Source organism: Asticcacaulis solisilvae, assembly GCF_052327315.1.
Lineage (GTDB): Bacteria > Pseudomonadota > Alphaproteobacteria > Caulobacterales > Caulobacteraceae > Asticcacaulis > Asticcacaulis solisilvae_B.
Genome location: NZ_CP166196.1, coordinates 2784011 through 2840756 on the forward strand (window position 1 = coordinate 2784011; position 56746 = coordinate 2840756).

General features: G+C 62.7%; 51 protein-coding genes and 2 tRNA genes (2 of these 53 cut by a window edge). 20 read left to right on the forward strand and 33 right to left on the reverse strand.

The window, feature by feature from the left end; genetic code table 11:
* Positions 1 to 88: the 5' portion of a response regulator gene (locus tag AB8717_RS13205; RefSeq protein WP_443747792.1), read on the reverse strand. Its footprint begins 713 nt before the window's first position; only the first 88 of its 801 coding nucleotides appear in the window; the start codon lies at positions 86 to 88; the stop codon falls past the left edge of the window.
* 132 nt (positions 89 to 220) lie between these two features.
* Positions 221 to 1006, reverse strand: coding sequence for a response regulator (locus AB8717_RS13210; protein WP_443747793.1), 786 nt, complete (start codon positions 1004 to 1006; stop codon positions 221 to 223).
* 166 nt (positions 1007 to 1172) lie between these two features.
* On the opposite strand from AB8717_RS13210, the gene yaaA reads away from it, so the two are divergent.
* Positions 1173 to 1958: a peroxide stress protein YaaA gene (gene yaaA, locus AB8717_RS13215; protein ID WP_443747794.1), complete on the forward strand. Its 786-nt coding sequence runs from the start codon at positions 1173 to 1175 to the stop codon at positions 1956 to 1958.
* On the opposite strand, the gene AB8717_RS13220 is transcribed toward yaaA, so the two are convergent.
* Both AB8717_RS13220 and AB8717_RS13225 read right to left on the reverse strand, forming a co-directional pair.
* Positions 1955 to 2869 (reverse strand): L-threonylcarbamoyladenylate synthase, encoded by a 915-nt coding sequence (locus tag AB8717_RS13220; protein WP_443747795.1) that lies wholly within the window; start codon positions 2867 to 2869, stop codon positions 1955 to 1957. The two genes, yaaA and AB8717_RS13220, sit on opposite strands and share 4 nt — an antisense overlap.
* Positions 2866 to 4146 carry a YceI family protein gene (locus AB8717_RS13225; RefSeq protein WP_443747796.1) on the reverse strand — a complete coding sequence of 427 codons (1281 nt, stop codon included), beginning with the start codon at positions 4144 to 4146 and terminating at the stop codon, positions 2866 to 2868. Before AB8717_RS13225 ends, AB8717_RS13220 begins: the two co-directional genes overlap by 4 nt.
* Before the next feature lie 234 nt (positions 4147 to 4380).
* Between AB8717_RS13225 and AB8717_RS13230 the strand changes: the two genes are divergently transcribed.
* Complete coding sequence (locus tag AB8717_RS13230) at positions 4381 to 6141, forward strand: acyl-CoA dehydrogenase (protein ID WP_443747797.1); 1761 nt, start codon at positions 4381 to 4383, stop codon at positions 6139 to 6141.
* Between the two features lie 178 nt (positions 6142 to 6319).
* Here AB8717_RS13230 and AB8717_RS13235 read toward each other — a convergent pair whose 3' ends face one another.
* A complete protein-coding gene (locus tag AB8717_RS13235; RefSeq protein ID WP_443747798.1) occupies positions 6320 to 7204 on the reverse strand; it encodes a trypsin-like serine peptidase in 885 nt (294 codons plus the stop codon).
* Between the two features lie 244 nt (positions 7205 to 7448).
* Here AB8717_RS13235 and AB8717_RS13240 point away from each other — a divergent pair, with 244 nt between their 5' ends.
* Positions 7449 to 9593: a S9 family peptidase gene (locus AB8717_RS13240; protein WP_443747799.1), complete on the forward strand. Its 2145-nt coding sequence runs from the start codon at positions 7449 to 7451 to the stop codon at positions 9591 to 9593.
* On the forward strand, positions 9590 to 10126 hold the full coding sequence (locus AB8717_RS13245; protein WP_443747800.1) for a GNAT family N-acetyltransferase: 537 nt from the start codon (positions 9590 to 9592) through the stop codon (positions 10124 to 10126). The genes AB8717_RS13240 and AB8717_RS13245 overlap by 4 nt, the downstream gene beginning before the upstream one ends.
* Before the next feature lie 16 nt (positions 10127 to 10142).
* On the opposite strand, the gene AB8717_RS13250 is transcribed toward AB8717_RS13245, so the two are convergent.
* Positions 10143 to 10216, reverse strand: a tRNA-Gln gene (locus AB8717_RS13250).
* A gap of 138 nt (positions 10217 to 10354) precedes the next feature.
* Between AB8717_RS13250 and AB8717_RS13255 the strand changes: the two genes are divergently transcribed.
* The 4 genes from AB8717_RS13255 to sppA all read left to right on the forward strand — a co-directional run bounded on the left by AB8717_RS13255 (position 10355) and on the right by sppA (position 14409).
* Complete coding sequence (locus AB8717_RS13255; RefSeq protein ID WP_443747801.1) at positions 10355 to 11056, forward strand: alpha/beta fold hydrolase; 702 nt, start codon at positions 10355 to 10357, stop codon at positions 11054 to 11056.
* Positions 11053 to 11511 (forward strand): MEKHLA domain-containing protein, encoded by a 459-nt coding sequence (locus AB8717_RS13260; protein ID WP_443747802.1) that lies wholly within the window; start codon positions 11053 to 11055, stop codon positions 11509 to 11511. Before AB8717_RS13255 ends, AB8717_RS13260 begins: the two co-directional genes overlap by 4 nt.
* Before the next feature lie 30 nt (positions 11512 to 11541).
* Positions 11542 to 12435 (forward strand): oxygen-dependent tRNA uridine(34) hydroxylase TrhO, encoded by an 894-nt coding sequence (gene trhO, locus AB8717_RS13265; protein ID WP_443747803.1) that lies wholly within the window; start codon positions 11542 to 11544, stop codon positions 12433 to 12435.
* 198 nt (positions 12436 to 12633) lie between these two features.
* Positions 12634 to 14409 carry a signal peptide peptidase SppA gene (gene sppA / locus AB8717_RS13270; protein WP_443747804.1) on the forward strand — a complete coding sequence of 592 codons (1776 nt, stop codon included), beginning with the start codon at positions 12634 to 12636 and terminating at the stop codon, positions 14407 to 14409.
* Between the two features lie 408 nt (positions 14410 to 14817).
* Here sppA and AB8717_RS13275 read toward each other — a convergent pair whose 3' ends face one another.
* The 5 genes from AB8717_RS13275 to pdxH form a co-directional block, all read right to left on the reverse strand.
* Positions 14818 to 17802 (reverse strand): TonB-dependent receptor, encoded by a 2985-nt coding sequence (locus tag AB8717_RS13275; RefSeq protein ID WP_443747805.1) that lies wholly within the window; start codon positions 17800 to 17802, stop codon positions 14818 to 14820.
* A gap of 402 nt (positions 17803 to 18204) precedes the next feature.
* Positions 18205 to 18354, reverse strand: coding sequence for a hypothetical protein (locus tag AB8717_RS13280; RefSeq protein WP_443747806.1), 150 nt, complete (start codon positions 18352 to 18354; stop codon positions 18205 to 18207).
* Between the two features lie 86 nt (positions 18355 to 18440).
* Positions 18441 to 19220, reverse strand: a complete 780-nt coding sequence (locus AB8717_RS13285) for a DUF1499 domain-containing protein (protein ID WP_443747807.1) — start codon at positions 19218 to 19220, stop codon at positions 18441 to 18443.
* A gap of 176 nt (positions 19221 to 19396) precedes the next feature.
* A complete protein-coding gene (locus tag AB8717_RS13290) occupies positions 19397 to 20842 on the reverse strand; it encodes a bifunctional aminoglycoside phosphotransferase/ATP-binding protein (protein ID WP_443747808.1) in 1446 nt (481 codons plus the stop codon).
* Between the two features lie 66 nt (positions 20843 to 20908).
* A complete protein-coding gene (gene pdxH, locus AB8717_RS13295) occupies positions 20909 to 21571 on the reverse strand; it encodes a pyridoxamine 5'-phosphate oxidase (protein WP_443747809.1) in 663 nt (220 codons plus the stop codon).
* Positions 21572 to 21648: 77 nt separating this feature from the next.
* Between pdxH and AB8717_RS13300 the strand changes: the two genes are divergently transcribed.
* A complete protein-coding gene (locus AB8717_RS13300; RefSeq protein WP_443747810.1) occupies positions 21649 to 22446 on the forward strand; it encodes a DnaJ C-terminal domain-containing protein in 798 nt (265 codons plus the stop codon).
* Position 22447: 1 nt separating this feature from the next.
* The gene (locus tag AB8717_RS13305) at positions 22448 to 23182 is read left to right on the forward strand and encodes a GNAT family N-acetyltransferase (protein WP_443747811.1); all 735 of its coding nucleotides are present in this window, start codon (positions 22448 to 22450) and stop codon (positions 23180 to 23182) included.
* A 296-nt stretch (positions 23183 to 23478) separates the two neighbouring features.
* Here AB8717_RS13305 and AB8717_RS13310 read toward each other — a convergent pair whose 3' ends face one another.
* Complete coding sequence (locus AB8717_RS13310) at positions 23479 to 24165, reverse strand: hypothetical protein (RefSeq protein WP_443747812.1); 687 nt, start codon at positions 24163 to 24165, stop codon at positions 23479 to 23481.
* A 205-nt stretch (positions 24166 to 24370) separates the two neighbouring features.
* Here AB8717_RS13310 and AB8717_RS13315 point away from each other — a divergent pair.
* Positions 24371 to 24447: transfer RNA gene (locus AB8717_RS13315), tRNA-Lys, on the forward strand.
* A gap of 191 nt (positions 24448 to 24638) precedes the next feature.
* Here the strand turns inward: AB8717_RS13315 and hspQ are convergent.
* Positions 24639 to 24983, reverse strand: a complete 345-nt coding sequence (hspQ, locus tag AB8717_RS13320) for a heat shock protein HspQ (protein ID WP_443747813.1) — start codon at positions 24981 to 24983, stop codon at positions 24639 to 24641.
* Positions 24984 to 25271: 288 nt separating this feature from the next.
* On the opposite strand from hspQ, the gene AB8717_RS13325 reads away from it, so the two are divergent.
* Entirely contained in the window at positions 25272 to 26417 is a 1146-nt protein-coding gene (locus AB8717_RS13325; RefSeq protein ID WP_443747814.1) for a Ppx/GppA phosphatase family protein, read from the forward strand.
* On the opposite strand, the gene AB8717_RS13330 is transcribed toward AB8717_RS13325, so the two are convergent.
* The 3 genes from AB8717_RS13330 to coaD form a co-directional block, all read right to left on the reverse strand.
* Positions 26414 to 27622, reverse strand: coding sequence for a hypothetical protein (locus tag AB8717_RS13330; protein ID WP_443747815.1), 1209 nt, complete (start codon positions 27620 to 27622; stop codon positions 26414 to 26416). The two genes, AB8717_RS13325 and AB8717_RS13330, sit on opposite strands and share 4 nt — an antisense overlap.
* Positions 27623 to 27687: 65 nt before the next feature.
* Positions 27688 to 28608 carry a peptidylprolyl isomerase gene (locus AB8717_RS13335; protein WP_443747816.1) on the reverse strand — a complete coding sequence of 307 codons (921 nt, stop codon included), beginning with the start codon at positions 28606 to 28608 and terminating at the stop codon, positions 27688 to 27690.
* A gap of 7 nt (positions 28609 to 28615) precedes the next feature.
* Positions 28616 to 29134 carry a pantetheine-phosphate adenylyltransferase gene (coaD, locus tag AB8717_RS13340; protein WP_443747817.1) on the reverse strand — a complete coding sequence of 173 codons (519 nt, stop codon included), beginning with the start codon at positions 29132 to 29134 and terminating at the stop codon, positions 28616 to 28618.
* A 140-nt stretch (positions 29135 to 29274) separates the two neighbouring features.
* Between coaD and AB8717_RS13345 the strand changes: the two genes are divergently transcribed.
* Positions 29275 to 29958, forward strand: coding sequence for a hypothetical protein (locus AB8717_RS13345; protein WP_443747818.1), 684 nt, complete (start codon positions 29275 to 29277; stop codon positions 29956 to 29958).
* Here AB8717_RS13345 and queC read toward each other — a convergent pair.
* On the reverse strand, positions 29955 to 30704 hold the full coding sequence (gene queC / locus AB8717_RS13350) for a 7-cyano-7-deazaguanine synthase QueC (RefSeq protein WP_443747819.1): 750 nt from the start codon (positions 30702 to 30704) through the stop codon (positions 29955 to 29957). The two genes, AB8717_RS13345 and queC, sit on opposite strands and share 4 nt — an antisense overlap.
* Positions 30705 to 30847: 143 nt before the next feature.
* On the opposite strand from queC, the gene AB8717_RS13355 reads away from it, so the two are divergent.
* Together AB8717_RS13355 and AB8717_RS13360 are read left to right on the forward strand one after the other, a co-directional pair.
* Positions 30848 to 31294, forward strand: a complete 447-nt coding sequence (locus AB8717_RS13355) for a PaaI family thioesterase (protein ID WP_443747820.1) — start codon at positions 30848 to 30850, stop codon at positions 31292 to 31294.
* Complete coding sequence (locus tag AB8717_RS13360; RefSeq protein ID WP_443747821.1) at positions 31291 to 31737, forward strand: PaaI family thioesterase; 447 nt, start codon at positions 31291 to 31293, stop codon at positions 31735 to 31737. The genes AB8717_RS13355 and AB8717_RS13360 overlap by 4 nt, the downstream gene beginning before the upstream one ends.
* On the opposite strand, the gene AB8717_RS13365 is transcribed toward AB8717_RS13360, so the two are convergent.
* Positions 31734 to 32909, reverse strand: a complete 1176-nt coding sequence (locus AB8717_RS13365) for a serine hydrolase domain-containing protein (protein ID WP_443747822.1) — start codon at positions 32907 to 32909, stop codon at positions 31734 to 31736. The two genes, AB8717_RS13360 and AB8717_RS13365, sit on opposite strands and share 4 nt — an antisense overlap.
* A 53-nt stretch (positions 32910 to 32962) precedes the next feature.
* Positions 32963 to 34633: a lysine--tRNA ligase gene (locus AB8717_RS13370; RefSeq protein WP_443747823.1), complete on the reverse strand. Its 1671-nt coding sequence runs from the start codon at positions 34631 to 34633 to the stop codon at positions 32963 to 32965.
* Between the two features lie 161 nt (positions 34634 to 34794).
* Here AB8717_RS13370 and AB8717_RS13375 point away from each other — a divergent pair, with 161 nt between their 5' ends.
* Both AB8717_RS13375 and AB8717_RS13380 read left to right on the forward strand, forming a co-directional pair.
* Positions 34795 to 35244: a MerR family transcriptional regulator gene (locus AB8717_RS13375; RefSeq protein ID WP_443747824.1), complete on the forward strand. Its 450-nt coding sequence runs from the start codon at positions 34795 to 34797 to the stop codon at positions 35242 to 35244.
* Between the two features lie 27 nt (positions 35245 to 35271).
* On the forward strand, positions 35272 to 37059 hold the full coding sequence (locus tag AB8717_RS13380) for an acyl-CoA dehydrogenase C-terminal domain-containing protein (protein ID WP_443747825.1): 1788 nt from the start codon (positions 35272 to 35274) through the stop codon (positions 37057 to 37059).
* A 70-nt stretch (positions 37060 to 37129) separates the two neighbouring features.
* Here the strand turns inward: AB8717_RS13380 and AB8717_RS13385 are convergent, their stop codons facing one another.
* Positions 37130 to 37612 carry a peroxiredoxin gene (locus tag AB8717_RS13385; protein ID WP_443747826.1) on the reverse strand — a complete coding sequence of 161 codons (483 nt, stop codon included), beginning with the start codon at positions 37610 to 37612 and terminating at the stop codon, positions 37130 to 37132.
* Between the two features lie 206 nt (positions 37613 to 37818).
* On the opposite strand from AB8717_RS13385, the gene AB8717_RS13390 reads away from it, so the two are divergent.
* Positions 37819 to 38481 carry a YqgE/AlgH family protein gene (locus AB8717_RS13390; protein ID WP_443747827.1) on the forward strand — a complete coding sequence of 221 codons (663 nt, stop codon included), beginning with the start codon at positions 37819 to 37821 and terminating at the stop codon, positions 38479 to 38481.
* Here the strand turns inward: AB8717_RS13390 and AB8717_RS13395 are convergent.
* From AB8717_RS13395 to coxB, 10 genes are all read right to left on the reverse strand, one after another.
* Positions 38478 to 40259 (reverse strand): putative bifunctional diguanylate cyclase/phosphodiesterase, encoded by a 1782-nt coding sequence (locus tag AB8717_RS13395; RefSeq protein ID WP_443747828.1) that lies wholly within the window; start codon positions 40257 to 40259, stop codon positions 38478 to 38480. The two genes, AB8717_RS13390 and AB8717_RS13395, sit on opposite strands and share 4 nt — an antisense overlap.
* 101 nt (positions 40260 to 40360) lie before the next feature.
* On the reverse strand, positions 40361 to 41620 hold the full coding sequence (locus AB8717_RS13400) for a M16 family metallopeptidase (protein WP_443747829.1): 1260 nt from the start codon (positions 41618 to 41620) through the stop codon (positions 40361 to 40363).
* Positions 41621 to 41625: 5 nt separating this feature from the next.
* The gene (locus AB8717_RS13405) at positions 41626 to 42333 is read right to left on the reverse strand and encodes an SURF1 family protein (protein ID WP_443747830.1); all 708 of its coding nucleotides are present in this window, start codon (positions 42331 to 42333) and stop codon (positions 41626 to 41628) included.
* Positions 42333 to 42692 (reverse strand): DUF983 domain-containing protein, encoded by a 360-nt coding sequence (locus AB8717_RS13410; RefSeq protein ID WP_443747831.1) that lies wholly within the window; start codon positions 42690 to 42692, stop codon positions 42333 to 42335. The genes AB8717_RS13405 and AB8717_RS13410 overlap by 1 nt, the downstream gene beginning before the upstream one ends.
* Entirely contained in the window at positions 42692 to 43588 is an 897-nt protein-coding gene (locus tag AB8717_RS13415) for a cytochrome c oxidase subunit 3 (protein ID WP_443747832.1), read from the reverse strand. Before AB8717_RS13415 ends, AB8717_RS13410 begins: the two co-directional genes overlap by 1 nt.
* 130 nt (positions 43589 to 43718) lie before the next feature.
* Entirely contained in the window at positions 43719 to 44255 is a 537-nt protein-coding gene (locus AB8717_RS13420; protein WP_443747833.1) for a cytochrome c oxidase assembly protein, read from the reverse strand.
* 91 nt (positions 44256 to 44346) lie between these two features.
* Positions 44347 to 44577 (reverse strand): hypothetical protein, encoded by a 231-nt coding sequence (locus tag AB8717_RS13425; RefSeq protein WP_443747834.1) that lies wholly within the window; start codon positions 44575 to 44577, stop codon positions 44347 to 44349.
* A complete protein-coding gene (locus AB8717_RS13430; RefSeq protein WP_443747835.1) occupies positions 44574 to 45605 on the reverse strand; it encodes a heme o synthase in 1032 nt (343 codons plus the stop codon). Before AB8717_RS13430 ends, AB8717_RS13425 begins: the two co-directional genes overlap by 4 nt.
* An 83-nt stretch (positions 45606 to 45688) precedes the next feature.
* Complete coding sequence (gene ctaD / locus AB8717_RS13435) at positions 45689 to 47386, reverse strand: cytochrome c oxidase subunit I (RefSeq protein ID WP_443747836.1); 1698 nt, start codon at positions 47384 to 47386, stop codon at positions 45689 to 45691.
* Between the two features lie 31 nt (positions 47387 to 47417).
* Positions 47418 to 48440, reverse strand: a complete 1023-nt coding sequence (gene coxB / locus AB8717_RS13440; RefSeq protein WP_443747837.1) for a cytochrome c oxidase subunit II — start codon at positions 48438 to 48440, stop codon at positions 47418 to 47420.
* A 347-nt stretch (positions 48441 to 48787) separates the two neighbouring features.
* Between coxB and tldD the strand changes: the two genes are divergently transcribed.
* Both tldD and AB8717_RS13450 read left to right on the forward strand, forming a co-directional pair.
* Positions 48788 to 50233 (forward strand): metalloprotease TldD, encoded by a 1446-nt coding sequence (tldD, locus tag AB8717_RS13445; RefSeq protein ID WP_443747838.1) that lies wholly within the window; start codon positions 48788 to 48790, stop codon positions 50231 to 50233.
* 359 nt (positions 50234 to 50592) lie between these two features.
* A complete protein-coding gene (locus tag AB8717_RS13450) occupies positions 50593 to 52626 on the forward strand; it encodes a TonB-dependent receptor plug domain-containing protein (protein ID WP_443747839.1) in 2034 nt (677 codons plus the stop codon).
* On the opposite strand, the gene AB8717_RS13455 is transcribed toward AB8717_RS13450, so the two are convergent.
* The 3 genes from AB8717_RS13455 to AB8717_RS13465 all read right to left on the reverse strand — a co-directional run.
* Entirely contained in the window at positions 52623 to 54515 is a 1893-nt protein-coding gene (locus AB8717_RS13455; RefSeq protein ID WP_443747840.1) for a peptide MFS transporter, read from the reverse strand. The two genes, AB8717_RS13450 and AB8717_RS13455, sit on opposite strands and share 4 nt — an antisense overlap.
* A gap of 122 nt (positions 54516 to 54637) precedes the next feature.
* On the reverse strand, positions 54638 to 56008 hold the full coding sequence (locus AB8717_RS13460; protein WP_443747841.1) for a glutamate--cysteine ligase: 1371 nt from the start codon (positions 56006 to 56008) through the stop codon (positions 54638 to 54640).
* 269 nt (positions 56009 to 56277) lie between these two features.
* Positions 56278 to 56746, reverse strand: the 3' portion of a protein-coding gene (locus AB8717_RS13465) for a 16S rRNA (uracil(1498)-N(3))-methyltransferase (RefSeq protein WP_443747842.1). 272 nt of this gene lie beyond the right edge of the window; 469 of the gene's 741 nt are visible here — the last part of the coding sequence; the start codon falls outside the window, past its right edge — the gene reads right to left on this strand; it ends in the stop codon at positions 56278 to 56280.

The following is a 56746-nucleotide window of genomic DNA, read 5'->3' on the forward strand; positions in this document are numbered from 1 at the left end:
CGCTCCACTTTTCGCGCTCAAGCATCTTCGAGATATGTTGGGCCTGGGCGCCGTTCGCATCCAGAACCAGTACGCTACCTACACTCATGACCCGCTCCGGAGCCGTTTATCCCTGGCTGTGGATAAAATTAAAGTCAAAGGTCTTAAAAAGTATGTAACGGTCAAGTCCAGCCACCTTGTGTCGAAATGATACAGCCGGCCAAAACTGGCCTGACCAGATTTACGCGGCGGATGATCTTTCGCTCAGCACCGCTTCGACAAGAACAACCACGTCGGAAGCGGTAAAAGGCTTGGGCAGGAGGGCGTGGGCCCCCATGTGCTTGGCGGCGGACAGGACCTGGGTGTTGGCGACCTTCTGTTCGACGCCGGCCGACATGGCGACGATCGAGACGTCGGGCCAGGTCGACTGGATGATCTGGATGCCCTCGATGCCGCCCATGCCGGGCATGAAGATGTCGGTGATGACGATATCGACGTGGGCGATGTCGACGCGCTCGAACGCCTCTTCCATCGACTTGGCCTCGCTGATGCGATAGCCCTCGCCGGCCAGCGCCTGGGCGGTCAGCATGCGCACGACGCGGCAGTCGTCGACAACCAGCACGTGCCTGGGCCGCACGGGCGCCTTCCGCATCTTCGCCGTCTCTTCGAGGATGGTCACGAGCGTTTCCGGACCGAAGGGCTTCGGCAACACGAAATCAGCCTGGGCGCGGCGGGCGGCATTGAGCGTATCGTTGAGCGCGGCCCCGCCGGCCCCGCCGGCCGTCATGATGGCCACGGGCACGCCCGGCGCCAGCTGGCGGATCTCGGGCAGGTGCATCAGCGTATTGCCGGTCTCGAGATACACATCGAACAACAGAAGGTCGACGCGGCTGGTGCGCAACTGCGCAAAGGCGCTCTTGTGATCGAACACCAGGATGGCGGACCAGCCCAGATTGGCCAGCAGCCGCGAGATAAGCTGAGCCTGCGTACGGCTGTCTTCAAGGACCAGAACGGTGCCCTTCGACATGGTTTATCCCCTCAATTATAATTATTATGTCCGCCGGCTTTGCGCCGCCGTTTCGATACGCCACTCCCATAACGCACGGCCTTATCAGGCTATTGCCAGCCCTCGTCCAAGCCGCCTATACCCGTAAGGTCTCGTCACCTTAGCCGATAAGCGTAAAAAATCTGTCATGCTGACCCTGCTCTCTCCCGCCAAGTCCCTGGACACGTCTCCGCTCGCCGGCGCACCCGACGCGACGGCGCCGCTTTTTCCGGAGGAGACGGCGAAGCTGCTGACCAGGATGAAGACGCTGAAGCCCGCGGCCATCGGCAAGCTGATGGATATTTCCAAGGCCCTGTCCGAGCTCAACCATGGCCGCTACCAGGGCTTCGAAGCGCAGGACCCGATGAGCGCGGTCTTCCTGTTCGACGGCGACGTCTATGATGGACTGCAGGCGCGCACGCTCGACGCGGATGCGCTTAAATGGGCGCAGGATCACGTCCGCATCCTGTCCGGGCTTTACGGCGTGCTGCGTCCGCTCGACGCCATCCGCCCGTATCGCCTGGAGATGGGTACGCAGCTGAAGGTCGGCCGGGCGAACTCGCTCTACGCCTTCTGGGCCGACCGTCTGGCCAAGGCCTTGCTTGAGGAAAGCCGCGCGCAGGGATCGGACGCCATCGTCAACCTTGCCAGCACCGAATATTCGCGCGCGGCCCTGACGCCGGCGCTGAAGCTCAGGGTGATCAGTCCGCGCTTTCTCGAGGTCAAGGGCAACGAGGCCAAGATCATTTCCTTCTTCGCCAAGAAGGCGCGCGGCCTGATGGCGCGCTACATGGTCGATCACCGCGTCGACCGCATCGAAGGACTGAAGGATTTCCGCGTCGCGGGCTACGAATTCCGCGCCGACCTGTCGAAGGACAATGACTGGGTGTTCAGCCGCCCGCAACCCGCGCCCATGTCGGCGAAGGCGGCTTAGCCCACAAACCCCGCCGCGCGCTTCAATCTATCATTGATGGCTTCGCCGATGCCGTCCTGCGGGATAGGCGCCACCTCGATCACCGGCGGATAGAGCTTGTCGGCAGCGCGCAAGGCGCTGAACAGCCGGGCGGCGGCCTCATTGACATCGCGCGCCCCGCTCAACTGCACCACCGGCCCATCGTAAGTGACAGGCCCGAAAGCGAGATAGGCGCTGCCCGGCGACGGGTTTTCAACATTGATCCTGACGGGCGCGTCGGGGGCGTAGTGCAGGCTTAGCCTGCCGGGAGAGCGGTGGCCTTCGGCTTCGTCAGCCGCCAAAGGACCGATCACGGCTTCGACCTGAGCGCGCGTCACGGCGCCCGCACGGAGATAGCGGGCGTCGCCCAACAGGCTGACAACGGTTGATTCCACACCGACAGGGCACGCGCCGCCATCGAGCGTCACATCGACAAAGGCGCCCGTCTCGTCGGCGGCATCGGCGGCGGTCGTCGGACTGGGGCGGCCCGAGCGATTGGCCGACGGCGCCACGACGCCGAAAGCGACACCTTTCAGGACCTCAAGCGCCTGCGGATGCGCCGGCATGCGCAGGGCGACGCTGTCGAGCCCAGCGCGCGCCAGATCGCAGGCAGCGTTCGTATCTTTGGCGGGCACGACCAGGGTCAGCGGCCCCGGCCAGAAGGCCTTAGCCAAAACACGGGCACGATCGTCGAAAGCGCCAATGGCTTCGGCCTGTTCCAACGTTCCGACATGGACGATCAGGGGATTGAACCGCGGCCGGCCCTTGGCTTCGAACACCTTGATCACCGCCGCCGGGTCGTCGGCGCGCGCACCGAGACCATAGACGGTTTCGGTCGGCAGATGGATCAGGTTTCCGGCGGTCAGGGCACGGATGGCGTCGGCAGTACTCATTTCTGAGGCTGTGCCTTGGCCTTTATCGTGATGTCAACCTTGACCTTGGCCGGAATGGCGTCGGTCGCCGCATAGTCGCCGGAACCGACGCCAAAAACTGTGCGGTCGAGCGTGGCCGTGCCCTTCATGTCGGCAACGCCATTCTTGATCGTCAGCATAAACGGCAGTTCCTGCGCCTTGGTTACACCGTGCAGGGTCAGCTTGCCGTGGGCGACGAAGTGCGTCGCGTCCGTCTTGCTGAACGATTTCGCTTCGAACACCGCCTTGGGCGTGGCGGCGACGTTGAAGAAGGAATCCCCTTTCAAGGTCCCGTCGCGATCGTTATCACCCGAAGCCACGGAAGCCAGGTCGATCGTCACCTTGACGTGGGATCTGGCCAACTGCGCCGGGTCGAACGCGATAGCGGCCGTATAGGCGCTGAAACCGCCATTGATGGCCTCGCCCTGGAAGGTCGTCGAGAAGGCGATCTTCGAGGCAGTCTTATCGACCGCCCATTCGGTCACCGCGGCCGCCGAAGACGACGAAGACGCGCTTTCGGATGTGACCGAAGAGGAGTCGGCCAAGGCCGACGATACGGTTTCGGCGGCGGCCGACGCCATGGCCGGCGGCGACGACTCGACAGGCGTGTGACCCGCCTTTTGCGGGCCACCGCGATAGATACCTTCGGCCAGCCCGACCGCCAGCAGCACCACGCCCAGGGGCACGATCCAGCGCCAGTTGACCACCGGCTTGGACTTCAGGCCCGGCACCATGCGCTCGAACAGCGAATCCTTGTCGACGAACTGGTGCTTCAGCGCCGCCAGGACATGCAGCGGGATCATACCGTATATGAGGATTTTGGCGCCAAGCTTATGAAAAAACTCGAAAAACTCATGCACCGGATTTTCCATGTCGGCCGACACCGGCACGAACGGCATATGCGGCCACGACAGGCCGAAAAAGGGGATTTCGCGCGCCGAAGTCGACACCATCGCCCAGCCGGTCAGCGGCATGCCGATCATCGCGACGTAAAAGAGGACATGCAAGGCCTTGGCGGCCACAGCCTGCCATTTGGGCATGGGTGGCTCGGGCGGCGCCTTATAAGCCAGGCGGACACCGATCCGCGCCAGGCTGAGCAACAGGATCAGGATGCCGACCGACTTGTGCCAGAAGAACAGGTTGAGCGCGTGCGGGTCCTTGGGATCGAGCCGCCAGCCCAGGAAGATCATGAACAGGATCAGCCCGGCGATAAGCCAGTGCAGCCATCGGCTGTAGCGATTGTAGGAATTGGTGTCCATCTGCCCTCTCCGGCATGGTTGCGCTTGGCATATACCCGTTTGCACGATGCGTCAGCGCCAAATCATATGTAACCATATTTATTACATATCAAGAGGCAATGTGATTTTGCTTTTACGTGTTCGAAAAAGTTGACGTTAACGTAAAATAGACTTGCCTGCCGTAGCGTCATAGGCGTTACATGCCGGCAAATGACCGGCGGGTTCATTGCCGGCATACAGATTCGCAGGGACGCCATGACCTATCGCCCTTCCGTCAAGGACATCAGCTTCTGCCTCGACCACGTGCTCGGCATGGACGGGCATTACGGCAGCGCAGCCTTCCCCGACTTCGACAAGGACCTGCGCGACGCGGTGCTCGAGGCCGCCGGGCAACTGGCCGGCGAAGTGCTGGCCCCGCTCAATCGCGTCGGCGACGCAAACGGTACGAAACTCAACGGCGACCGCGTCGAGGTCGCGCCGGGCTTTGTCGATGCCATTCACGCCTATGCCGAAGGCGGCTGGTACGGCGTCGCGGCCGATCCCGCCTATGGCGGCCAGGGCCTGCCGAAGATGCTGGAACAGGCCTGTTTCGACATGTTCCACGGCGCCAACATGGCGTTTACGCTTCTGCCGACGCTGAGCCAGGGCGCCATCGAAGCCATCCACGAGCACGGCACGCAAGGACAGAAGGACCTCTATCTGCCGAAGCTGATCGCGGGCCAGTGGTCGGGGACGATGAACCTCACCGAGCCCCAGGCCGGGTCGGACCTGGCGGCGCTGACGACGAAGGCCGAACCCAATGGCGACGGCACCTATGCGATTACCGGCCAGAAGATCTTCATCACCTGGGGCGAGCACGACGGCAGCGAAAATATCGTCCACCTCGTCCTGGCGCGCCTGCCGGATGCGCCCAAGGGCACACGCGGCATCTCGCTCTTCCTCTGCCCCAAGTTCATCCTCGATTCGGACGGCAATCCGGGCGAACGCAACGCCGCGCGCTGCGTCGGCCTGGAACACAAGATGGGCATCCACGCTTCGCCCACCTGCGTCATGGCGTTCGAAGGCGCCACGGCCGAGTTGATCGGTCCGCCGCACGGTGGGCTGGCGGCCATGTTCACCATGATGAATGCTGCCCGCCTGGCCGTCGGCTTCGAAGGCGTCGGCATAGCCGATGCCGCCTGGCAAAAGGCCCGCGCCTATGCCGCCGAACGCCGCCAGGGCCGGTCTGCCATTACCGGCGCCGACAACGCCGTCATCTACGACCACCCCGACGTCCGCCTGATGCTGGCCCTGATGAAGGCCAGGGTCGAGGCTGGCCGCGCCATATGCATGGCCACGGCCGCCGCTATCGATGCGGGCCGGTTGGGCGGCGGGGATGCGGCCCGGCGCCGCGAAGACTTCCTGGTGCCGATCGCCAAGGCATGGTCGACCGATATGGCGGTCGAGGTCGCCTCGCTGGGCGTTCAGGTCCACGGCGGCATGGGCTTTATCGAGGAAACGGGCGCGGCCCAGTATTATCGCGACTCCCGCATCGCGCCGATCTACGAAGGCACCAACGGCATACAGGCCGCCGACCTGGTCGGCCGCAAGCTGGGCCAAGACGGCATGGCTGCGAAAGAACTGGAATCGGATATCAAATCCTTCCTATCCAACAGTGCTTTGGCGGCGAATTTTAAAGTCGAAGCTGAACTCTTATCGCAGGCGATGACCGCCTTTTCCGAGGCGACGGCGCACTTGCTGGCGCAAAAGACCGCTCAGCCGCTCGACGTGGCGGCTGGAGCGACGACCTATCTCAAACTGTGTGGCGATCTGGTCGGCGGCTGGCTGCTGCTCAAGGGCGCGGTGGCAGCGAAATCGATGATCGACGCGGGCGAAGGCGATACGGTGTGGCTGGGCGACCGCATCCGGCTGATGCGCGTCTTCTTTGCCCACGTCCTGCCGCACGCCGGGGCGCACCTGGCAGCGATCCGCTCGGGTTTCGGGGCCCTTGGGGGCCTGGAAATCCCAGTGGATTGAGAAGAGTATCCACAGATTTCACAGATTATTCAGCGCCCTATGGCTGCCGCATTGCGTTCGACTTGAAACGAAAAAAGACGGCGCATAGCGCCGTCCTCAATCGATTTTAATCTGACCTCAGCAGATCGACCACGCCCGGCCCAATCTGTGAAATCTGTGTAATCTGTGGATCGCTTCCTTACTGACCGTCGATTGTCTCACCGCTGGTCGGCTTGGCGGCCTGGGTGGCGGTGCCGGTATTGGAATTGCCCGTCATGTCCGTCGTGTCGGTCGCCGCACCGCCCGGCACGTCGCGCGCCGCCGCCACAGGCTTGACCGCGCGCAGGGGCGCCACGCCCGAGGACTGCGCCTTCAGCATCAGGTCGATGGTCTGGCGCACGAAGACGGCGTCGGTGACCACGCCCAGCTCAAGCCGCTGGTTCTCATCCTCGACCTGCTTGATCAGGATGCCCGCGACAAAGCCCCCCGCCTTCGAGCCGTTCTTGACGAAGACCGGGCCGCCGGAATTGCCCGGCACCGCGGTCAGGTCGATCAGGAAGGTCGGATAGGTGCCGGTCGGCGACACCGGATACGAAGCCAGCTTGCCGGCGCGCAGGATCGGAAAGCCCGAAATATTGGCTGACAGCCCGTGCGGATAACCCAGCGTCATCATCTCGTCGCCCGGATCGATGTGCTGGGCGTCGAAGGTCGCGTCGTCGGCCAACAGGCTTTCCGGAATAACCTGGTCGCGGATGCTGTCGGGCACCTTGACCGGGATCACTGCGATGTCCTGCGTCGGATGCTGGGTGTAGATCGCCCCGTCCTTGCCGCGGATAATGATGTTGGAGGGCATGTAGGACCAGTTGCCCTTGGCGCCCGGCACCCGCCAGCCGACGCGCACTTCGGGCGCCGGCATCTTTTCGAAGACGTGGGCAGCCGTGACCAGCACGACCTGCGGCGCACCGCCGGGCGTGGGCACGGACACAAGGAATCCGGTCCCGACCATGCGCTTGGCATCGCTGATCGGCTGGTCAATCTGCACCGTGGCCTTGATCAGCGCCACTGTCAGGTCGGCATCAATCATCCCTGATTATCCCCCGTACTCCGCTTGAAACTCATCGATCGATGACGCCCATATAGGGGCGCCGGCGTCAAACGCATCGCGCAACCATAAACATATTTGACGCTTTTGCGCGAATGGGTCAAACGGTTAACCCAATCTGACCCAGCTTGTCGCCCCTGAAAAGCCATCCTGACGCACATTGACGCGGTTTCGCGCCAGGTCTGGCTTTGCCGCCACACTATATCCTATTGCGAGATTTTCGAACGTGACCAAGGTATTGCCGATCGCCCCCCGCCCTGCCCGCATTCCGCATGAAATCGAACAGCTGGGGTTCAAGCGGATCGACGAATACCACTGGATGAAGGACGACAACTGGCAGGCGGTCCTGCGCGACCCAGGGCAGATCAAGGCCGACGTCAAGACCGCGCTGGAAGCCGAGAACGCCTATTCGGCCGAAATGCTTTCCGAAACAAAGGCTTTGCAGGACCAGATCTTCCAGGAGATGAAGGGGCGGATCAAGGAGGACGACGCCGGTGTGCCATCGCCCGATGGTCCGTTCGAGTACTACAGCCGCTACGATATCGGCGGCCAGCACCCGGTCATCGCGCGCCGCCCGCGCTTTGATGCCGCATTCGGCACGCCCCTGCCTTCGGTCGAGGAGACCCGGCCCCAGGAAGACGTCCTGCTCGACGAAGACGCCCGCGCCAAGGCGATGAAGGCGCAGGGCTTCGACTTCTATGAGACCGCCGACGCCCAGCATAGCCCCGATCATGCCCTGTTCGCCTGGGGTGAAGACACGCAAGGCTCCGAATATTTCCGCGTCTACGTCAAGGACCTGAAAACCGGCGAAATCCTTCCCGACCCGATCGAAAGCTGCAACGGCGGCTTTACCTTCTCGCCGTGCTCGCAATGGATATTCTGGGTGTGGCGCGACGAGAATTCGCGCCCGGCCAGGATCTTCCGGCGCCCGGCACGCGGCGGCGAGGACGTCCTGGTCTACGACGAGCCCGACGACGGCTTCTTCATCCATGTCGGCACGCTCAGCTCGGACGCCTTTATTTCGATCGGCACCGGCAACCACGAAACCAGCGAGACCTGGCTGATCCCGGCCGCCGATCCGACCGCCGCGCCCGCCTGCGTCGCCGAACGCGTCGACGGCGTGCAGTACGACGTCGACCACTGGGACGACCGCTTCATCATCCGCACCAATGCAGACGGCGCCATCGACTTCAAGGTCATGGAATCGATGGCTGCGCACCCGTCACGGGAGACCTGGACCGACCGCGTGCCGTATCGCCCCGGCGTCTACGTCACCGGCGCCGGCGTCTTCAAGCGCCACATGGTCCGCGTCGAACGCCACAACGCCAATACGCGCATCGTCATCACCCGCAAGGCCGACGGCGCCGAGCACACCATCGCGGTGGCCGAAGAGGCCTACAGCCTCGGCATGTCGGGCGGCTACGAATACGACACAGAGGTCCTGCGCTACGGCTACACCTCGCCGACCACGCCCGCCCAGACCTTCGACTACAATATGGAGACGCGCGAACAGGTTCTGCGCAAAACCCAGGTCATTCCGTCAGGGCATAACCCCAAGGACTATGTCGCCCGCCGCCTGTACGCCAAGGCGCCCGATGGCGAGGACGTGCCGGTGACCGTGCTGATGAAGGCCAGCATCAAGCTCGACGGCTCGGCGCCGATCCTGCTCTACGGCTACGGCTCCTACGGCATGTCGATGGATCCGGGCTTCTCGATCCGTTCGCTCAGCCTCGTCAATCGTGGATGGATCTACGCCATCGCCCATATCCGCGGCGGCACCGAAAAGGGCTACGGCTGGTTTCTCGACGGGCGCAAGGATAAAAAGACCAATACGTTCATCGACTTCATTGCCTGTGCTGAAGCATTGGTTAAGGACGGTTACGGCTCGGCCGGACGCATCGTGGCCTATGGTGGCTCGGCCGGCGGCATGCTGATGGGCGCGGTCGCCAATATGCGCCCTGAGCTGTGGGCCGGCGTCATCGGAGCCGTGCCGTTCGTCGATGTGCTCAACACGATGAGCGACACGACCCTGCCGCTGACGCCACCGGAATGGCCGGAATGGGGCAATCCGCTGGAAGACAAGACAGCCTATGAAACGATCCGCGCCTACAGCCCCTACGACAATATCGACGCTCGCGCCTATCCGCCCGTCCTGGCGACGGGTGGCCTGAGCGATCCGCGCGTCACCTACTGGGAGCCGATGAAATGGATCGCGCGCCTGCGTGAGAAGTCGACCTCGGACGCGCCCATGCTGCTGAAAATCAACATGGACGCCGGTCACGGCGGCGCGTCGGGGCGCTTCGATTTCCTCAAGGAGATCGCCTTCGACTACGCCTTCGCTATCTGGGCCGTCGAGAAGGGCTGGCAATGATGGACATCCGCAACGCCACCGAAGCCGATTTCACGGCCATCACCGCCATCTATGCCTGGAACGTGCTCAACGGCACCGGCACCTTCGCACTGGAGCCGCCGTCGCGGGATGAGATGGTGTCGAGCTTCCACAGCATCGCCGCCATGCGCCTGCCCTATATCGTCGCCGTCGATGGCGAGACGGTTCTGGGCTATGCCTATGCCGCGCCCTTCCGCACGCGCCCGGCCTATCGCTACGGAGTCGAGGACAGCATCTACCTGGCGCCGGAAGCCGTCGGCAAGGGTGTCGGCAAGGCGCTGCTCGCTCGTCTGATCGAGATGTGCACGGCGCGCGGCCTCTATTCGATGATTGCCGTCATCGGCGACAGCGCCAATGCCGCCTCAATCGGCGTCCATCGGTCCAGCGGTTTTACGCAGACGGGGACTCTCCCCAATGCCGGCTTCAAGTTCGGTCGCTGGCTGGATGTCGTCTTCATGACGAAGGACCTGCGCGCGCTGGACGCCGTGCCCGAGGGCGACGGCTGGGCGGATTAGATGTCGGAAGAAAGTGTGGCTGGGGAACTAGGACTCGAACCTAGAAAAACGGTACCAAAAACCGGTGTGTTACCATTACACCATTCCCCAGCAGGAATGTGCCGACCGAAGCCGGCAGCGGCTCGCTTGTATTCGCGAAGGCGGCTTCACTAGCGCAGGCGGATGAAGCTTGCAATCCCCTTCCTGCGCTTTTACGTCAAATTTTCAACAGCCTTTTTGATAACCGCAATGTCCGAACCCGCCTTGCCCCGCCTGATCCTGTTTCCGGGCCTTTCCGGGGGCGAGACTTTCTTTGAGCCTTTGATTTCCGCATTGCGCGGAAAGGCAGACGCAAGTGTCGTCACATACCCGGCTGACCCGCTGAGCTTTGATGCGCTCGCCGACCATGTGGTGGCGTTACTGCCCCAAAAGGGGCCGTACGCCATTATCGCCGAGTCCTTCGGCGGCCCGCTGGCGGTCCTGGCGGCTAGCCGCGCCGCGCATAAGCCGATGGGGCTGGTCCTGGCCGCGACCTTTGCGACCAATCCCCTGCCATTGATGGGTATGATCCTGAAGACCGCCCTGCCCGGCTTCCTGGCGTCGAAGCCCGTGCCCGTCATCGAGGCCATGCTGCTCCGGTCCGGCGACCATATGACGGCCTTGCACATTTTCGAGGCCGTCTCGGCCCTGCCGCAGGACGTGCTGATGTCGCGCCTGAATGCCGCCTTGAAGTGCGACATCCGAAAATCCCTGGCCGCCCTTGATATGCCGATGCTTTATCTTCAGCGCACCAAGGACAAGCTGATGCCGGCAGCTCAGGCGGTCCTGATGCAGAAGACAGCCAAAAATCTCCGCGTTATCAAGGTCGATCGCCCGCACTTTGTCCTGCAATACGAGGCTGAGGCACTCGTTGCCGACGTGATTGCGCCCTTCCTGAAGACTTTGAAATGACACCTCATCTTCTTTCAGAGGTTCAGGCTTATAGCCAATTGCTTTCAGAGAGTTTTCTCCGCTTAACCGGCCGGCCGATCCTGGAGGATTTGCCTTCCGGCGCCGAAGCCCTGTTCGAAGCGTCCTGCCCAATTGTGTCCCATGGCACGCAGGCCGATCCGATCTTTTGCTACGCCAATCGGGCCGCGCTCGACCTTTGGGAAATGGACTGGGACAGCTTCACGCGCCTGCCATCGCGCCTGAGCGCCGAGACCAACACCGAGACGCAAGCCGATCGCAACGGCCATCTTGAAGAGGCGCTGAAACACGGCTTTGTTGAAGGCCTTTCCGGCATCCGCATCTCCAGCACCGGCCGGCGGTTCGAGATTCGCGACACCGTCCTGTGGAACGTCGTGGACGCGCAAGGCGTCCGCCACGGCCAGGCGGCGATCATCGGCGGCTGGCAATACCTTTAAATACAGGCTTCACCGTGCTAAAGCGCGGCCATGTTCGAGCCCCAAAACTTGCCCTTCGTCATAGCCGCCTTCTATCATTTCTTCGACTTCCCGGAGTTCGAGGCGCGCCAGGCCGAGCTTCAGGAGCGCATGAAAGCGCTTGAGATCAAGGGCTCGCTGCTCATCACGCGCGAAGGCATCAATTCGACCCTGTCGGGCACGCGCGCCAATGTCGACGCCTTCCTGGCCTACCTTCAGGCCGATATCGTCCATGGCCCGTTTCAATGGAAAGAGTCGCTGGCCGAGTTCCAGCCCTTCGGCAAGGCGCGCGTCCGGCTGAAAAAGGAGACCATTTCGCTGGGCGAGCCCGTGTCGATGAAGCGCTTCGGCCAGTATGTCGAACCCGCCGACTGGAACGAACTGATCAGCCGCGACGACGTCGTCATCATCGACACGCGTAACGATTACGAGGTCAATCTCGGCACATTCAAGGGCGCCATCGATCCGCTTATTCCCAACTTCAAGCACCTGCCGCAATGGACGCGCGACAACGCCGATGCCCTCAAGGGCAAGACGATCGCCACCTTCTGCACCGGCGGCATCCGCTGTGAGAAATATACGTCGTGGCTGATCGATCAGGGCTTTGACGACATCCACCACCTCAAAGGCGGCATCCTGCAATATCTTGAAGATGTGCCGGAAACGGACTCGCTGTGGACCGGCGAGTGTTTCGTTTTCGACGAGCGAATCGCCGTTGACCACAGCCTCCAGCCGTCGAAGACCGCCTTGCTCTGCCTTTACTGCGACCACGCCCTGACGCCGGAAGACCAGCAAAGCCCGCTTTATGTCAAAGGCCAGTCCTGCCCGCACTGCAAGGGCCTGGCGGAAAACGCCCATGACGAACCCAAAATGCGCCGCGCCTTCCCCGGACGCACGAAGTTTTAGGGCTACTGCCCCAGAGTCCGGTTGTAGCCGGGCCACATGGCTGTCATTTCCGGCGAAATCCGGCGTAAATGACAGCCTCTTCATTTGACCTTGGCGCATTAACCATTATGCTGGCGCGCAAGGCATGACTTTTGCACGCCGCGGGGGATGCCGCACCGTTCTTGTACGGTCGGGACAGCAGGGGATTTTGGGGTTCTTATGAAGCAGTTTCTGATCACCTTGACGGCCGCGATCGTCGCTCTGATCATTGTCCTGGTCGCCCTGCCCATCGGCGTAATCGCCCTTCTGGCGTCTTCGCATCCTCACACCAACGGCGACATCGTCGTCTCGCTCGACCTGCGCGACAAGATGAGCGACCAGTCGCGGACGGCACCGTTCGACTTCCTGACCGGCAAGAATATGTCGACGCTGGAAATCGTGCAGACCCTGCACCACGCCGCCGACGACACCCACGTCAAGGCCGTCTTCATCCGCCTCCCCGAAGGCGGCATGTCGCCCGCCGCCGCCGAAGAAATCCGCGACGCCATCATCTACGTCCGCCGCGCCTCCAAGCCCGTGATCGCCCACAGCCAGGGCCTGTATCCGGACACGATGGTCGTCGCCTCCTACATGCTGGGCTCGGCCGCCAGCGAACTGTGGATGCAGCCGCGCGCCTCGCTCCAGGTCACCGGCATCTCGACCTCGACCATGTTCATGAAGCGCGCCTTCGACAAGTATGGCGTCCAGGCGCAGTACGAGCAGCGCTACGAATTCAAGAACGCGGTCAACCCGTATCTCTATGACGACTATACGCCGGCGCACCGCGAGGCCACCCTGTCGTGGATGGACAGCATCTACCAGTCGATGCTGAGCAATATCGCCCATGACCGCCGCATCGACCAGGCCAAGCTGCAGCAGACCCTGGAAGCTGGCCCGTACGGCGCCGAACAGGCGCTCGATCTCGGCCTTGTCACCCATCTCGGCCAGGTGCACGACGCCCAACAGGCGGCGATAAAGCGCGGCAACGAAAACACCCAGGTCGTCGACCTGCGCGACTATGAACGCACGATCGAGCCCGAAACGGGTGGCGACACGATCGCCGTCATCGACGGCGAAGGCGCCATCATGACCGGCAAGGGCGGCGGCGGCTTCGGCAATTCGCCGACCATGCTGTCGGACGACATTTCGAACGCCTTCTACACAGCCGCCAAGGATCCGAAGGTCCGCGCCATCGTCTTCCGCGTCTCTTCGCCCGGCGGTTCCGACACCGCTTCGGAGCAGATCGCCAATGCCATGCAGGCGGCCAAGGAAGCCGGCAAGCCGGTCGTCGTCTCGATGGGCGAATACGCGGCCTCGGGCGGCTACTGGGTGTCTTCGGGCGCGTCGTCGATCGTCGCCAATCCCTCGACCCTGACCGGCTCGATCGGCGTATTTGGCGGCAAGTTCGCCTATGGCGACGCCCTGGCGCGCTTCGGCATCGACGTCCGCGACATCTCGGTCGGCAGCGATTACAGCTCGGCCTTCAGCGCGGCGAAGGGCTTCTCACCCGAACAGCGCGCCGCCCTGTCGTCCTGGATCGACCAGATCTATAACGGCTTCATTGTTCACGTCGCTTCGGGCCGCAATATCCCGGTCGAGCAGGTCCAGCAGATCGCCAAGGGCCGCGTCTGGACCGGCCAGCAAGCCCTGGGCCTGCACCTGGTCGACAAGACCGGCGGCTTCTACGACGCCGTCGACGAAGCCAAGCGCCTGGCCAAGATCGATGCAGCCGCCGACGTACAACTGGTCAACTACGACAACCGGCCGGGCAAGTTCGGCAGCTTCGGCACCAGCGTGCAGATGGCCATGTCGGGCCTGAAGACCCTGTCCTTCCTGGGCTGGGCCATGCAGGACCCGAAAGCCGAGGCCGCCATGAACGCCGTCGCCGACGAACGCCTGCGCGAAGAAGGCGCCACCGTCATGGCGCCCAAGGCTTACGAGCCCTCGACGCGATAAGCGTAGACAATCAATAGCAAAAGCGCGGCTGACACCAGTCGCGCTTTTTTGTGCGCTATTCGCCGGACATTGCCATACCCACATGCGACTATAGGCATGTTTCGCCGTATCGAAAGATGAGCCTAATCGGCAGGCCGTCACTGGAGATTGGTCGCCCTTCTCTTTCCCCGGCTTAATCCAGCGCTGCGTTCCAAGCCGCAAATATGGGGCCTTCATAGCGACGGATCGCAAGTCGCCTAGCCCTGCATCTTGCCAGCCAGGCCACTGTATGCTGTTCGCAGGCTCACCTTCCCCTTCCTCAAGAAGAGAGAAAACGGATGCGCAAAGACCTGTGTCCTTAAGGCGCACAAAAAGAGACGGCGGAAGGTTGCCCTTCCGCCGTCGATACCGTTTGCGAAGTCCGTCCTGTTAGAACGAGTACTTCACGCTCAGTTGCACGTAGCGCGGCTCTTGGTAATAGAGCGGCTTCTTGTAGTTCAGGTTCGGCGTATTCGGACCGCTGATTTCGCCGAATTCGCCGTATTGCGAGACGCCCTGAGCGTCCAGCACGTTGAAGATATCGACGCCCAGGCGGATCTTGCCGAAGGCCACCGGAATGTCGTAACCGGCGCTGACATCCAGGGTATTGATCCAGTCGCCCTTGAACTGCGAACCGCGCGGCGTCAGCTTGCCGTTGCAGTACCAGGCCGTCAGGGTCTTGCTGTCAGCACGATCCGGGTCAGCCGTCGTCGGGTAGTAGCCGATGCAGCCGTAGTGGCGCGGCGAAACCATGCTGTAGTTGAAGCCGAAACGCAACTTGTCGTTCAGATGGTAGGTGCCGTGCGTCTTGAAGACGATGCCGTGGTGGTTCGGCAGCAGGCCGGTCGAACCGTCCATCCAGCCAACCTGGTCGAAGTCCTGCGTCAGGCCGGTGTCGGTCTGGCCGTTGTCGGACTTCACGCCGCCTTCGTCGTTACCGTAGTCGCGCGACAGAACCAGCGAACCGCCGAGGGCCCACTTGCCGTTGTCCGGGCGCTCGAAGTCGAACTCGAGCGACGAGTAGTCGCGCTTTGCCGCCGGCATGCCGACAACCGAATTCGGGATCGTGACCGTCTTGCCGGCCCAGCCGCCACCGAAATCGCTACCCAGGGTGATGACGTAGTCCTTACCCGGATTGTTCAGGACGTAGCCCGAGCTGCCGAAGGTGCCGCAATCGGCGTTGCTGATGCCGAGGTAGCCGCAGACCGGAGTGTTCGAGTAGTCAAGGTCGGTATCTTCCATGACGTTGTTCAGCTTGCGGAACAGGGCATGGACGCCGATGCGCCAACCGTTGTCCAGGCGCTTTTCGTAGCCGAGAACGAACTCGTCTTCCGACTGCGGCTGGATGTTGTGGCTGACCAGGGTGTCCGCGCTCGGAACCTGACCGTCTTCGAGGACGTAGTCGGACGGATCCGGGTTCAGCCAGGTGCCGAGAGTCGGAACCAGGGTGGTCGCGTCGCGGCCGCTGTAGGTGTAGTACTTTTCCGTGAAGGATTCACCGCCGGCCATGCGGAGGTTGGTATTGGCCGCGATCGGCAGGTAGTAGCGGCCGACGAACGCGGTGACCTTGGTCGTCTTGTCGCCAAGCAGGTCATACGAAACGCCGAGGCGCGGCGAAACCAGATTCTCGCTCTTGATAAACGACTTGTTGGCGGCGTTGCGGTTGTCGAACGTATCGTTGCGCAGACCGATGTTCAGGTTGATGCGATCCGTGATCGTCCAGTCGTCTTCGAGGTAAGCCGAGTCGTTGATGACGTTGAACGAACCACCGCCGAAGATCTGGCGAACGCGGACGCAGGTCGAGGTCGTTGCGAAGCCGCCGCAGCTGACCGTCGTATTGCCGGCGGTCGGGTAATAATAGCGGTAGTAGGTGCCACCCGAATACTGCGTCACGTCGACGGCATTCAACTTCTCTTCGTCGGCGCCGATACGCAGGTGGTGACGGCCCGCCAGGTTGAAGTAGAAGTCGGCGTCGACACGCATGTTCTTGCGGTAGTCCTTGCCGGCCTCGACGGTCAGGTTCGGGTTACCGCGAACGACGATACCGTTGTCGTACACAGCGGCGACGTTGTCGACGGTCGAGCTGCTGGTCTGGTTGTACCCCGAGCTGCCGTACATGGCGGTCAGGCTGAACCAGTCGGTGAAGCGGCCGGTATACTTGACGATACGGGTCAGACCGCCCTGGCCGTTAAGGCCGAGGCTGGAGCCGTTGCCCACGATATCGTCGTGGAAATACTGAGTTTCGTTGTCGTCGATATAGGTGAAGTCGACGCGGTGCTGCGGGTTCAGCTGGAAGGTCAGCTTGCCGCCGTAGAACGGATTTTTGTTAACGTAGGTTTCGGTTTCGGTGACATTGCCGGACAGATCGTACTTCTGCAGCGACGTCGTCGTCAGGTCGCGCGGATTGTAGAAGCCGAAGAAGAAGATGTGATCCTTCCAGAGCGGCCCGGACAGCCAGAAGACCGACTCGTTCATATCGCCGCCATTGTAGTTCTGGACGTTCTGCGGCGTGGTACCGTTGTGGTCGTAATAGGCAATGCTGCCCTTGGTTTGCATGCTCTTCGGCGACGAATAGTAGCTGAGGCCGCCGTGGAAGGTGTTCGAGCCCGAACGGCTGGTCGCGATCAGCGCGCCGCCGGTGGCGCGGCCGAATTCAGCGCTGTAGCCGCCGGTCTTGACTTCGATCTGGTCGTAGAAGTCGAACGGAATGGTCGAACCGCCCAGGAAGTTACGGAAGTTCGTAACGTTCATGCCGTCGATGTAATAGATGTTTTCGCCGGGCGAAGCGCCCGAAATCGACGGCTGGCCGACCGGGGGCGTGCCGAAGTTGGCGTTGATCGAGATGCCCGGGACGGTATCGACGACCGACGCCAGATTACGCGCGATCGGGATATTGTCCGCCATGGCCTGGACGTCGACGACCTGGCCGGTGGTGGTGCGGTTGAAATCGATATTGCGGCGGGCCTTGCCGCGGACGATGACTTCGCCGGTCGAAGAGCCGGTCGTGAAATCGTAGTTCGACACCGCACCCAGGGTAACCGTGACGGATTCCGACGCCTTGCCGCCGCTGGCGGTCACGATGTCGACGGTGTAGTGGCCGGGAGGAATCTGGTTCAGGTGGAAGGTACCGTCGGCCGCCGTCTTGGTCGACACGGTGTAGCCGTTCGTCGTGCCGGTAATCGTGACTTTCGCACCGGCCGCAGCCTGGCCGCCGTCCGACTTGACGGTACCCGACAGTGCACCGTTGGTAAGGTCCTGGGCTTCGGCTGCCGTCGGCAGCGAGACTGCGACACCCGCTACCAGCGCGGGGATCGCGAACGACGACAGAAGCGTCGTCGTGGCCAGAAGGCCACTTCGCAAAGTAATCTTTTTCACTCTTGTTCTCCGGGTTACGTAGGGGTGTAGGCGCACCCACCGCAGCATCCAGCATTACACGCTGTTAATAAACTTAAATCCTGCCGTCGCGAATCCGTCAATCACACGACATATTTTTGTCGATATCAATTGAAACGTGTTTCAATTAAGTCACAGCCGAAACCTTTCCCCAAGGGCAAGTATGCGACGACACGCAAATGATTTTCCCAAGGAAAATCAGCCGTTTCCCAAATGGACGGAGCGAGTTTAGCGTAGGGAAATCAATTTATTGTTTACAGGAGCATTCGGCATATCACGGTTCTTTGTTGGGGAATAAATGACCCCAAATGGCCATGTTGTGCCGAAAATCATTCCCCGGCGGGCAGGCCGGGGCCAAAGCCTGAAGCGGCCCGGAGCACTCGTTTAATGCGAAACCTTAATGCGCACGGCCGCCATGGCATGAGTCGGTTCGGGGGTGCACTGGGCGGCTACGATATTGACCACGGTCAGCGCGATCAGGGCGAACACCACGCGTTGGGCACGGCGGGAAACGTAGATGAACGTGGCAGACATTGGGACACCTGTCGTGAGTACGACAGAACCTCAGCAAGGCCCGGGCCAGACGTTAAGAGACGCTTAACCCTGTTGATCGGATCCGCTCAGAGCGCCTTGATCTTGTTGACCAGTGCCGTCACCCGCCGGCAGTTGGCGCCGAGGTCGGGAATATCGGACCGGCTGACCGAACGGATGTCGATCGTCCGCGGATCGATGCGGATGATGACGTCGGAGCGGAAGCCGTAGAAATTGTCCTGATAGGTGCCTTCGACGCGCCAGGGCGCATGGCCGAAGACGATATAGTGCTCCGACTTGAGCAGATTGACGATCTGGTCTTCGGTCACCGCCTTGTTGACGATCGTCTTCGCTCCGGGACAGGTGGCCTCGTTGATATCGGCGACCGTCCGGCCGCCCCACTCCATCGACTCGTTGCGCGGCACCCGTGGCAGATCGTCGACAGCCTTGGCCTCGCGGCCCCGGTCCTCCATCAGCTTGTCGGAAAAGCCGAGCGGACGGTCCCAGTCGGTCGCCACGTCGGCGATCGGCGGAAAAGCCTTGAGCGCCCTTTGATAGGCGTAAAATCCGCCCATCAGGGCCCCGGAAATGACCAGGCCGCCGATGGCCCAGACCAGGGTCCGGCCCGGCGCCTTGAACACGGCGATCAACAGTGACAGCCCGCAGACGACAAGGGCCGCCATGGCGACTTTCGGGCCGTAGCCCAAGGTGAGCGTGCGGAAACCGAAATCCAGACTGACATAGCCGAGATGCGTCGCCATCATGACCAGCAGCATATAAAGCGCGGCCAGCACGGAGGCGATAAAGGCGATATGGGCGAAGGCCAGTCCCTTCTTTGCCTCGTGGCCGTGGGATGAGTGCTCGGTCAAGGTCGGCGAATCCTTCAGTACGGGACGGTTGGCAGCGGGAAAGACGGCAGAATTGGAGCGCGTTTCACGCGCGTCACGGCCATACCTCGCACAGGCGAAAAAGATATGACACTGCGAAATTTTTTCGCCTGCATGCCCGTACCACTCCCTCAACTTTCGCGCGCAAAAGCTCTATTTTAAAGGGCTTTGTCGCCCTTCCCGGCAGGATCGGCCGGCGCGAAGTCATCGCCCTCAATCTGCCACGTAATCGTGGCCGGATCAATCTCGGCCTGTGCACTTGCAACGGAAGCCGTTGCATCTGAAACATCTCCGCTGCGTGCCGCCACCCGGCGGGCGCGCTCTTCGGCCGGAAGGGAAAGCCAGAGCCCGTCGAAGGCCGCGCCCTTCACCGACGCGACCGATTCGGCGGCGGTGCGAAAGCCGGGCTCACGGAAGGTGGCGTCGAAAACGACCGCCTGCCCCGCCCCCAGGACCGTATCGCCCAGCCCGAACATATGCGCATAGGTCCGCCCGGTCTCGGCCGGATCGTAGGCGGCCCTGGGCAAGGGCTCGCGCGACGGGTGACGCCACAGCCGCTTGCGCAATTCGTCGCTGCGCAGGGTCACGGCGCCCGGCGCCCGGCCACGCCCGGGGGCCAGGGCACGCGCCCTTGTGCTTTTCCCGGAACCGGACAGGCCGCCGACCGCCAGTACGCTGGCAGGCACCGGCCTGAGGAATTCCCGGGCGGCCGCCAGGTACATGCGCGCCGTCTCAGGCTCGCCGGCATTGGCGGTGACGTGGCAGCGGACGCCGGCACGAACCGACATATGAAGCGGCAGAAGACTTAAGCCGCCATAGAGGGCGGCTTCGTCGTCGCGGCGCGCCACGCGTTCCAGCCAGGCATTGAGCACCCGGTTGGCGGCCGCCGTGTAGCCCTTCACCCACAGGTCCATCAATAGAAAGGCCAGGTCGTACAGCACGTCGATCTGGCTGAGCTTCTCGTTGAACTCGATGCAGTCGAACAGGACCGGGCGGCCCTTTTCGATAAGGATATTGCCGAGGTGGAGGTCGCCGTGGCAGCGCCGGATAAGGCCCTGGCCGAAGCGGACGCCCACCACCGCCGACTGGCGCGCCAGCTCGGCATAGAGCTCATCATGATAGGCGTCGACCGCCTCGGCTCCCAGAACCGCGCGGACGCGGCCGATATTGGCGTCGTTGGAATCAATGGTGTAGCGAATGTTTTCCGCATGCTGCGGATCGTGGCAGACCTCGGCGCCGGCGTGGAAATCGGCGATCGCCTCGCCCAGATCGTCCATCTGGCCGAGGTCGGGCGTCCAGTCGGAGCGGGCCGCGCTTTCGCCAAGCACGCAGGCGGTATCGAAACGGCGCATGACCAGCACGCTTTCGCCGCCGATCTCGATCACCTCGTCATAGATGTCGGCGGCCGTCCGCTTGTTGTAGCGCAGTTCGGCCTCCAGGGCATGACGGCGCTTGTCCGCATCGGTGAAATCGAGAAAGCCGTAGTCGACGCTCTTCTTCAGTTTAAAGGCCTTGTCGCCCTTGAGCACGACCGTGGCGCAACTGGTTTCGATCACGCGGTCGGCGTCCCGGCGCAGGATATTGAGGGCGTGTTCGAGCGACACGGCGTGATCCGTAATGTATGGAAGATAATCCGGCCTAGGCGGATTTCACGCCGGACGCAACAGGAATCAGGGGAAAAGCTTGCCGCGCGCCCACGGTCCGCGCGCCTCGGGCCGCGTAAACAGGACTCGGTCGTGCAGGCGGAACGGCCGGTCGCGCCAGAATTCGATGCTGACCGGAGCAATCCGGAAGCCGGTCCAGTGCGCCGGCCGTTCGATCCTGCCCAGGCCGAACTTCAGTGTGAATTCGGCGACGCGCTTTTCCAGCGCGAAGCGGTCAGGCAAGGGTTGAGACTGGTCCGACGCCCAGGCCCCTATCTGGCTCTGGCGGGCGCGGCTCTGGAAATAGGCGTCGGCTTCCGCATCGGACACGGTCGTCACTTCGCCCCGGATGCGCACCTGGCGGCGCAGGGACTTCCAGTGGAACAGCAGGGCCGCCTTGCCCGCGGTCAAGAGTTGCCGCCCCTTGGCGCTGTCCGTGTTGGTATAGAAAACGAAACCCGCGTCGTCGAAATCCTTGAGCAGGACCATGCGGACGTCGGGCATGCCATCGGCATCAACGGTTGATACGGCCATGGCATTCGGATCGTTGGGCTCGGCCTTGCGCGCATCCGCCAGCCATTGCCCGAAAAGGGCGAACGGCTCCGAGGCATCGATTTCCGCCTCATGCGCCGCATGCGCCTTTTCGTATTCGGCTTCGGACGGCGACGGCGGGATCAGGGGGCTGGACATGGTTACCGGCTCTTTAAGACTTTGCAAACGCGTCGTCCGCCATAACGGATTTCATACCGTCACGAAAGCAGTGAAACGTGGATACCGATCCTATTTCCGACCTGCCCCTCACCCACCCCGACGCCATGGCGCGCATCGACGCCCTGGCCGAGCTGGGCCTGAACAGCGGCGCCGACGAAGCCGCTATCCGTAATGCCTTTCGCACGCGCCTGAAGGAGGCCCATCCCGACCTCAACGGCGGTACGGACCTGCTGCTGCGGCGGATCATCCTGGCGCGCGACCTGCTCATGTCGGAAAGCCGCCGGACCGCCGAAAAGACGCGGTGGCTGCAGGATTTCGCCGCCAACGACCACGATCGCGACGGGGCGCTCCTGCTCAACATCACCCTGCAACAGGCCATTTACGGCGGCGAAGTCGTCGAAAGCGTGCCGGCTTTGGAAATATCGACGGTCGACGAGCCGCTGACCTCGCTGACCGACATGAAGCGGCTACGCATCCTGCTGCCGGCCGGCCTGCGCGACGGCGACAAGCTGCGTCTGACGGTGTTCGGCGCCGCCCGCCCGGAGCAATTGTTCCGCATCCATGTCGTCACGGAAGCCAACGCGCACATCGACGGCGACGACATCCATGTCACGGCGAATGTCGAGGCCCGCATCTACTTTGCCGGCGGCCGCGCCGTGATTGCGACGCCGCACGGCCCGCGCGAGGTCGATATCGCTCGCGGACAGACCTCGGTCGTCCTCCCGGGCCTGGGGCTGCCGGCGACCGGCCGTTATGGGCGCGGCGACCTGCACCTGACGCTGAAGCCCGCGGGCGCGGCCCGCAAGCCCTGGACCGAGGCACGCGACGAATTCCGCCGCAAATGGGCCTGCTGACATGCTGCCCTTCGAACGCCTTTCACCGTCGCTGAAGCCACGGCAAGACGGGTTCGGCAACGCGATCGGCCAGGCAATCCCCGACTGGCAGGGCTGCCACCGGTTGCCCGACGTGGCCATGACAGGGCGAACCTGCACGCTGCTGCCGTACGGTCCCGCCTTGGCAGACGGCCTGTTCGAGGCCTTCTCGCTCGACGACGGCGGGATGTGGACCTACCTGCCCTATGGCCCATTCGCCTCTGCGGGCGAACTTGCGGACAGTGTCGAAACCTATCAGCGCCACAGGGACTTCCAGACATTTGTTATCGTAAAGAATGAACGGCCGCTGGGGTTCGCCAGCTATATGCGCTACGACTGCCCGAACGGCAGTGTCGAGGTCGGCGGCGTGACCTTTTCTCCGGCGCTAAGGCGCTCGGTTGTTGCGACCGAGGCCATGTACCTGATGATGAAAGCAGCCTTCGACCACGGCTACCGCCGCTACGAATGGAAGTGCGACCAGTTGAACCGCCCCTCCAACCTGGCGGCGCTGCGCCTCGGCTTCCAGTTCGAGGGCGTCTTTCGCAACGCCACGGTCCCCAAGGGGCGGCGCCGCGACACGGCATGGTATTCGGTGATCGTGGAAGACTGGCCTGGTGTCAAGGCGCGGCTCGAAGCCTGGCTCGATCCTGAAAATTTCGACGAAGGCGGCCGGCAAAGGCAAAGCCTCAGCACGCTTCCCCTGTCACAGGCCGGTTGAAGCCTGGGGCGGCGCGGTCCCGCTGTCGGCGGGTTTTGCGTCGTCGGTCGGGGCCGGTTGTTCCGCTGCCGGTTGTTGCTCCACCGGTGCCTCGGGAGACGATGGCGCGGCTGCTGGCGCTTCGGCTGCTGGCTCCGCCGGAACCACCGGCGTTTCGGGCGCCTGCTCAGCTGTGGCTGACGCATCGGGCATGGCTTCCCCCGATGCCGGCGGCGTACCGCCATCGGGCGTTGATTCCGCCGGCGGGACCGGGGACTGGGCCGGCTCCGCAGGCTTATCCGGACCAGCCGCCCCGCCTACGGGTGCTTGCGGCTGGTCTTCCGTTTTTTCCCCGTGGAACCGTCATCGGTATCGTCGACGGGCTTGGGCTTGAACCAGGCCGGCGCCGCGGGGGGCGCACAGTTCTTGTTCATGCCGACGCCCTTCAGGTAGGCCCGGCGAACCTTGCCCGCCTGAATGGCGGCATTGACTTCCTTATCGTGCTGCTCGGCGCCTGTCATCTGGCGCACAAGGCCCCGGAAGGGGATGACGCTGCGGGTGGCGCCGCGCACGGCGCCCACGGCCGCATTGTTGGCCATGCGGCCGCCCTTCTGGCCCATGGTCGACTTGTCGGGCGGCGGGGGCGGCTCATCCAGGTCGGCGCCCAAAACGGTATCGAGCTTGCGCACCTCGTCCGAGATCGCGTCGCAACGATCGAGACCGTTGAGGTCATAGGGGCGCTGCATGGCGTCGAGCAGGATCTGCGGGATACGCACGCGCTTAAGATTGAGGTCCTGCAGGGGCGCGGTGACCGCATCGCCCCAGTCATTATCGGGATCGGCGGAAGAATGCACGACCTGCGACCTGCCGTCGGCGGCGGCCGGTTTCGCGGCACCGTCGGCCGTATCGTATTTCGGAGACGAAGCGCACCCGGCCAGGGTCAGGCCAGCAAACAAGACCAGCGCCGGTAAACGTACAAATCCCCCCAACAGCCTCGGCGTCATGATCCTACCTTCTGGCATCACAGGCCGTCAGCCTACGCATAAGCTTCTGCCCTGCAATCATTTTTGTGTGCCCGTGGGGGCGGTAAAAAAACAATACATAAAAACCCTCCTGTGCGCTTGCGAAAAACGCGACACCCCTCTATGAAGGCCCCTGCGTTTGATCCACCCTTTTGCGGCCGGGGTCAAGTGTGTGGCGTCTTGACGTGAGCCCGTAGCTCAGCCGGCTAGAGCATCTGACTTTTAATCAGAGGGTCCTGGGTTCGAGTCCCAGCGGGCTCACCAAGACGTGAAATTTCTCCAATCATATCAGCTACCTGCAAAAGGTTAGGCACGGCGATAAGGCAGCCGGCCCTGGCCGGCGCCCGGACACGAATCCGTTTAAGGTCTAAATGACGCACCTCTGTGACGCGGATATTTCAGCACCGAAACAGGGGAAGATTCCCAGGATTTGAGATTGCAGGCTTGGACGCCCGTCAGTTCGACAACCGGTTCTTGGGCAGGTAGCGGCCGTTCTCGAAGCGATCGAACAACAGCGACGCCTGGGGATGGCTGAGCGGCTGGCCGGTGTCGTCGACGCAAAGATTGCCCTCGGACGCGTAGGCCACGTAGTGCGTGTCGCCGTTGACCGCCAGCAGGTGATAAAACGGCTGGTCCTTGGACGGCCGCACGCTTTCCGGAATGGCCTGCCACCACTCGTCCGTATTGGCGAATTCGGGGTCGACGTCGAAAACGACGCCGCGGAAGTCGAACAGGTTGTGCCTGACGACCTGGCCGATACCGAACTTTGCAAGCCTGTGTGCGACTCTCTGTTCCGACATGACACGCCTCGAATCCGTACTTCCGGTCGCCATGTCTACCCTTGCCGATCCGGCCTTACAGCCCCCTTCTCCCTTCGGTTGTCGCCGCGCGCCCATTTTCATGAAACGGATGAGGGACAAAAACGCGCGGCGAATCGCGTGCGGCAAATTCCCCGCATACGGACGTTTTCGGTTGGCACGGGCGGCGGCGCGGCCTACAGTATTGGTGAAGTCGTGCACCCGGCGGGCCCTGCCTGCCGCCCGCATCACGCGTGAACCGGTGCACAATAAGATAAAGGGGTATGAGCCATGGGGGCTCCCTCAAATCTCCGCCGGCCGGGCCAGGGCCCGGTGGCGTCGCGCCGACCGGCCGTGGCCGCATCGGCGCGCGATCCGCAGGTGCTCTATGCGGCGCTCGATCTCGGCACCAACAATTGCCGGCTGATGATCGCCACCCTGCACAACTCACAGTTCAAAATCGTCGAAGCCTTTTCACGCATCGTGCGACTGGGCGAAGGCCTGTCCCTGTCGGGCAAGCTGGCCGACCGGGCCATGGAACGCGCCCTGCGCGCGCTCAAGATCTGCGCCGAAAAGATCGAGAAGCGCGGAGCGGTGCGCATCCGCGCCGTGGCGACCCAGGCCTGCCGCATCGCCAGGAACGGCCGCGACTTCGTCGCCCGGGTCGAACGCGAGACAGGGCTGCGCCTGACCATCATCTCCCCTGAAGAAGAAGCCCGCCTGTCGGTCATGGGCTGCGCCTCCCTGCTGGACGGCACGGGTCTCGATCCCCGTCCGCGCGCGGCCCTGGTCATGGATGTCGGCGGCGGTTCCACCGAGCTTTCCTGGGTCGAGCTCACCGCCGGCGGAAAGCGCGGCCAGCCGCTCAATGCCTCGGGCCAGATGCCGAAGCCCCGTTACTGGATTTCGCTGCCGGTCGGCGTCGTCACCCTGGCCGAGCGCTTTCCGGAACCCGACAGCGGCGGCACGCGCGACTGGTTCGACGGCATGGTGACCGACGTCGCCGATCGCCTGCGTGCCTTTACCGACGCCGACTCCTTGCGCGATGCCTTCGACAGCGGCGAGGCCTATATCGTCGGGACCTCCGGCGCGATCACCTCGCTGGCCGGCATGCATCTCGGCCTCGAACGCTACGACCGCTCCCGGGTCGACGGATTGTGGATGGAAGACAGCCATTGCAAGGACGTCATCCAGCGTCTGCTCGACCTCGGCCGCGAAGGCCGGGAGCAGCAGCCGTGCATCGGCCGCGACCGCGCCGATCTGGTGCTGGCGGGCGCCGCCATCCTGGAAGCCGTACAGATCCTGTGGCCTTGCCAGCGCCTGCGCGTCGCCGACCGCGGTCTGCGCGAAGGCCTGCTGCTGTCGATGGCGCGCAAGAAGCCGCGCCGCCGCCGGGGGCGCGGGCGAACGCGCGCTCCCCAGGCCGCTACGGCTTAAGCCGCGGAAGGCTCGGTCTCGGGCTTTCCATTTGTCAGGCGATGGATAAGCGCGATCAGGCCGGTGACGCCGGTCAGGCAACCGAACAAAAGCATGTCCATGGGCGTGCGGTGCCAGGTCGCGTCGCCGCGAATATTGGCGACGATGCCGTAGCCCAGCCACAGCACGAAGATCCAGGACAGCACGAAGGCTGCCAGCTTGCCGCCGATACGGTGCACGACCGTCATCAGCAAGGCGGCGAACGGCACGATCAGCACCATGTCGTAGTCGAGCAGGCGCGGCGTCATCAGCGGCACCAGCCCTACGCCCAGCACAAGACGCTCATCCGGGTCGAGCCTGCCCCATTGCGCGATGGCCATGCCGGCCAGGGTCATGACCGCCATGAACCCCACCGCCAGTTCGACATTGAGCTGGGACGAACCCGGCACGTGGAAGACGAAGTTGGTCAGTTCGAACCAGCCCATGCCGACCTGGCGCGCCAGCGTCACCGAATGCAGCGTTCTCTGCCAGGCCTTGCCGAAATGGCCGTCGGTCAGAATCATCAGGTATACGACCCCGACGCCGAGGACCGCCCGCCAGGCAAAGGCCAATACGCGCCGCCACAGCGCCACGTCGTCGAGCATGAAGATGACGAAATAGGCCAGGAAGGTCGGTTTGACGCAGGCGCAGGCCAGGACCATCGCCGTGAACGGCCATCGGCTCTTCGGAAAGAAGAACAGGCTGGCCAGCACCATGGCGTGCATGACCAGGCCGACATTGGCGCAGACGAAGGTCATGGAGGTCAGAGCCGAAAACGCCAGGAAGCGATAGCGGTAATCGATGTCCTGAAAACGCTTGCCCAGGGCGAACCACAGGAGGAACAGCGTGGCCGGCGCCAGCAGGACGGCGACGAACAGCCAGCGCGTGCCCGCCACGCCCAGGGCTTTGAGGAAAGGCATGAACAGGTAGGCGACCTGCGGCGCGTAGACATAGGCCGCCGGCCGGATATCGCCGCAGGGGCGCGGGTGGATGGCGTAGGGCGAATGGTTGCTGGCCAGGGTCTTGGCGCCGCACAGCACGGCGTCGATATCCATCAGCATCCAGTGATGACGCGTGATCATCACATAGAGGCCGGCGACCACCGGGTAGACGCAGAATGCGATGAAAAGGCAGCAGCCCAGGACCGGAATCCGGGTCAGCCGCCGCAATACGGACAGTGCGTCCATTCAGTTGCCCCAGCCAGAAAGGTACACAAACAAAAAGGACGCCCACATGGGCGTCCGTCAAGCGCTTATTCCGGGCCCGCGCCGGCCGGCGGCGTCGGCGAAGCCAGGCCTTGGGTGATCAGCGGCGTCGGCGCCGCCTCCGGCTTGTCCTCGACACCGGCGATCTTGACCGGCAGCTTGATGTCGCAGGGGGTGATGTCCGGGCCCTTGCTCTTCTTCATCTGGTCGACCAGCGCCTGGAATTGCGGCGAGCGCGTATCCATGACCTGGACCTTGGGCCGGTCGGCCGGCGCCATGTCGGCCAGCACCTGGACTTTCAACATCTTGTCGGGATTGACCGGCGGTTCGCCGATCTTGATCTTGCGCACGACCTCGCCGCCCGAGATCACCACGCCGAAGGCCGTGTAGTGGGCTTCCAGCGTAGCATTGGTGCCGCGCATCAGGAAGAACTGGCTGTTGCCCGAATTGGGATCGAAGCTGTGGGCCATGCCCAGCACACCCTGGCAGTACAGGCCCCAGGCCGCGGTCTTGCCGTCGGCGGTGATCGCCGACATTTCGCTGACCTGCGACTGAACCGGCATGGCGCCCATGAAACCGGTCACGGCGCCGGCGGGGCGGCCGACGACGGCCAGCGGGAAGGAGGCGTCCTTGCGGATGGTGAATTCAGCCTTCAGGTCGGGCAGGGTCGAGCCGCCCTCGCCCGTGCCCTTGGGATCACCGGTCTGGTCCATGAAGTCTTCGATGACACGATGGAAGATCAGGCCGTCATAGAAGTGCTGGCGCGTCAGGGTGATCAGGCGCTCGACATGAGCCGGCGCCAGCTGCGGATACATCTCGACGATGACGCGGCCCTTGTTGGTGTCGATGACCAGGGTATGGTCCGCGTCCGGCTCGCGATAGCCAGGATCGACCGCGAACGCCGATGTGGACATCATCAAAGCCGCCAGGGCCCCGGCGATGGCGGCTTTTGTTTTCACCCCTGACATATGTGTCCTATTCCTTCATCTTAACCTTGGCCAGCAAGCGATCCGCTACGCTGGGCGCCACAAACGGCGCGATGTTGCCGCCCAATTGGGCTATTTCTTTGACCAATCGTGATGCAATTGCCTGATGGCGCGGATCGGCCATCAGAAAAACCGTTTCGATATCACGATTAAGCTGCTGGTTCATCGCTGTCATCTGAAATTCGTACTCGAAGTCGGCGACGGCGCGCAAACCGCGGATAATGACCGACGCGCCGACCTCCTGGGCGAACTGGATCAGCAGGCTTTCGAACGGCAGGACTTCGACCTTGTCGCCATGGACGGCGATCTGCTCGCGGATCAGCTCGACGCGTTCGTCCAGGCTGAACATCGGCCCCTTGCCGATATTGCGCGCCACCCCGATGACCAGCTTGTCGACCAGCTTGACCGCACGGCCGATAATGTCTGCGTGGCCGTTGGTGATGGGGTCGAACGTGCCCGGATAGAGCCCAATTCTGTATGCGGCTGCCGCCCGATCCTGACCCGCCATTCAGCGCCCTCCTGATGCGATCTGCGCTGATTAGCAGGTTTCTCGATCATGTGAAACGGTTGACGCCACAACGCATGCTATTCTTGTTTAGAATCAAATTTCTCCCGCAAAATATACGGCTGAAAGCGTCGAAAAATATTATGGTAAACAAAACTCACAATCGTCAACGTTTATCGGAGTTTCAGGCTCAGACTGCACTTGATCATTCGCTCGACACATTGAAAGTGTTAACGGAAGCATTTGATTCCGGACGATATGGTGTGGCATTTTCAATGGCAAACGAGATCGTGAAAATCGTTTCCGGCAATGAATTTTGTACTAAGCACCGTGGGGCAAAAAATTTTAAGGTTCCCAATTTACCGATATTAGAAAATAATTTAGCACCACAGACAAGGATAATATTGACGCGAATCCATAATATGGAAGAGCAATATGGAATGTTTTTACCCTTATTTTTACCCGAAAATCTACCAACTACAGTTTTAAAATTTCGCGAATGGTGGAATAGAGATCCTATTTATATTTCAAAGCCAAATATAAAAACTGGTGAGAGGAAAAATTTAACTAGAAGACAATTTATAACGGACGTAAGAAACACTCGAGGATCACATTTTGATTTAAATGAACATGAAGAAATTGAATTACTTCAAAGTGTTGAATCAGTTGGAGTTTATTTCATTGCCGAACGCCCCGACGGCAACGATCTATCGACGGAAGACGGTTCTTTGGAAATCAGAATATCACCGGCCGCAGCAATGATGCGCCAAATATCGTTCGAGCTTTTAAATGCATACGGCATTAAAGACGATGGAATGCAGTACTAACTTTTTTCCGCCGGCTGGCGCTGTTTCATTTCGAGAAAATGCTCGAAGCCGGTTTTGCGCAGCGCGCAGGCCGGGCATTCGCCGCAGCCGTGGCCCCAGGGATGGCGATTGCCGCGTTCGCCCAGGTAACAGGTATGGGTTTCCTCAAGGATCAGATCGATCAGGTCCTGTCCGCCCAGGTCGTCGGCCATGGCCCAGGTCTGGGCCTTGTCGATATACATCAAGGGCGTGTCGATGACGAACGGGCGTTCGACGCCCAGGCGCAGGGTCTGCTCCATCGACTTCAGCGTATCGTTGCGGCAGTCGGGATAGCCGGAAAAGTCGGTTTCGCACATGCCGCCGACCAGGTGGTCGATGCCGCGGCGGTCGGCGACGGCAGCAGCGTAGACGAAGAAAACGAGATTGCGGCCCGGCACGAAGGACGACGGCAGGCCGCGCTCGGTCATGACAATGGCGGTTTCGCGCGTCAGGGCCGATTCGGCGACGGCGCCGAAGCCGCGCATGTCGCAAACATGGTCTTCGCCCAGCTTCGTCCTGGCCGGCGCATAGACGTCACGGAAGCGGTCGAGCACCGTCATGCGCGCCTGCATCTCGATGGCATGTCTTTGACCATAGTCGAAGCCGACCGTCTCGACGCGGTCGAACTGCGTCAGCGCCCAGGCGAGGCATGTCGCGGAATCCTGTCCGCCCGAAAACAGGACAAGCGCGGAACGGGCGGCGGGAACATGGTCCAGGGACGCGGACATGGGAATGGCCTTACAAGCAAAAGAAACGATCCTCTGTAAAAAGGCGCTTCCCGCCGCTTTGGCAAGTTTTTTATGCGCGATATATTTGACGCGAACGTAAAGATCGCCCAAAATCGCCGCGAGCGACTAAAGGGACCACCGCCATGGACAAGCCAGCCTTTTCCGCCATGTTCGGCACCATCGTCGAAAACACCCCCTACATGAAGGCCATCGGCGTCAGTTTCGACGGCGCCGATGCGGACGGCGTCACCCTGCGCCTGCCGTGGCGCGAGGATCTGGTCGGCGATGTCGAAACCGGCATCATTGCGTCGGGCGTCGTCACCGCCCTGCTCGACAATGGCTGCGGCATGGCTGTTTGGGACCTGGTCAACGAATTCAAGCCGATCGCCACGCTCGACCTGCGCATCGACTATATGCGCGCGGCGGTGCCGCACCGCGACCTGCTGGTAACGGCCAAATGCTACAAGCTGACGCGGTCGATCGGTTTCGTGCGCGGCTTCGCCTACGAAGACAGTCCGGACGATCCGGTGGCGGCCGCGCAGTCGGCCTTTATCATCGCCTCGCCCAGCCTGAAGGCCTCCGCCCAATGACCCAGGACATCGAACCCGCACCGCTCCATCCCATCGCGCCCGCCAGCCCGGACGCCGTGTTGCACGACATGCCGTTCGCACGTTTCCTAGGCGTGAAGCTGGCCCTGGCTGGCGACGAGCTGACCGCCCACCTGCCCTATGCCCCGCACCTGATCGGCAATCCGATGATCCCGGCGCTGCACGGCGGCGTCATCGGCGCCTTCATGGAGATCACCGCCATGGCGCAACTGGCGCTGAGCGAAAAGATCGGCCATTTGCCGAAGCCGATCGATGTCAGCGTGCAGTACCTGCGCTCCGGCAAGCCGGTCGAAACCTTCGCCCGCGCCATCGTCAACCGCGTCGGGAAAACCGTGGCCAATGTCGAGGTCCAGGCCTGGCAGGACCTGCGCGGCGAGCCGATCGCGACGCTTCAGGCGCATTTCCTTGTGGCATCGCGGGATTAAGACGTGCCGGCCCTATCGCCGTATTCCCAGTCGTAGGGCACGCCGGTGTCGCCGAGCACGAATTTGACCAGGTCGGCGAAACCCGCTTCGGAGCGGACATCGTTCGACAGGATCAATACGCAACGTTGACTCGTCTCCAGGCAGACCAGGGTATTGGCGGTCTGGCCGTCGTGGCCGCCCTTGAAGAAGCCGTGGCCTTGCGGCCCGTCGAACACGACGACGCCCAGGCCGGCGGCCAGATCCTTGCGTTGTTGTTCGGGCGGCAGTTCGGCCTGGAAGGATGGAAACTGCGTACGCGTCGTGATGTGCAGTTGCGGTTTCGTCATCTCGGCGCGGGACTTGGGTGTAAGGCCCTGCCCTGAAACAAGGGCCGCGGCGAACTTCGATAAATCGTTGATCGTCGTGTCCATCGAGCCGGCAGCGCGGACCTTGGAACGTTCATCGTGGTCCTGCGGCTCGCCCTTGTCATTCCAGCCATCGGCCAGGTTCGGGCGGAAGTCGGCCCGCCACATCAGCGAGGTGCGCGTCATGCCGAGCGGCGTGAACACCGTGTTCTGCGCCAGCTGGCCGACATCGATGCCCAGCCCCTTGTCCTTGCGGCCCTGGTCGATGGCGAATTGTAGCAGGATCATGCCCTCGCCCGCATAGGCGTAACGCGTGCCGGGCGTGAAGTGGATGTGCAGTTTCTGGTCGGGCTCGATCCACCAGAAATTGGCGAAGCCGGTCGAATGGGTCAGCACCATGCGCGGCGTGATCGTCTTCCAGCGCTCGTCACCGGCCAGGTCTTTGTAGGGGCCGTATTTGTCGGGATAGATGGCGTTGGTGTCGTATTCGACCAGCGGCCTGTCGAGGTCGTCCTTGATCGGCGTATCAAGATTGATTTTGCCCTGGTCGACCAGGTGCAGGACCGTATAGGCGAACACGGTCTTCGTCAGGGAGGCGCCATACATGACCGTGTCTGTGGTCAGCGGATCGCCCTTGGCGTCGCGGATACCGTAGGCCTGAACATAGGCGACCTTGCCCTTGTCGATGACGGCTATGGCCATGCCGTTGGCGTGCGTCCCGGCCATCAGGGCCGCGACCCGCGCGTCTATCGCCGCCGGTTTCGGAAGGGGCGCCGCCAGGGACGCGGCGGGAACAAGAGCCAGACTCAACGCAAGCGCACGCAACATGCCGACCTCCATCGCTGACGGAGGCCGACGGTAGCGTGTTGCATGCCGGGTGTCTAGGCGGCAACCAGTTCGCCGGCTACGCCCTGCTCCAGCAGCGCGATGGTGCGTTCAAGGCCGAAGATCGCCACGAACGAACCGAAGCGCGGCCCCTGGCTCTGGCCCAGCAGAACCTCATACAGCGCTTGAAACCATGCGCGCAAGGGCTCGAATTCATGGACCTTTCCGACTTCGAAGACGATGTTTTGCAACGCCTCGGCGTCGCGCGTATCGGCCGGCAGCGCCTTGAACCGCGTGATCAGGTCGAGGAAGGCCGCCTTTTCGCGATCGTCAGGCAGACGGAACGCTTTCGACGGCTTCACGAAGTCCTCGAAATAGTTCAGCGCATAGCCCGCCAGACGATCCAGCACCGGCTCGCTTTCCGGCGTGGCGCCCGGAATATAGGCGCGCAGGAAGCCCCACAAGGTCTCCTTGTCCGACGCATTGGCCGCCGACACGAGGTTCAACATCAGGCCGAACGTCACCGGCGGCGACGTCAGCGCCGTCTGGCCGCGCAGCACGAACCACACCGGGTTCTCGATCTGCTTGGCTTCTTCCTGCTTCGGGAACGCATCCAGTTGCTGGAAGAACTCGTCCGTCGCCCGCGGAATGACGTCGAAATACAGCTTCTTGGCCGACTTCGGCGACTGGAACATGTAGTAGGCCAGGCTTTCCGGCGCGCCGTAGCGCAGCCAGTCCTCCATGGTCAGGCCATTGCCTTTCGACTTGGAGATCTTCTGGCCCTGCTCATCGAGGAAGAGCTCGTAATTGAAGCCCTCCGGCGGCACGCCGCCCAGGATCTTGCACACCTGCGACGACACCTTGACCGAGTCGATCAGATCCTTGCCGGCCATCTCGTAATCGACGCCCAAAGCCGCCCAGCGCATCGCCCAGTCGGGCTTCCACTGCATCTTGACGTGACCGCCGGTCACCGGCACCTCGAAACGCTCGCCGTCCTCCTCGAAGACGATCGTCCCCTGGGCCACGTTGCGCTCCAGCGTCGGCACCTGAAGCACGTGACCGCTCTTCGGCGACACCGGCAGGAAGGGCGAATAGGTCGCGCGGCGGTCGGGCCCCAGCGTCGGCAGCATGACGCCCTGGATCTTGTCGAAGCGATCGAGCGCTGTCAGCAGCGTCTGGTCGAAGACACCGCTCTTGTAGCACTCGGTTGACGACAGGAATTCATACGTAAATCCAAAGCTATCGAGGAATTTCTTAAGGCGCGCATTGTTGTGCGCGCCAAAGCTCGGATACTCACCGAACGGATCGCGCACCACGGTCAGCGGCTTATAGAGGTCCTCGCGCAAAATCTCCGAATTCGGAATGCCTTCCGGCACCTTGCGCAGGCCGTCCATGTCGTCCGAGAAACAGATCAGGCGCGTCTGCCACGCCGAACCCGTCATCGCCTCGAACGCCTGGCGCACCATGGTCGTGCGCGCCACTTCGCCGAAGGTGCCGATGTGCGGCAGCCCCGACGGCCCGTAGCCCGTCTCGAAGATCACCGGACGGTCCAGGCCCTCGAACGCCTTCAGGGCCTCGTCGGTCTTGCCCGCCTCGATCAGGCTCAAGGCCTGTTTCTGGTCCGCCTGGTCCTGCACACGCGATTTGACCAGGCGCGCGATCAATGCGCGGGCCTGTTCGAACGGCCAGGCGCGGCCGGCGTAAGCCAGGGTGGCAAGCGAAGACATCAAATAAGGCTTTCTCAACTGAAAAATGGTGGAGTGGCTTTAAGCTGCGGGGTCCGGTGCGTCAACCGGCCACAAACTTCCCCTAGCGGCAACTTATCGCTTGACCGTTATCTGAAATCACTTTACGTTTACGTCAATGTAAACTACGAGTGTCGGGACACATGGAACTCATCACCAAGGACAACGCCCACAAGGATGGCCACAAGGACAACCATCGCACCTTTTCGATCCGCCAGTTGTCGAAGGAATTCGACGTCACGGCGCGGGCCTTGCGCTTCTATGAAGACAAGGGCCTGATCTCGCCGGAACGCAAGGGCCAGACGCGGCTGTACAGCGCCCGCGACCGCGCCCGCCTGCAACTGATCCTGCGCGGCAAACGCCTCGGCTTCTCGCTGATCGAAATCCACGAAATCCTCGATCTCTATACGCCCAAGGACCATGGCGCGTCGCAGATGAAGGCAACCCTGGTCAAGTACCGCAAGCAGATCGACACCCTGAAGCGCCAGCGCGAGGACATCGACGCCGCCATTCAGGACATGGTCGACGGCTGCACCTGGCTGGAAGGCCAGATCGATATCGTAGAAGCGCAAAACGCCAACGAAAAATCTTAAAGCCACCTATCCACTACAGGGATTACCATGACCTACAAGGCCCCGGTCCGCGACTATCAGTTCCTGATCGAAAACGTCTTCCGCACCGATCAGTATTCCAACCTCAAGGGCTTTGCCGACGCCGACAGCGCGACCGTAATGGCCATCCTGGAAGAAGCGGCCAAGTTCACCGAAGAGGTCGTGGCGCCGCTGAACCATCCAGGCGACCAGGAGGGCTGCGTCCTCAATCCCGACCACACGGTGACCGCGCCCAAGGGCTACAAAGAGGCCTACAAGGCGTTGACCGAGGCGGGCTGGACCGCACTCAGCAACGATCCTGAATACGGCGGCCAGGGCCTGCCCCACTTCGTCAACACGGCTTTCTCGGAAATGCTGTCGGGCGCCTCGTCGGCCTTCGGCATGTATCCCGGCCTGACCGAAGGCGCCATCTCGGCCCTGACCGCCGGCGGCACCGACGACATGAAGGCGCTGTACCTGCCCAAACTGATCTCAGGCGAATGGTCGGGCACGATGAACCTGACCGAGCCGCACTGCGGCACCGACCTCGGCCTGCTGCGTTCGAAAGCCGTGCCGCAAGCCGACGGCAGCTATCATATCTCGGGCCAGAAGATCTGGATCTCGGCCGGCGAACACGACTTCACCGGCAATATCTGCCACCTGGTCCTGGCGCGCATCGAAGGCGCTCCGGAAGGCGTCAAGGGCATCTCGCTCTTCCTGGTGCCGAAATTCCTGCCGGACGCCGATGGCAATCCCGGCGAGCGCAATTCGCTGCAATGCGCCGGCCTGGAACACAAGATGGGCATCCACGGCAATTCGACCTGCGTCATGGTCTACGAAGACGCAAAGGGCTTCCTGCTGGGCCAGCCCAACGAAGGCCTGAAGATCATGTTTTACATGATGAACGCCGCCCGCTACGGCGTCGGCCTGCAAGGCCTTGCGATCGGCCACGCCGCCTATGTCGCCGCCGCCGAATTCGCCAAGGACCGCCTGCAGGGCCGGGCGCTTACCGGCCCCAAGAATCCGAACGGCCCGGCCGATTCGATCCTGGTCCACCCCGACGTCCGCCGCATGCTGCTGGAAAGCCGCGCCTTGATCGAAGGCGGCCGCGCCTTCCTGCTGTGGGGCGGGCTGCAAGCCGACTTCCAGCATATTGCCGAAGACGAAAAAGATCGCGAAAAAGCAAGCGACTACATGGGTCTTTTGACACCCGTGATTAAGGCCTACCTGACCGACAAGGGCCTTAAGGTCACATCCGACGCCATGCAAGTCCACGGCGGTTCCGGCTTTACCGAACACTTCCCCGCCTCGCAGTACATGCGCGACGTCCGCATCACTATGATCTACGAAGGCACCAACGGCGTCCAGGCGCTCGACCTGGTCGGCCGCAAGTTGCCGTCTAAGGGCGGCCGCGCCCTGCAAACCTTCCTGGGCGAGGTCGACGCCTATGTCGCCGCCGAGGAAGCCACCACCAAGGTCCCGGCCTATATCAAGGCGCTGAAGGAGACCAAGGCCAAGCTGATGGACGGCACCATGTGGCTGATGCAGAACGGCATGGGCAATCCCGACAACGCCGCCGCCGGCTCGCTCGACTACCTCCACGTCTTCGGCCTGACCTGCATGAGCTATATGTGGGCCATGATGGCCAAGGCCGCGCAGGAAGAGATCGACAACGGCTCGACCGATCCGTTCTTTGCCTCGAAGCTCAAGGTCGGCCGCGTCTTCCTGGAACGCATCCTGCCGGATGCCGACGCCCACCTCGCCAAGATGAAGGGTGGCGCCGAAGCCTTGATGGCGCTGGAAGACGAGCTTTTCTAAAGCCTTTGAAAAACCAAAAAAAAAGCCGGGTCCTTGCGGGCCCGGCTTTTCCTTTGGCCTGAAGCCGGACTTACAGGTGTTCCAGCACGTATTCGGCGCTCGACACCTTGAACTCGCCCTTGTCCTCGACGAACAGCTTGTCGATGACGCCATTCTTGATGACCGAGGCGTAGCGTTGCGAGCGCGGCCCCATGCCGAAGCCCGAACCGTCCAGCACCAGGCCCATGGCGCGCGCAAAGTCGGCATTGCCGTCGGCCAGCATCACGACTTCGCTTGCGATGCCCTGATCCTTGGCCCAGGCCTTCATGACGAAATAATCATTGACCGCGGTACAGGCGACGACGTCGACACCCTTGGCCGAAAAGTCAGCCGTGTGATCCTTGAAACCCGGCAAATGGCGCGCCGAGCAGGTCGGGGTAAAGGCGCCCGGAACGGCGAACAGTACGACCGTCTTACCGCCGAAGAATTCCTTGGAAGGCACGGACTTGGGACCGTCTTCACCGACCACGGTCAGAGTCAGGTCGGGGATGGCATCGCCGGTTTTCAGCGTCATTGGAGGCTCCGTTACAGGGAAAATTCAAGGGACTCGCGGAGCAGTTGCGTCATGGCCGGATCAAGATTCCATACGGAATACAAAGACTCACAGCCAAATTTTGCGCCCGCGACAGCCTTGCATATATAGGGTACAGTAAACGCCGGCCAAGCGAAAAAGCGCGTCCAATGGCGCAGAGCCGAAAGCCAGAGCTGAAGGGATCGCGCATGATCTACGGAACCGATGGAACCGTGTCGCAACTGGAACAGCCGCTGCCCGGAGACGGCCACCTCTCATTCCAGGGCAGCCTGCTGATCGCCATGCCGGGCGTGACCGAATCCACCTTTGCCCACAGCGTCATCTATATGTGCCGGCACGATGAACTGCACGGCATGGGCCTGGTGCTCAACCAGCCGATCGACGGGCTCAATTTCGGCGTCATGCTGCGCGAATTGAACATTCCCTCGGGCGAAGCCACGCACGACCGCATCATGTCGGGCCGCAAGATTTTCCGCGGCGGCCCCGTGCAGAACGACCGCGGCTTCGTGCTGCACAGCCTCGACTATCGCCTGCATGACGCGACCCTGCCCATAGCGCCCTACGGCACCGGCGACGACAGTATCGACGAGGGCGTCGGCCTGACGGCGTCGCGCGACATCCTGACCGACATGGCGCGCGGATCGGGTCCGCAGCACGCCATCATCGCGCTGGGCTATGCCGGCTGGGGGCCGGGGCAACTGGAAAACGAGCTGGCGCAGAACATCTGGATCGTGGCGCCGGCCAGCTACGACCTGTTGTTTCGCAACGGCTACGACAATCTGTGGGCGCGCGCGCTGTCGAGCCTCGGCATCGAGGCCGGGCATCTGTCCGGGACCGCGGGTCGCGCTTAGGCGGCTTTAGCCTGTTTCAGCGAAGCCGCAAGAAAGGCCTCGGCATCCGGCGCTTTCAACGGCTTGGCGAAACCGTACCCCTGCCCCATGTGACAGCCCAGTTCCGCGAGGCGGTCCGCCAGTCCCTGGTCTTCGACACCTTCCGCCACGACGTCCAGCCCCATATCGCGGCCGAGCGTCAGGATGGCGCGGACGATCTTTTCCGACGACGCCTCATCGCGCATGGTCAGGACGAAGCTTCTGTCGACCTTCAGCGTATCGAAGGGCAGCTTGGCGAGGTAGCTCAACGACGAGAAGCCCGTGCCAAAGTCGTCGAGCGCGACAGCGGCGCCGGCGTCACGCAAGGCGTCCAGCACGCGCGCGGCAGCCACTGGGTCGTGCATGACGTCGCTTTCGGTCACTTCCAGTTTGAGCGCACCGTTCGGCAGGCCGTTGTCGCGGATCAGGCGTGACACATCGTCGATCAGGTTCGGGCGCTCGATTTCCGGCGCCGACAGGTTGACGCTGATGAAGAAGCCTTGCGGCAGGTCATAAGCCGTCATCCACTTCTTCAGCATGCGCACGGACGCCGTCATGATGATGGTGCCAAGGTCGCTCATCAGTCCCAGGTCACGCGCCGCGCCCAGAAAATGATCGGGCGGGATCACGCCGCGCACTGGATGAACCCAGCGCGCCAGGGCTTCGAAGCCGGTGATGACGCCGGTATCGAGATTGATGATCGGCTGGAACCAGGCGTGGATCTCGCCGCTGATAAAGGCCTTGCGCAGTTCGGCCTCGAGCGCCAGCCGGGTCAGGCCGTCGCTTTCCAGGTCGCGCTTGTAGGACGCAACGCCGCCGGCCCCCTTGGACTTGGCGGCTTCGACCGCCATTTCGGCGCGGCGAAGCAGTTCGGCGCTGTCCAGCGCCCCTGCCCCGCCTTCGATCGATACGGCGCCCATGGAGAAGGTCGGGTGGATGTCGAAGCCCGCCACGGACAGGCTGCGTTCCAGCGCACCGCGCATCCGTTCCGACACGCGCGGAAAGCCGCGTTGCGTCAGGACGGCGAACTCGTCTTCGCCCAGGCGCGCCAGCACCGCGGCCTCGCCGAACGCATCGCGCAGGCGTCCGGCCAGCAGCGCCAGCACCATGTCGGCGCGGTCATGGCCCAGAGCCTCGTTCAGCCGCCGGAAGCGGTTGAGATCGGCGACCACCAGGTCGTAGTCACCGTCCTTCGCCAGCAGCGCCCGCGCCGCCAGCAGAAAGCCCGTGCGGTTGCAAAGGCCGGTCAGCGGATCGGTATTGATGTCCTGAAGCGGCAGCCCCTGGCCGCCCTCAGATCTTTGCAGATACAGGTCGCGCGACAGATCCGTGCACGTGCCGACAATGTGCGCCTTGCCCGAGCGCGCCCCCTTGAAATAGACGAGGCGATGGTCCTTCAGGCGCAGCAGGCACTGCACGTGGTCCTGGGCCTCGCGGCCGGTATGCACGTCGAGCGATTTCAGCACGGCTTCAAGACGCTCGCATTCGCCCGCTTCGAACACCGGCGCAAGATCGTCGATAAAGACACGGTTCCACAGCGCCGGCAGGCCGAGGTTTTTCAGATCGCCACGGAATTCGAACAGGCGTTGTTCCATGTCGTACGACCACACCAGGCAATCCGCCGCCTTAAGCGCGGCCATGAGGGCCTGGCGGGCATCGAGGTTGGGCCGGCCGTTGTCGATCGCGTCCTTCAGGATCGCCTCTCCCGATTTTCCAGTCGTTCCGCCCATTTTCCAGCCGAACAGGTTAAGATCGGTCATACATGCCACCTCAATTTTCAAGGTGAATGTTAACCGTGATTTCGTTACACACGTCCTAAAAAAACAGGCCGAACCGCGTTATATCTCGCAATCGCAAAACATCAGGCTGCCGTTTTTGCAAGCGATGGCGGCCCCAGCAGCGCCCGCGCGCGCTGCGGCTGCACAGCCAGGGCCTGGCCGACACGGTGAAGGTCGTCGCGGCCGACCCTGGCGATTTCGGCCTCGACCTCATCGAGGGTGAACACCTTGCCGAAGGTCGAAACCTGGCTGGCAAAGGTGGCGGCGCGCGAAGCGGCATTCTCGTGATTGAGGAACAGGGTCGTCTGGAACTGGGCGCGGGCGCGTTCCAGCTCACGCTGCGACGGATCGCCGGCAAGATCGCCAAGCACGCGCAGGATCAGTTCCGACAACTGCTGCACGTCGCCGGCGGCGCAGCCGGCATAGACGCCGAAGACGCCGCCGTCGCGATAGGGCGTGCACCAGGAATCAATCGTGTACGCCAGTCCCCGCTCCTCGCGCGCCTCCTGGAACAGGCGCGACGCCATGCCGCCGCCGAGGATTTCGCTGAACAGGCGCAGCGGAATGATATCGTCGTTGTAGCGGCTGAGCGCGTCGAACCCGAACGCCATATTGGCCTGTTCGATGCGGCGGCGCTGCAGGCGCTGGCCGGGGGTAAACAGCAGGCGCTCGGGCTCTCCAAACCCTTCGCGCGGCGCGACGCTGTCGATCAGCGGCCTGGCCACCGCCAGAACCTCTTCGACCGTCACGCCGCCCGATACGCAGATGACGATGCGGTGCGGCGCATAAAGCCGGCCGGCGAAATCGCGCAGCAGGCCGGTGTCGGCTTCCTTCAGCGACTGGCGCGTCCCCAGGATCGGCCGGCCCAGCGCCTGGTTTTCGAACATGGCCTCTTGCAACAGGTCGAAGACGTGATCGTCGGGCGTGTCGAAGGCTTCGTTGATCTCCTGCTCGACCACCTTTTTCTCGCGCTTCAGCTCTTCGCCGTCCAGCGTGGCGCGGAACATCAGGTCGGTGACGATCTCGAGCGCCAGGGGCAGCAGGGCCTTCAGCCCCCGCACCTCGAAACGCGTATGTTCGTAGCCGGTCGAGGCGTTGATCGTCCCGCCCTTGTGCTCGATGGCTTCGGCCAGCGTGCGGGCGTCGCGGGCGCCGGCGCCCTTGAACACCATATGTTCGAGCAGATGCGCCCAGCCGCCCTGGACATCGGTTTCGAAGCGGGTGCCGCCGTGGACCAGGGCGTTGAGCGCAAAGGTCTTCACGCCCGGCATGGGATCGACCAGCAGGCGCAGGCCGTTGTCGAAGCGGATCAGGGTCTGGTCGGGAAGCAGGGGTTCGCGCATCGGACTCAAGCGTTGATTTTGGGGGCCATGCGCTGGCGGACCATGACGAAGACGATGCCCGCCATGATCCAGGCCATGCTGAACCAGGTCAGGGCGTATTCGAGGTGGCGATTGGTCAGGGGGGCGGTCAGCGGCCCTTGCTGGAGGCCCGCGTCATCGAGGTGCGAGGCCTTGAGGTCGAGCACCAGGAAGTAGTCGGGGCGCAGTGCATAGCCAAGCGCCTTGCCCATCTCAAGAGTTGATCGCGTATACCAATCATTGGCCGCCGGATTGTTGACGGGCGCGAAGACGCTGGGCTTGTCGGCCGGCCGCAGACGGCCGACGGGGACGAAGCCGAAGACGGACTGGGCCGGCTTTTTTTCCTTGGTAAAACCGAGATCGACCAGCATGTCGCTGCCCGCGCCCGTCGGACAGGCGACCAGGGCGCGATAGCCCGGCACGCCGTCGACTTCGCTATGCATGTAGAGCGCGCGGCCCAGGTCGGCTTGGCACGTCGGCAGGACGGCCGAGCGCCATTGCGGCTTGGCCTCGGCCAACAGGGCCGCCGCCGGCAGCGGCGGCATGGCCTCGGTGCGCGCCATGTCGGCGATCAGCTGTTCTTTCCACTGCAAGCGGCAGAGCTGCCAGATGCCGAGCCCGTTCAGCAGGATAAAGGCAATCAGGGCGCTGATCAGCAGCCCCGGCGCGGCCTTGAAATAGTCGCCCATCCGCATCAGTCGCGAACCCGGTGCCTGAGCTGCGACGCCACCATGACGCCCTTGAGCATCGGCATCAAGACGAGGCTCAAGGCCACCGCCAGGGCCGGCCAGACGCTGAGCAGCTTCCATACCGGCCAGTCCCAGGCCAGGACGCTGACCAGCAGCCCCGTGCAGGCGATGAAACCGGCGATCAGAAGCACAAAGACGACGGGACCGTCACCGGTCTCCGCCGCCTTGAAATTCACGCCGCAGATAGCACAGGCATCCGCGACCTTGAGGTAGGATTTGAACAGCTTGCCCTTGCCGCAGGCGGGACAGCGCCCCAGGACGGCCGCGACGAAATCGGTGCCGCGGCCGGAGGCGCCGTCGCTCATCAGTGCGCGCCGCCGAAGATGACGTAGATGAAGGCGAACAGGAACAGCCAGACCACGTCGACGAAGTGCCAGTACCACGCGGCCGCTTCGAAGCCGAAGTGCTTCTTCGGCGTGAACTGGCCGGCCAGGGCGCGGATCAGGCACACGGCCAGGAAGATGGTGCCGACCAGGACGTGGAAGCCGTGGAAGCCCGTGGCCATGAAGAAGGACGAGCCGTAGAGGTTGGCCGCACCCGTGGCGCCGGCGGCGTCCGGCAGCAGGAAGAAGTGGAAGCGGTGTTCCTTGATGACTTCCATATATTCGTTGGCCTGGACGCAGGTGAACAGCGCGCCGAGGATGATGGTCAGGACCAGGCCCCAGATGGCGCCCTTGCGGTCGCCGTCCTGCAGCGCGTGGTGCGCCCAGGTAACGGTCGTGCCCGAGGTCAGCAGCAGCAGGGTGTTGACCAGCGGCAGCTGCCACGGGTCGAGGGTTTCGACGCCTTCCGGCGGCCAGGTCGACCAGGCCGTCTTGACTTCGTCGATCGCCGAGGCTGCGCCTGAACGGTGGCCGTGGAACAGGGCCATTTCGAAGAAGATCCAGAACCAGGCGACGAAGAACATGACTTCGGACGCGATGAACATGATCATGCCGTAGCGCAGGCCAAGCTGCACGACGGGCGTATGGTCGCCGCGGCGGCTTTCCTTGATGACGTCCAGCCACCAGAAGACCATGGTCAGCAGGATGCCGGCGATGCCGACCCAGAACAGCCACCAGTCACCCTTGTGGATGCCGAGGATACCGCGCAGGGCGGCGACGAGGCCGAGCGCCCATGCGACAGCCGAAGCCGATCCCATCAGGGGCCACGGGCTGGGGTCGATGATGTGGTAGTCGTGCTTAACGCCGTGCTGGGACATGTCGTATTTCGCTCACCTATTTATTGGCCACGCTTTAGAGACGCGAACGTCCCCGCCTGGCTTTTGCCATGGGCATAACAGGAATCCCGTTTATGCCAATTTCCCGTTAAAGACAATGGAGCCCGCCCGATCATGTGCCGGATTTTCCGCCGCCTTTGGATTCAAAAAAAGTATAGGACAAGGTGACGTCGCCAATGCCCTTTGTGTCGTCATCCTTCATCAGTTTCGGATCGAGGAAATAGACGACCTGGAAGTCGCGGCTTTCCCCGGGTTTCAGCGTCTGATCCTGGAAACAGAAGCACTGCAGCTTCATGAAATAGGCGCCCATGGTGTCGGGCAGGACGTTGAAGCTGGCGCGTCCCGTGATTGGATGGTCGGCCATGTTGGTAACGGTAAAGGTCACCAGCTTGGTCTTGCCGACCTGGGTATCGAGATACGGCACCGCCGGCTTGAATTTCCACGGGATGTTGGGCGTGTTGACGTCGAAATGGACGCGCATGACCTTGTTGACGGCATAGCGCGGCGCTTCGCGCGCCCGGCGGGCCTCGCCGTTGAAGCCGGTGGCCGAGCAGAAGGCGCGGTAGAGCGGAACCGACGCATAGGCCAGGCCGACCATCGCCACGAAGGCGCCGACCAGTATCCAGACCGTGCGGAGGTTCTTGTTCATCTGTTCCAACCCAGCTGGCAAGGGCGACCGCCCGCCGCCGCGAATGTGGCGAGCCATGCGGCGCCTGAGCTGAAAAAACGAACGCCACGGATCATTTTTGACCCTTGGTGGTCGAGGCATCGACTGAGGCGGCGACCGAGGACCGGTAATCCTGGCGCATCTGCGCGTCGTGCTTCAATCCGGCCGCCATCCGGGTCATCGAGATGAAGAAGACCAGGACGACGAAGCCCAGAAGGCCCAGCGCGATAAACAGATTCCGTTGCCTCTGCGCCTTCAGGTAGGCGTCGCGGTCCGAAACGGGATCGGGGCTGGCGTCGGTCACAGGTGGAACCCTTTCAGGGCATGTTCGATCAGCAGCGTGGCGAACAGCGCGGTCAGATACATAATGGAGAAGGCGAACAGGTTGCGCGCGGCCAGCGCTTCCTTCTTAACATCGTAAAGGCTCTGTTCCCCACCCTCGGGGTGATCGCCGGCCCGCGACAAAAAGACGCGGAGGGCCAGATAAAGGAACCAGGCGCCGCCGAAGACGGAAACGAGGCCATAGAAAACACCGCCCAGGCCGATCACGGCCGGCACGCAGGCCACCGGCACCATGACCAGGCTGTAGAGCAGGATCAGAAGGCGGGTATGGCGCGCTCCCCTGGCGACCGGCATCATCGGGATGCCGGCATTGGCGTAGTCTTCGCTGGTGTACAGCGCCAGCGCCCAGCTGTGCGGCGGCGTCCACAAAAAGATGATGGCGAACAGCACCCAGGCCTGCCAGGGGGCCTGCCCCGTCGCCGCTGCCCAGCCGATGACCGGCGGGAAGGCCCCGGCCGCACCGCCGATGACAATGTTCTGCGGCGTACGGCGCTTGAGCACCATGGTGTAGAAGACGACATAGTAAACGATGGTCAGGGCCAGCAGGCCCGCCGCCAGCCAGTCGTCGAGCGCCAGCCCCATGGTGATGACCGACAGGAAGGCCAGCACGCCGCCGAAGGTCATGGCGTCGTTCTGGCTGACACGGCCGGACGCGACCGGGCGCTGGCGCGTGCGGCGCATCAAAGCGTCGGTCTTGCCTTCGAGCGCCATGTTGAGCGCGCCGGCCGAACCGGCGCCGAGCGCGATGCACAGGACGGCGACAAAGGCGAGATAGGGGTTCATAGGCGCCGCCTGCCCGCCCTTTTCGGCAATCAGCAGACCGGTCAGCGCCGTGAACACCACCAGCGACATGACGCGCGGCTTGAGCAGCTGGAAATAGTCCCCCGGCAGGCCGCGGCGATCGGTCGCCGCGTAGTCGCGCGCCAGGTCCGACACCAGTTCGGCATCGTTACGCAGCGGCTTCTTTGGCTTTTTGTCGGCGGCGGCCATGGGCAAAACAATACTTCTCAAAGACAGAGGGGGTGAAGACCGTGCGATCTTCACCCCCGGAGTTTAGGCGACGAAGGTCTCGCTTAGTGGTGCGAATCTTCGTCGGTGATGATCGGCAGTTCCGAGAACTGGTGATACGGCGGCGGCGACGACAGGGTCCATTCCAGCGTCGTGGCGCCCTCGCCCCACGGATTGGCTTCACCCTTGCGGCGCACGATCAGCGCTTCGATGAACATGATCAGGAAGACGATGACGCCGACCAGGGTAATAGCGTAGCCCCAGGACGAGATGTTGTTCCAGAAGCTGAAGCCCGTCGGATAGTCGACATAGCGGCGCGGCATGCCTTGCAGGCCCAGGAAGTGCTGCGGGAAGAAGATAACGTTCACGCCGATGAACATGATCCAGAAGTGCAGGCCGCCGAGGAAGCCGTTGTACTTCACGCCGAACATCTTCTCGAACCAGTAGTAGAAACCGGCGAAGATCGAGAACACGGCGCCCAGCGACAGCACGTAGTGGAAGTGCGCGACGACGTAATAGGTGTCCTGCAGGCTGTAGTCGACCGGGGCGTTCGACAGGACGACGCCGGTGACGCCGCCGACCGTGAACAGGAAGATGAAGCCGATGGCCCACAGCATGGGCACCTTGAACTCCACCGAGCCGCCCCACATGGTGGCGATCCACGAGAAGACCTTGACGCCGGTCGGCACCGCGATGACCATCGTGGCCATGACGAAGTAGGCGCGCAGGTCGAAGCTCATGCCGACCGTATACATGTGGTGGGCCCACACGATGAAGCCGACGAAGCCGATGGCGACCATGGCGTAGGCCATCGCCAGATAACCGAAGACGGGCTTCTTCGAGAAGGTCGAGACGATGTGGCTGATGATGCCGAAGCCCGGCAGGATCAGGATGTACACTTCCGGGTGGCCGAAGAACCAGAACAGGTGCTGGAACATGATCGGGTCCCCGCCGCCGGTCGGATCGAAGAAGCTGGTGCCGAAGTTACGGTCGGTCAGCAGCATGGTGATGGCGCCGGCCAGGACGGGCAACGACAGCAGCAGCAGGAAGGCGGTGACCAGCACCGACCAGGCGAACAGCGGCATGCGGTGCAGCGTCATGCCCGGGGCGCGCATGTTGAAGATGGTGGTGATGAAGTTGATGGCGCCGAGGATCGACGAGGCGCCGGCCAGGTGGAAGCTGAGGATCACAAGATCCATGGCCGGCCCGGGCGAGCCCGTATGCGACGACATGGGCGGATACATGGTCCAGCCGCCCCCGAAGCCGTTCTGCCCGTCACCGGGCCCGGACTGGGTAAAGATCGAGGTGCAGAGCAGGATCCACGAGGCGACCAGCAGCCAGAACGAGATGTTGTTGAGGCGCGGGAAGGCCATGTCCGGTGAACCGATCATGATCGGCACGAACCAGTTGCCGAAGCCGCCGATCATGGCCGGCATGACCATGAAGAAGATCATGATGACGGCGTGGGCCGTGACGACCGAGTTGTAGGCGTGCTTGGCGTTGTCGGGGTTCTGCAGGTTGAACAGGCCCATGTGGTCGAGCAGCGACCCCTTGGCGAAGACCTGGAGGCCCGGCTCGGCCAGTTCCCAGCGGATCAGGCCCGAAAAGGCGCCGCCGACCAGGCCCGCCATGATGGCGAACAGCAGATAGAGGGTGCCGATGTCCTTGTGGTTGGTTGTGAACAGCCAACGCTGGGCGAAGTTCGGCTTGTGGTCATGAGCGTGGTCGTCATGTCCGTGAGAGGTGGCGGCAGGGGAAGCCATGTCTGGTGTCTCTCTCTGTACTGTCTTGTTCTTACTGCGACGACGCGGCGGAAGCAGCGGCCGGCTTCGCCGGCGGGGTTTTGGCGGCAGGCGCGGCTGCCGGTGCAGCCGGCGACGCGGACGACGCGGAGGCCGAGCTGGCGGCGGCCGATGCCGTCGCGGCGGCGGAGGCCTGGGCAGCGGCCGAAGCCTGGGCCGAGGCGGCGGCGTCTGCCGCCAGCATGGCCTTGGTCTTGCCGCCCTGCTTGATGATGTAGGCGTCGAATTCGGCGTCGGAGACGACCTGGACTTCGATCGGCATGAAGGCGTGGTCCTTGCCGCACAGTTCCGAGCACTGGCCGTAATAGGTGCCGGTCTTGGTGGCCTTGAACCAGGTGTTGTTCAGGCGGCCCGGCACGGCGTCCATCTTGATGCGGAAAGCGGGGACGGTGAAGGAGTGGATGACGTCGGCGCCGGTCGTCTGGATGTGGACGACGCGGTTGACCGGCACGACCAGCTTGTTGTCGACTTCCAGCAGGTAGGGAATGCCCTTGGCCTCGGACTTCTTGATGTCCTGCGCTTCCGGCAGCAGGCGCGATTCGACGTCGGAGACGCCCAGTTCCGGATAGTCGTAGGTCCAGAACCACTGGTTGCCGGTGACCTTCACGACCACGTCCGGGGTCGGCATATCGTTGAACTGCTTGAGCAGCGGCAGCGAGAAGCAGGCGATGATGACCAGAACGATGACCGGGACGACCGTCCAGATGATCTCGATCAGGGTGTTGTGCGAGAAGCGCGCGGGGTTCGGATTGGCGCGGCGGTTGTAGCGCACCGCGATCCAGACCAGCAGCGCAAGGACCAGCAGCGAGATGACCACGATGATGGGGAACAGCAGGTCGTTGTAGAACCAGGTGACCTTGTTGCCCAGTTCCGTCACCGAAGGCTGGAAGCCCATAGCCTTGTCGGTCGGCTGACCGACGTTCAGCTTTTCTTCGGCGAAGGCCGAGGCCCCGGCCAGCAGCGTGGCCGCGCCCGCGGCGAAGCTCAATAGCGCAGACCTGCCCAATCGCGTCATGCCCATTCGCAATTCCTCGTGTTCCTGACCACCGTTGCCCCAGGCGCCGGCGGGTTACCGTTTTTATTAAACAGCGCGTTCCGGATCAAGCCGCGCCCTGTCGGAGGACACACGGTCCCCTACCCGATCATATCGATCCCATAATGTGTTCGCGAGGAATTGCAAAGGACAAAAACGGCGCTATCTCCAAATCCCAAGGCCCCCGCGGCAAGGCGCGGGCGGCTGTGCGCGCATTTGTCGCATGCCCGCAGCCGCGCGCCTCCGAAAGGACAGGCATCGCCTTTTGCTGGCAATTCCCTTCCGGCGTGCCTAAATAGAGCCCGTTACCGCCAGTTCACGAGATATCCATGCCCCCTGCCGATTCGATTCCGACCACCTCTGCCGCCGATTTCGGGGATTTCGACCTGAGCCTGGCGCAAAGGCTGCTCGACGACGCGCTGACGGGGGCGGACGACGGCGAAATCTTTATCGAAAAGCGCGAGACCGAATCGCTGGTCTATGACGACCGCCGCCTGAAGTCGGCCGGCTACGGCGCCGACCAGGGCTTTGGTTTCCGCGTCGTGGCCGGCGAGACCATCGGTTTCGCCAACAGCGCCGAGTTGTCGGTCGACGCCGTGCGCCGCGCCGCCGAGGCCGCCGTACTGGCCAAGCAGGGCAAGGCGGTCGACGTGACGCTGAAGCACGATAATCCGGTGCGCTCGAACCAGCGCTATTACCAGGCGCACGACCCCTTGAGTGAAATGGATTTCGCCGACAAGATCGCCCTGCTCCAGGCGATCGACGCCTATGCCCGCGACCGCGACCCGAATGTCGTCCAGGTCTCGGCCTCGCTGGCGGCGGAAAAGCGCGCCATCACCATCCTGCGCGGCAACGGCGAGGTCTATCACGACTATCGTCCGCTGGTCCGGCTGTCGATCGGCGTGTCGCTGGAAAAGAACGGTCACCGCGAGTCGGCCTCGTCCGGCGGCGGCGGGCGCATATCCCTGTTCGACATCACCTCGCCCGACAAGTGGCAGGCCCAGGTCGACGAAGCTATCAGGCAGGCTTTGGTCAATCTCGACGCCGTCCCCGCGCCAGCCGGCGAAATGGATATCGTTCTGGGACCAGGCTGGCCGGGCGTGCTGCTGCACGAAGCGGTCGGCCACGGGCTGGAAGGCGACTTCAATCGCAAGGGCACCTCGGCCTTTTCGGGCAAGATGGGTACACAGGTGGCGGCGCGCGGCGTGACCATCGTCGACGACGGCACCATTCCCGACGCGCGCGGCTCGCTTAATATCGACGACGAAGGCACGGCGACCTCGTGCACCACGCTGATCGAGGACGGTATCCTGGTCGGCTATATGCACGACCGGCTGAGCGCCCGTCAGATGGACGCCCGCGCCACCGGCAACGGCCGGCGCCAGTCGTACGCGCATCAGCCCCTGCCCCGCATGACCAACACCTTCATGCGCGGCGGCAAGGACAGGCTCGACGACATGATCGCCAATACGAAGAAGGGCCTCTATGCGGTCAATTTCGGCGGCGGCCAGGTCGACATCACCAACGGCAAGTTCGTCTTCCAGTGCACCGAGGCCTATCTGATCGAGGACGGCAGGATCGGCGCGCCTGTCAAGGGCGCCACCCTGATCGGCGACGGTCCGGGCGCCATGCGCCAGGTCGACATGGTCGGCGACGACTTCAAATTCGACCCCGGCGTCGGCACCTGCGGCAAGGCCGGCCAGTCCCTGCCGGTCGGCATCGGCCAGCCGTCCTTGCGCATCCGCGGCCTGACGGTCGGCGGCACGGGCGCCTGATTCCAACGGCGATTTCAATCGCCGTTGGCAAGCGCGACTGCGCGCCGCCGCTACTGCGGCGAGCCATGCGGCGCTTGAGCTGAAAAAGACAGGCCGTCGGCGGAATTGTAACGCCGCCGGCCCTTTTCCAATTAAATCTTTGTCATGATTGTGGCGCAAAATCTACGAAGATAGCCGTAGTTTAAAATTATACTTCGTTGAAATTTCAGGTAAAAATTTCTCGAAATTCGGCATTCCACCGATTTTCGCCGTAACCAGATTACAGGCATTTAACTTGTATAATTGCGGCTGAAACAGGATCGCTGGGTTCGCGAACGGCGCCGGGCCGCTCGCCAGCTCTCCGACCCAAGACGTAAACTATGCGCGCCTTTTCCCTGAAATCCGCCCTGCTGGCCTGCGCGGCCCTGACAAGCCTTGCCACCCTGCCCGCCACCGTCCGGGCCGAGGACGCCCCGCCCGCCGGACAGGCCGCCGGCAGCGTGGTGCGCTACGAAACCGACTTCTTCAGACAATACCAGGTGTCGACAGCCTTCGACATGGTGCTGCATGTTCCCGGCTTCGTCTTCATCGGCGGCGACAGCGCCCGCGGCTTTTCCGGCACGGCCGGCAACGTCCTGATCGACGGTCAGCGCCCGACGACCAAGGCCGACCTCGGCAACACCCTGTCCAACATCAATTCGTCGCAGGTCGACCACCTGGAACTGATCACCGGCGGTGCGCCGGGCATCGACATGCACGGTCACCGCCAGATCGTCAACGTCATCCGCAAGACCGACGCCAAGCCGGCCTTTTCGCTGCTCGGCATCTATCGCAACATGGACGGGCGGACCAATGCCGGCGTGCTGCTGGCCACCTTCAACAGCAATCATGCCGGCAGGACGACCGACATCACCGCCGACGTCTTCGACTTCTTCGACAACGGCGCCAACAATGGCCGCCGGTATTCGACCGACGCAGCCGGCACCAGCCTGATGAAAATCTATCAGCACGCCGGCGGCGCGGGCATGGAAAGCCAGGCGTCGCATTCCCGGCCGCTGTGGGGCGGCAAGGTCACCGTCAACGGCACCTACAATCCTTCGGTCTACGAACAGGCGACGGCCTATGTCGATCACACCGGCAAGGGCGTCGAGCACTTCACCGAAAAGGACACACCGAGTGAACTGGGCGGCCAGTACGAGCGCAAGCTGGGCCACGGGCTCGACCTCAACCTCAATGTGCTGAACCGCCATGAACGCGTCCACGATATCGACGTCTACAGCGACGCCGGCGGCACGGCCGACTACCGCGCCCTGAACCAGACCAGCGAGCACATCCTCAACGGCCGCCTGTCGTGGGAAAAGCGCGACGGCCTGACCTTCAACATCGGTTCGGAAAGCGTGTTCAACAGCCTGGACCGCGCCTCGACCTTCATCACCAGCTCAAGCCCGCTCAACGTGCCGACCGACACGGTCCGCGTCGAGGAAAATCGCACGGAATCCTTCGTCTCCGCCAACTGGAAGGCCACCCGCAAACTGAGCTTCGAAGGCGAGCTCAAGATCGAGGCCTCGACCATCGCGGTGCCGGCGGCCCACCGCTCGGACTCGTTCACCTATTACAAGCCGCGCTTCCAGGCGGTCTATGCCCTGACCGACACCACCAAGATCAGCTGGAAGACGATCCGCCAGGTCGATCAGCTCAGCTTCAACGGCTTCGCCTCGTCGGTGCAGTTGCAGACCAGCCACGTCACGCTCGGCAACACCGCCCTGGTGCCGCAGAAGGACTGGCTGAACACGATCATCGTCGAGCACACCTTCTGGGACAAGGGCGCGGTCAGCCTGGCGCTGGAACACTACGATTACGAGGACACGTCGGACTTCATCGCCGTGAACGACGGCGCGCAGATCTATACGGCCAACGGCAATATCGGCAATTCCAAGTGGGATTTCGTCCACCTGAAGCTCGACACGCCGCTCGACAAGCTGTGGGTGCCGCACGGCACACTCAGCATCGACTGGCTCTACCGCCAGACCTGTGTCAAGGACCCGATCACCGGCCGGGACCGCCGGGTGTCCGGCGTCGAGCCGCACATCTATACGGTCAGTTTCAGCCAGGAGTTCGCCCGGGCAGGCACCAGCTGGGGCTTCGATATTCAGAGCAGCGGCAAGGACCGCAACTACCTGGCCAACGAGCTGGATGACGCCTATTTCGCGCCCTGGACGCAGGTCTGGTTCCAGTACGTCACGCCGAAGAAGCTGACCTTCAAGGTCATGCTGAAGAACCCGTTCGGCATGCATTTCAGTCAGGACCGCATGGTCTATCAGGGGCTGCGCGACCTCTCACCGGTCGTACTGACTCAGAGCACGACGTCCAAGATCCCGCCGATTATCGAAATGCGCCTGAAGAAGGATTTTTAGACGTTCTGTCCGGCCCCGGTGTTTTCCGGGGCCGTGTCGTTTACACCGCCCGCCCAGCCCTTGACGAAGAAGGACAGGACGAACAGGCCGGCGCCGAAGCCGATGACCACCAGGCCGATCGCGTTGAAGACCGACAGCGAAGAGCGCAGCGCCTCGGCGGCATCGACGACGTGGCCGCCGATGGTCAGGGAACTCATCTTCTCGGTGATCAGGCCGCCGAAATACTGCGCCCAGGCCGTGCCGACGAACCACAGGGCCATCATGGTCGATACGGTCATGGCCGGCGACAGCTTGGTCTGCTGCGACAGGCCGACCGGCGACACGGTCATTTCGCCGATCGTCGTCAGCATATAGTTCAGCACCAGGAAGACCAGCGGCAGCTGGAAGGCGGCGTTATGCAGCGGCGCGGCCCATACGAGGACCAGGAAGCCGAGCCCTGTGGCAACGATCCCGAAAGCGAACTTCTTCACCGGATCCGGATCGGCGCCGCGGCGGCCGAGGAAAGCAAACAGCGCAGCAAAGATCGGCGCGAAGATCAGGATCCAGCCGGTATTGATGGACTGGGTCTGCGCGGCGGTAAAGCTCATGTCGATCCACAGCCCGTGCCCCACCTGCCCCCCCATCGCCGCCAGTTGCTCACGCGACGCCAGGAGCACGTGCTGGCCCAGAAGGTCGAAGCGCACCGGCGCCGAAATGATGTCGAGGTCGACATTGCGGTCGGCGAACAGGGACAGGGCCGACCCCGCCAGCTCTTCCAGCGTAAAGAAGACAATCGAGGCGACGCTGAGGATCAGCGCCAGGGCCGTTCGGAAGCTTTCGACCCGGGTGAATTTGGTGAACATGTGCCAGACGATATAACCCAGCATGCCGAGCGAACTGGCCAGCAGGACGTAGAAGACGATGGCGTTCTTCTGCACCAGGAAATAGATGACGGCCACACCGGCAAAGGTCAGAAGGTAGATCAGCCATTCCTTGCTGACGACATTGCCGACCCTGGCCTTCAGGCCTTCGATATCGGGCGCCTCGCCCTTGCCCATCAGCCACGACTTGCCGAGCAGGAAGCCTGCCAGGCCCAGCAGCATGCCGATGCCCGCCGCGCCGAAACCCGCCCACCAGCCGACGGTTTCGCCGAGATAACCGCAGACGATGGCCGCCCAGAAAGAACCGAGATTGATGCCGAAATAATAGAGCTGGAAGCCGGAATCGCGGCGCGGGTCGCGGTCGCGATAAAGCTGGCCGACGATGGTCGACACATTCGGCTTCAGGAAGCCGACGCCCATGATGATCAGCGCGACCGACAGGAAGAAGGCGCTTTCGGCCCAGTTGGTCACGACCTTGCGATCCAGTTTGTAGCTACCGTCCGGGAGGGTCCGGGGCAGAGGTGCCGAGGCCGGCAGGTTGTCGATGGTCAGGCTTTTGTCGGCGCCGGCATGGTAGCTATAGAGCCCCCCGCCGACGTCGAGCTTCGGTTCTTCCATGCCCTTGCGGACGAATTCGTAGGTATGGCCCTGATAGGTCAGGACTTGTTGGGCGGGCTTGCCTTCGAAGGCCATGCCGAAATGCCCGACGACCAGCAGGATGCCGCCGAAGATTGCGGCGCGTCGCGTGCCCAGCCAGCGGTCGGCGACCAGACCACCGACCAGGGGGATCAGGTAGATCAGCGTCATGTATGACGCGTATTGTGCGCTGGCCTGGGCGTCGGTGAACAGGAACTGCTTGGTCAGGTAGTAGATCAACAGCCCGCGCATGCCGTAGAAGGAAAAGCGTTCCCACATCTCCATGAAGAAGCAGACAACGAGCCCCCTGGGGTGGTTGCGCATCTGCAGGGCCACGGGAATCCCCGTCAGGACGGTGATAACGATACCGGCGATGAAGATGAGGTTGAGCATGCTGGTCTCGCAAAGGATCGCGGGTCGTTGTGTGGCACCCGCCGTTTTCCCGAGACAATCAGCAAATCGTATAATATGCAAGCGCACGCGCCGATTTTGTTGCGCGCGAAACCTGTGGAAGCCTAGTAGGCTTCTTCTTCGTACAGATGCCGCAGGTCGCCCTGCCACGGTCCATGATACTTGTCGAGCAGGCGTTCGGCGGGCGTCACCCCCGACTCGGCGATCTCGAACAACTCGCCGAGATAGCCGGTTTCATCGACCAGACCGCCCGAAAGGTAGTTGCGATTCTTCAGACCCTGTTTGGCGATATTCAGCACGTCGACCGCCCACTCCTTGACCGGCCGGCCGGCGATCTCGCCCTTCAGGCCGGTTTTCGCCGCCATACCGCGGAGCGCGTTATGGTCATCGGACGTCCAGCCCTTGACCAGCTCCCACGCCGCTTCCAGCGACGGCTGGTCGTAGAGCAGGCCCGCCCACAAGGCCGGCAGCGCGCACAGGCGGCTCCACGGACCGGCGTCGGCGCCGCGCATTTCCAGGTACTTTTTAAGGCGCACCTCAGGGAACAGGGTCGTCAGGTGGTCGGCCCAGTCGTCCATGGTCGGATACTGGCCCGGCATGGCAGGCAGTTCGCCCTTCATATAGGCTTTGAAATCCTGGCCCGAAGCGTCGATGTAGCCGCCGTTTTCCGGGATATCGCGGTGGACGAAGTACATGGGGACGTCCAGCGCATAACGGGCGTAGCGCTCGAAGCCGAAACCGTCCTCGAAGACGAAATCGAGCATGCCGGTGCGGTCGGCGTCTGTGTCGGTCCACACATTGGCGCGCGCCGACAGAAAGCCGTTGGGCTTGCCTTCGGTAAAGGGCGAATTGGCGAACAGGGCCGTGGCGATCGGCTGAAGGGCCAGCGACGTGCGGAACTTCAGCACCATGTCGGCCTCCGACTCGTAGTCGAGATTGGCCTGGACCGTGCAGGTCCTGAGCATCATGTCGAGGCCCAGTCCACCGACCTTCGGCATATAGGCGCGCATGATATTGTAGCGGCCCTTGGGCATGATCGGCGTCTCTTCGCGCGTCCACAGCGGCGAAAAGCCGACGCCGAGGAAGCCGAGGCCGATTTCCGAGGCGACCGCCTTGACCTCTTCAAGGTGCTGGCCCGTTTCCTCGCAGATATCGTGGATGGTCAGAAGCGGCGCGCCCGACAGTTCGAACTGCCCGCCCGGCTCCAGCGAAACCGACGCGCCCTTGCGCGTCAGGGCGATCAGGGTGTCGTTTTCATAGACGCCGTCCCAGCCGAAACGCATCAGGCCCTTCAGCATGGCCTGGATGCCGTCGGGGCCGGCGTACTGCGGGCGGCGAAGGGTGTCGGTATGGAAGACGAACTTTTCATGCTCGGCGCCGATGCGCCAGCGTTCGCGCGGCTTGCAGCCGGCTTCGAAATAGCCGACGAGCTCGGAAAAGGACCGGAGCGGCTCTGCATCGGTATTGTAAGCCATCTGTCTCCGTTCCTGTTACTGTGTAGCCAAGCCGGGCCTATATGGGCCGCCTGCGGCTGACGTACAAGTCAGCTTTGCTAAATTGGCGGACCTTTTGCGCCGGTTGTCCGATTTAAGTGAAGAAAATCCACAGATTACACAGATTTCACAGATTATTCAGCGCCTTGCCGGGTTCCTGAGCGTAGGCAAAGGAAATGCGCTTCGCGCAATCCTTCCCGACTTTGGCGTGGCCCGTAAGCCTCGGAATAATCTGTGTAATCTGTGGTCCCTTACGTCCAGTCGCCAGCCGCGGCCTGGAAAAGCGTCAGGGCGGAAATGGCCGCCGTATCGGCGCGCAGGATACGCGGGCCCAGATTCACCGGATGAACATTCGGCAGGGCCCGCAGGCGTTGGCGCTCGTCATCATCAAACCCGCCTTCCGGGCCGATCAGGATAGCGGCTCGATCGGGATCAGAACCTTCGACGGCCTTCAGCATCGACAGCGTGGCCTTGTCATCCTCATGCGTCGAATCCTCGTCGCCGAAAAACACCGCCGAATAGTCCAGGCCGTCGAGCAGACGGTCGAGCTTCACCGGGGCCAGGATTTCCGGAACGTCCAGCCGCTCGGTCTGCTCGGCGGCCTCGCGCGCGATCAGGGTCAGGCGCTCGACATTGGTGTGGTCGGAATTGGACCGGTGCGTGATCAGCAGTTGGACCTTGCTGGCGCCTAATTCGGTCGCCTTCTCGACGATGGTCGCC

What these genes read in the sequence shown, in the direction of transcription:
- AB8717_RS13210 (WP_443747793.1), bottom strand. Translation starts at nt 1,006, where the DNA reads ATGTCGAAGGGCACCGTTCTGGTCCTTGAAGACAGCCGTACGCAGGCT.
- yaaA (WP_443747794.1), top strand. Translation starts at nt 1,173, where the DNA reads ATGCTGACCCTGCTCTCTCCCGCCAAGTCCCTGGACACGTCTCCGCTC.
- AB8717_RS13220 (WP_443747795.1), bottom strand. Translation starts at nt 2,869, where the DNA reads ATGAGTACTGCCGACGCCATCCGTGCCCTGACCGCCGGAAACCTGATC.
- AB8717_RS13225 (WP_443747796.1), bottom strand. Translation starts at nt 4,146, where the DNA reads ATGGACACCAATTCCTACAATCGCTACAGCCGATGGCTGCACTGGCTT.
- AB8717_RS13230 (WP_443747797.1), top strand. Translation starts at nt 4,381, where the DNA reads ATGACCTATCGCCCTTCCGTCAAGGACATCAGCTTCTGCCTCGACCAC.
- AB8717_RS13235 (WP_443747798.1), bottom strand. Translation starts at nt 7,204, where the DNA reads ATGATTGATGCCGACCTGACAGTGGCGCTGATCAAGGCCACGGTGCAG.
- AB8717_RS13245 (WP_443747800.1), top strand. Translation starts at nt 9,590, where the DNA reads ATGATGGACATCCGCAACGCCACCGAAGCCGATTTCACGGCCATCACC.
- AB8717_RS13255 (WP_443747801.1), top strand. Translation starts at nt 10,355, where the DNA reads ATGTCCGAACCCGCCTTGCCCCGCCTGATCCTGTTTCCGGGCCTTTCC.
- AB8717_RS13260 (WP_443747802.1), top strand. Translation starts at nt 11,053, where the DNA reads ATGACACCTCATCTTCTTTCAGAGGTTCAGGCTTATAGCCAATTGCTT.
- trhO (WP_443747803.1), top strand. Translation starts at nt 11,542, where the DNA reads ATGTTCGAGCCCCAAAACTTGCCCTTCGTCATAGCCGCCTTCTATCAT.
- sppA (WP_443747804.1), top strand. Translation starts at nt 12,634, where the DNA reads ATGAAGCAGTTTCTGATCACCTTGACGGCCGCGATCGTCGCTCTGATC.
- AB8717_RS13280 (WP_443747806.1), bottom strand. Translation starts at nt 18,354, where the DNA reads ATGTCTGCCACGTTCATCTACGTTTCCCGCCGTGCCCAACGCGTGGTG.
- pdxH (WP_443747809.1), bottom strand. Translation starts at nt 21,571, where the DNA reads ATGTCCAGCCCCCTGATCCCGCCGTCGCCGTCCGAAGCCGAATACGAA.
- AB8717_RS13305 (WP_443747811.1), top strand. Translation starts at nt 22,448, where the DNA reads ATGCTGCCCTTCGAACGCCTTTCACCGTCGCTGAAGCCACGGCAAGAC.
- AB8717_RS13310 (WP_443747812.1), bottom strand. Translation starts at nt 24,165, where the DNA reads ATGACGCCGAGGCTGTTGGGGGGATTTGTACGTTTACCGGCGCTGGTC.
- hspQ (WP_443747813.1), bottom strand. Translation starts at nt 24,983, where the DNA reads ATGTCGGAACAGAGAGTCGCACACAGGCTTGCAAAGTTCGGTATCGGC.
- AB8717_RS13325 (WP_443747814.1), top strand. Translation starts at nt 25,272, where the DNA reads ATGGGGGCTCCCTCAAATCTCCGCCGGCCGGGCCAGGGCCCGGTGGCG.
- AB8717_RS13330 (WP_443747815.1), bottom strand. Translation starts at nt 27,622, where the DNA reads ATGGACGCACTGTCCGTATTGCGGCGGCTGACCCGGATTCCGGTCCTG.
- AB8717_RS13335 (WP_443747816.1), bottom strand. Translation starts at nt 28,608, where the DNA reads ATGTCAGGGGTGAAAACAAAAGCCGCCATCGCCGGGGCCCTGGCGGCT.
- coaD (WP_443747817.1), bottom strand. Translation starts at nt 29,134, where the DNA reads ATGGCGGGTCAGGATCGGGCGGCAGCCGCATACAGAATTGGGCTCTAT.
- AB8717_RS13345 (WP_443747818.1), top strand. Translation starts at nt 29,275, where the DNA reads ATGGTAAACAAAACTCACAATCGTCAACGTTTATCGGAGTTTCAGGCT.
- queC (WP_443747819.1), bottom strand. Translation starts at nt 30,704, where the DNA reads ATGTCCGCGTCCCTGGACCATGTTCCCGCCGCCCGTTCCGCGCTTGTC.
- AB8717_RS13355 (WP_443747820.1), top strand. Translation starts at nt 30,848, where the DNA reads ATGGACAAGCCAGCCTTTTCCGCCATGTTCGGCACCATCGTCGAAAAC.
- AB8717_RS13360 (WP_443747821.1), top strand. Translation starts at nt 31,291, where the DNA reads ATGACCCAGGACATCGAACCCGCACCGCTCCATCCCATCGCGCCCGCC.
- AB8717_RS13365 (WP_443747822.1), bottom strand. Translation starts at nt 32,909, where the DNA reads ATGTTGCGTGCGCTTGCGTTGAGTCTGGCTCTTGTTCCCGCCGCGTCC.
- AB8717_RS13370 (WP_443747823.1), bottom strand. Translation starts at nt 34,633, where the DNA reads ATGTCTTCGCTTGCCACCCTGGCTTACGCCGGCCGCGCCTGGCCGTTC.
- AB8717_RS13375 (WP_443747824.1), top strand. Translation starts at nt 34,795, where the DNA reads ATGGAACTCATCACCAAGGACAACGCCCACAAGGATGGCCACAAGGAC.
- AB8717_RS13380 (WP_443747825.1), top strand. Translation starts at nt 35,272, where the DNA reads ATGACCTACAAGGCCCCGGTCCGCGACTATCAGTTCCTGATCGAAAAC.
- AB8717_RS13385 (WP_443747826.1), bottom strand. Translation starts at nt 37,612, where the DNA reads ATGACGCTGAAAACCGGCGATGCCATCCCCGACCTGACTCTGACCGTG.
- AB8717_RS13390 (WP_443747827.1), top strand. Translation starts at nt 37,819, where the DNA reads ATGATCTACGGAACCGATGGAACCGTGTCGCAACTGGAACAGCCGCTG.
- AB8717_RS13395 (WP_443747828.1), bottom strand. Translation starts at nt 40,259, where the DNA reads ATGACCGATCTTAACCTGTTCGGCTGGAAAATGGGCGGAACGACTGGA.
- AB8717_RS13400 (WP_443747829.1), bottom strand. Translation starts at nt 41,620, where the DNA reads ATGCGCGAACCCCTGCTTCCCGACCAGACCCTGATCCGCTTCGACAAC.
- AB8717_RS13405 (WP_443747830.1), bottom strand. Translation starts at nt 42,333, where the DNA reads ATGCGGATGGGCGACTATTTCAAGGCCGCGCCGGGGCTGCTGATCAGC.
- AB8717_RS13410 (WP_443747831.1), bottom strand. Translation starts at nt 42,692, where the DNA reads ATGAGCGACGGCGCCTCCGGCCGCGGCACCGATTTCGTCGCGGCCGTC.
- AB8717_RS13415 (WP_443747832.1), bottom strand. Translation starts at nt 43,588, where the DNA reads ATGTCCCAGCACGGCGTTAAGCACGACTACCACATCATCGACCCCAGC.
- AB8717_RS13420 (WP_443747833.1), bottom strand. Translation starts at nt 44,255, where the DNA reads ATGAACAAGAACCTCCGCACGGTCTGGATACTGGTCGGCGCCTTCGTG.
- AB8717_RS13430 (WP_443747835.1), bottom strand. Translation starts at nt 45,605, where the DNA reads ATGGCCGCCGCCGACAAAAAGCCAAAGAAGCCGCTGCGTAACGATGCC.
- ctaD (WP_443747836.1), bottom strand. Translation starts at nt 47,386, where the DNA reads ATGGCTTCCCCTGCCGCCACCTCTCACGGACATGACGACCACGCTCAT.
- coxB (WP_443747837.1), bottom strand. Translation starts at nt 48,440, where the DNA reads ATGACGCGATTGGGCAGGTCTGCGCTATTGAGCTTCGCCGCGGGCGCG.
- tldD (WP_443747838.1), top strand. Translation starts at nt 48,788, where the DNA reads ATGCCCCCTGCCGATTCGATTCCGACCACCTCTGCCGCCGATTTCGGG.
- AB8717_RS13450 (WP_443747839.1), top strand. Translation starts at nt 50,593, where the DNA reads ATGCGCGCCTTTTCCCTGAAATCCGCCCTGCTGGCCTGCGCGGCCCTG.
- AB8717_RS13455 (WP_443747840.1), bottom strand. Translation starts at nt 54,515, where the DNA reads ATGCTCAACCTCATCTTCATCGCCGGTATCGTTATCACCGTCCTGACG.
- AB8717_RS13460 (WP_443747841.1), bottom strand. Translation starts at nt 56,008, where the DNA reads ATGGCTTACAATACCGATGCAGAGCCGCTCCGGTCCTTTTCCGAGCTC.